Genomic DNA, 40450 nt, shown 5'->3' with positions numbered 1-40450 from the left:
ACACGACGGATGAACTCTCCCAGCCGACCCTTGGTCAGATGATGACCGGAGAATGCGGAGACAGCCTCATCGATGATGGTTTCAACGATCAGGAGACGATGTTCGTCCGCATACCGCTGGGCCGATTCAAGCTGGCGCCGAAGACTGTCTCGCCCTGTCTGGGCCTCACTGGACCAACGAACATAGATGGTCGCTGGGATCGTTGGCTGAATCGTCTGGGAGACCATGCCCGGACCATGACAATCGGCTCCGGTTCGAGCAGGTTGTGACCGCCGGCTGCCGCGATCTCCAGCGCGCGCTTGGCGCTTTCCTGACCCTTGACCTCGCGCAGGTCGGGCACGGCCTTGCCGTCCGCCAGCGGTCCGGGCTCGGGCGCGCGCAGCACCTGGGTTCCCTTGAAATGATTGACCAGGCTGATCAGCGAGCGCGGCGCAAGAATGCGGGCGCCGCCGGCCCAGGCCGCCTCCGGTCCCGTCGCCTCGGGGCAGATCAGACCCAGTCCCATGGCGTCTGCGGCGACGGCGGCGGGCAGGGCGCCGCCGACCCGCGCGATCTGGCCGTCCAGCCCCAGCTCGCCGATGGCGGCCCAGCCGTCGAGCGCATCGGGCGCGATCACCCCCATGGCCGCCATCAGGGCCAGGGCGATGGGCAGGTCGAAATGGCTGCCCTCCTTGGGCAGGTCCGCCGGCGCCAGGTTGGCGATGATCCGTTTGGCGGGCAGCGCCAGACCGATGCCGGCGAAGGCTCCGCGCACCCGCTCCTTGCTTTCGGCCACCGCCTTGTCCGGCAGGCCCACGATATTGAAGATGGTCGGCCCGTCATTGCCGATCAACTGGACCTCGACGTCCACGCGCCGGGCTTCCACCCCGTCAAAGGCGACCGTGACAACCCGCGCGACCATGTCGTTCTCCCACCTGAGCGAGAGAACGAACCATGAACTGAAATCTAATTCAAGTAGCGATCACGCAACCTGTGCGGCGCGTTTGGCTTCGATGGCGTCCCACATCAGGGCCGTGGCGTCGATGCCGGTGAAGGCCTTTAACTGCTGGGCGCCGGTAGGGGAGGTGACGTTGATCTCAGTCAGATAGTCGCCGATCACGTCGATGCCGACGAAGATCAGGCCGCGTTCCCTCAGCGTCGGGCCGATGGCGGCGCAGATTTCCAGGTCGCGCGGCGTCAGCTCGACCGGCATGGCCGTGCCGCCGACATGCAGGTTTGAGCGCACCGCGCCCGCCGCCGGGACGCGGTTAATGGCTCCGACGGGCTCGCCGTCGATCAGCAGGATGCGCTTGTCGCCCTTGGACACGGCGGGAATGAATTTCTGGATCACCAGCGGATCGCGGCTGCCTGCGGCATGGATCTCGATCAGGGCGTCCAGGTTCGGATCATCGGCGCGCAGCTTGATCACGCCCGAGCCGCCGTTGCCATGCAGGGGCTTCAAAACCACCTCGCCATGCTTCTTGTGGAAGGCGTCCAGGGCGACGGGGTCGGCCGAGATCAGGGTCGGCGGTTGCAGGCCGGGGAAGGCGGTGACCATCAGCTTTTCGGGGGCCGATCGCACCTGGGCCGGGTCGTTGACCACCAGCGTCCGTGGATGGACCGTCTCCAGCAGATAGGTGGCGGTCACATAGGCCATGTCGAAGGGCGGATCCTGGCGCATCAGGATCACGTCCACGTCCTCGGCCAGATCCAGCTTTTCCCAATCGCCGAAGCTGACGTGGTTGCCGACCTCGCGCCGCACGGTGATCGGGCGGGCGCGGCAGTAAAGGCGGCCCTCTTCCAGCGCCAGGGTGCGGAAGTCATAGACCCACTGTTTGTGACCGCGCGCCTGCGCCGTCTCGGCCATCAGGAAGGTGGTGTCCCCGGCGATGTCGACGGCCTCGATCGGGTCCATCTGGATGGCGACTCTGAGCATCGGTAGGCCTTCTCTACGTTGGCAGGCAATGCGGAATTGAAACGACGAGCTTCGCCGCAACCTTATCCGCCCATCCCCGCGAAAGCGGGGACCCAGTTCTTTCGCTCGGCAGTGCGTTGGATCGACCAAGAGCATCCATCGGACACGCCTTATCGCCCAAAGCGCTGGGTCCCCGCTTTCGCGGGGATGAGCGGAATATATTTAGTCGAGCTGACGCGCTTCCTCGGCCAGCATGATCGGCACGCCCTCGCGGATCGGATAGGCCAGTTTGGCGCCCGCCGAGATCAACTCGTTGGCGTCGCGGTCGTAGGTCAGCTTGCCGCGCGTAACGGGACAGACCAGCACCTCCAAGAGGCGGGGATCGACGGACACGGGCGTATTGAAGGCGTCACTCATGGCAGGTTCCTGAAAGCGTGGCCGCTTATTGCATGGACGGCGCGGCGTCGTCACCGCCGTCGGCGGCGTCGATGCGCATCAGGGCGGTCAGGGCCTCGGCGCGCGGCATCAGGCCCATCGCCTCCAGCAGCGCCTGTTTCTCGGCCGGCTCGAAAGGCAGGGCCATCGACAGGCTGTTGACCAGAGCCTCCATCGGCGCGGTCTCGGCCGTCTCCCAGTCGATGTCCAGAAGCCGGTGCGCCATATAGGCGCGCAGGGCGTCGAGGAAGGCGTCGCGGTCGAAGTCCGGCTCTTCGGGCGGGGAGACCAGATCGTCCTCATAGGCCTCGAACGCTGCGCGAACCTGGCGGTAGGGGGTCTTGGACGGCATTTCGGCGGCGATGCGGAAACGCGACACGCCAGTCAGGGTGATCAGATAGCGCCCGTCGGAAGTCTCGGCGAAACTAGTGATCCGACCCGCGCAACCGACCGGCGACAGGCCGGGCAGGGCGGGCGTTCCGCCCTTGGGCTGGACCAGGCCGATGATCCGGTCGCCGGCCATGGCGTCGTCCACCATGTTCAGATAGCGCGGCTCGAAGATGTTCAGCGGCAGCTGCCCGCGGGGCAGCAGGATGGTCCCGCCCAGCGGGAACACCGGGATCACCTGAGGCAGGTCGAGGGCGCGCACATAGCCTTGAGGCATGGGGTGGAGACCTACGAAAACAGGATGGACGACAGCCGGCGCCGGCCGTCCTTTGACACGTCCGAGGTCAGCCCCGCAGCGTCGAAGATGACCAGCAGCTGTTTGCGGGCCGCCTGATCGTTCCACTCGCGATCGGCCTGGATGATGGCCAACAGATTGTCGACGGCGCCCTTGAAGTCGCCGGCCGCGCTCTGGGCCTCGGCCAAGTCGAAACGCGCCTGATGATCGTTCGGATCGGTGGCGACCTTGGCCTCGAGTTCGGCCGAGGCGCCGGAAGGGGTTTTAGACGCCAGGGCCAGCTGGGCGCGCACGCTCTGGACCGTCGGTTCCTTGGAGTCCTGCGGCGCCATGGCGATGGTCTGGGCCGCCTGTTCGGGGTCGCCGCCCGCAAGATAGACCCGCGCCATGCCGGCGATGGCCTTCTCGTTCTCGGGCTCAATCGACAGAACGTGGGCGAAGGCCTGGGCCGCGCCGCCGAAGTCGTTCAGGCCCAGCGATTCCTCGCCCAGCTCCAGCAGTTGCGCCGTCTCGGTCGAGCCGCCCTGACCGCCGGTCAGCTTGTCGATGAAGGCCTTGATCTGACTGTCGGGAATGGCGCCCTGGAAGCCATCGACCGGCTGGCCGTTGACGAAGGCGTAGACCGTCGGGATCGACTGCACCCGCAACTGGCCCGCATAGGCCGGGTTGGCGTCCACATCGATCTTGACCATCTTCACCGCCCCCTTGGCGGCTCGCACGGCCTTCTCCAGCGCCGGCCCCAAGGTCCGGCACGGCCCGCACCAGGTGGCCCAGAAGTCGACGATGACCGGCTGATGTTTCGACGCCTCGATCACGTCGGTCATGAAGGAGGCGTCGGTGCCTTCCTTGATCAGGTCGCCGGCGGCGTCGGGGGTCAGGGTCGGGTCGAGCAGGGTCATGGGCGAGGTCCGCGCAGAGATCAGTCAGGTTCAACGGTTCAGATGGCGTCGGGATGCGTCGGCATCAAGCCGGGAAAAGGTCGCGCCTGGATTTCAGACGGTGGGCATGAAAAACACCGTCTAATTCGTCTAATTCGTCTGAAATCCCCCGCCGCGCGTCGCTCATTGTGCCCGACTTTGCGAGATGGGGCTTGTGCGGCAAGGTTCAAGCGGTTGGCCATGACGACGGCTTTACCGCGACGCGGCTGCGTCTCTCGCGACATCCCCGAAGTCCGGCAGAATGAGGTGCGGCGACCGCTCTGGCATCGCCGCTAACCTGTTTGCAAGCACGCCTGCCATATTCAGGTTAAATGCTGGACAACCAAAACCGTCCCATCAAAGAGCCGCTGCCGCTGCCGCTGGCGGAGCGCGCCGCCGGTCGCAGGGTGCGCTTTGGTGAGGTGGCGTCGAACGCCCTCAGCAATGATCAGAGGGTCCTGGTGGCCGCCTTCGCGCCTGTGAACACAAAGCGCAGCCTATCGGAGGGCATTGAAGGCGGAAGCGCAGCCGTTATTCCCTTAGGCATGGTTCACGGCTTCTTGGCCTTTGTCGCGCTGTTCACGGGCGACTGGTCCAGTCTGGTCGTGCATGGGGTGCTGACGGGATTTGTGATCCTGGCCTATTACGCCATCGTGTATGGACGCACGATCTGGCCGAATTGTTTTGTCCTCGCCTGGCTCGTGGTGGAAATCACCTGCGGCCGGTGGCTGTTCGACTACAGATTGGGCGGCAGCTATATGAACATCTTCGCCCTGCCGGTCGCGATCCTTGGCGTGCGGGCGTCGTGGAGAAGGGCGCGCCTGGCGAAGGTCTGATTTCGCCCTATGGGTTCACGCGCCCATCGCCTCGAAATCCAACACCACCGGCTCACGCTCCAGCAGCGCCAGCACCCGCCGGAAGGCCAACTGATCCAGGGCGGTGGTCGCCGTATTGGTCAGGGGGTGGAAGTTGACGATGTCGGCGTCCCACAGGCGCTGGTCCAGCACGAAGGTGACGCGGCGGTCTGTGTCGTTGATCAGGCCCAGCGCCGTCACCGAGCCGGGGCGGACGCCCAGCGTCTCCCACATCAGCGTCTCGGCGCCGAACGACAGGCGGCCCGACCCCATGACGGCGGCGGCGCGTTTCAGGTCGATCACCGTGTCCTGACGCGCCGAGATCAGCCACAGGCGGCCTTTGTGATCCTTGAGGAACAGGTTCTTGGTGTGGGCGCCCGGCAGGTCGGCCTTGAGATCCAGCCCCTCCTCGACCCGAAAGACGGCCGGGTGGTCGTGGGTGAGGTGATCCACGCCGTTCGCCTTCAGCCAGACGGTCAGTTTCTCGCGGTCGAAAGCGGGTGCTTCAGTCATGGTTGAGCCGTCGGGTTTCGGGCGTTAGGAAATGGTCATGGTCGATACCGTCAACACGCGCCCGCTGGAACTGGAATGCTATCCGATGACGGCTCGGCCGCCGGACCTGGTGCCCGGCCGCCAGTCGCGCAACTGGATGGACGCCTTCATCAGCCGCCACCCCTATCGGTGCCTGCCGCTGAACATGGCCAACACCACGGGTTGGGAAATCCTGTGCCCGTTCGGCTTCTCGGCCGAGTGGAACGGCGGTCCGCGCCAGGAAGACATCGTCATCACGCCGGATCGGCCCCAGCACGATCTGGCCCATTTCGTGACCTCGCACTTCTCGCGCGGGGTGCTGACCATGCATCCGCAATATCTGTTCCGCACGCCGCCCGGCTGGGGGATGATGTGTTCGGGATCGCCCAACCATGTGAAGGACGGCATCCAGCCGCTGGTCGGCCTGATCGAAACGGACTGGCTGCCCTTCCCCTTCACGATGAATTGGATCTTCACCCGACCGGGACGGATCACCTTCGAGAAGGGCGAACCCTTCTGCTTCATCAATCTGATCGAGCACAAGAAGGTCGAACAGTTCCAGCCGATCATCCGCACGCTGGAATCCAACCCGGTGATGAAGGGACAGTTCGAGGCCTGGAACCGCGCCCGCACCGACTTCAACCAGCGCCTGGCCGGCGGCGATCCGGATGCGGCCAAGGAGGCGTGGCAGCGCTACTACTTCAAGGGCGAGGTGCCCGAGGATCTGGGCACGGCGCCGGCGACACACTCCAACAAGCGCAGGCTAAAGTCACCGCGCGTGGGATGAAAGAAAAAGCCCCTCTCCACGTCGCGGAGAGGGGCTTTCAGCATCAGGCCGCCGGGCGCGTGACCTGCGGACCCAGGTTCTGGATCACTTCGCGCGCGTCGAAGGCGTTGGGGTCGTTGGCGGGTTTGGGGCCGCGGCCCAGAACGATTTCGGCGTTGGCCTCGAAGCGGTCGACCTGGCGGACGTCGAAGTCGTTGACGCCCCACGGGCCGTAACGGTCCCACGGGCTCCAGAAGCCGCTGCGATAGTAGCGCCACGACGGACCCCAGTAGGGGCTGTAGAAGCGGTTATAGCCCGAATAGAACGGATCGGGCGTGCCGACGAAGCGGGTGTCGCGGTCGGTGGCGCGATTGACGGTGGAGAACCAGTCGTAACCGCTTTCGACCGCCAGCTCGGCCGAACGCAGCAGCAACGACTGTTCGACCTGTTCGCGCGAGGTCAGCGAATTGCCTGAGAAGCTGACCCGGAAACGATTGTTCTCCAGGCGCTGCTCGGCATAGCCGCCACGCTGGCCGTTGAAGCCTGCGGGTTGATACGGGGTGGCGGTGGCGCAGGCCGCCAGAGCCAGACCGGCGGCGACGGTCACCGCCAGGGTCTTCAGGGGGAGGGTTTTCATGACATCAAACTCCTTGATCGCCCATTCGGGCGCTCTGACGGCTGAACGGAGCATGAACGAAGGCGTTCCCGATCACTGTATGACGAAGCGTCGCGGCGTCTAGAGCCTGATCGGCTGAGGAGGAATCGCTTCGCGATTCCGCTGATGCCGTGAATCAGGCTCCAGATTCATGCTCTAGAGTCTAAGAACGATCAGCACGGCGGCGACCATCAGCAGCAGGCCGACGAAGACGCCGAAGCCCTTGCGAAAGCGCGGTTGCTGCATGCGGCGCGACAGGGCGGCGCCGGACAGGGCGTAGGTGCTCATCGACACCATATCCATGCCGATGGCCGCCATGGCGAACATCGCCATCTGCGGGGCGACCGGCCGGTTCACGTCGATGAAGGGTGGCAGGACGGCGGTGAAGAACAGAATGGCCTTGGGGTTGGCGATCTGGACGGCAAACCCGTCGATCAGGGCGCTGCGCCCTTTCTTGACGACGACCTCGTCGGGATCGGCGGCGGTGGCGAAGGCGCCGCGCAGCGCCTTGACCCCCAGCCAGGCGACATAGAGCGCGCCCAGCACGGCGATGACCTTGAAGGCGGCGGGGAAGGCCTTGACCAAGGCGCCCAGCCCCACGGCCGCCGCGCCGAACCACACCAGGGTCGCGGCGTTCATGCCCAAGACGCCGATCAGGGCCGAGCCGCGGCCTTTCTCAACCCCGGTCGCGACGGCGAACAGATTGGCGGGGCCGGGCGTGATCGCCATCACCGCCATGACGCCGAGGAAGGTCGAATAGAGGTGCGGATCGACGGGCAGGGCGGGCATGCGGCGCGATGTCGCTGCTTAGTCGGTCGCGGTCAAGGCGCTCTGTCTCCTCCCCGCGTCGCGGGGAGGTGGCGCGGCGCATCTTGCGCCGCGACGGAGGGGTTCTTCACCGCCTCACAGACGGCTGGGGGGGCTTCAAGAGCCCCTCCACCGCTGCGCGGTCCCCCTCCCGCTGCGCAGGGAGGAGACAGCAAATCAGGCGGCCGGACGGGCTGGCGGCGCGGGCGGTTCGGGGGCCTCTGGCGCCTCGGGCGCTTCGGGAACCTCGGCGGCCGCTTCGTCCTCGACGACGGCGTCGGCGGCCTGGTCCAGCGCGTATTGAGCGACCAGGCTGTAGGTCTCCATCTGCTCGGGCGTCGGATTGGTCCAGGCGCTGTTGCGGGCGATGCCTTCGGCGGTGACGACGCCTTTCTGCATCCCCTCTTCCATCGCCTGTTTGACCTCGGGGTCATTCAGCGCCTCAGCGACAATGGCGTCGACGTCGATGTCCTTCAGGGCCTGGGCGGCCATTTCGGTGGCGTGTTTCGTGGTCTCGGCGGTGAAGGCGGCGACATCGGGCGCATAGTCCGACCACAGGGCGGCGATGCGACGGCCGCGTTCGGCCTCGCTCAGGCTTTCGTCTTCGGAAATCGCCTCGGCGCGTTCGCCAAAGGTCTCCATGCGCGCCTCGAAGGCCTCGGCGGCGGCTTCCATGCGGGCTTCGGCGGCTTCAGCGGAAGCCGGAGCCGGAGCCGGCGTGGGCGCAGGCCCCGGGGTCTGCGCCAGGACCGAGGATAGGGGCGCGAGCGCCAGGGCGGCGGTCAGGCTGAGCAGGCGGATCATGGGACGGCTCCCGTTGAATGACCCGCGCAAACTCCGCCCTCAGCCGCCCCGTCTCAAGTGAAATCGCGGTAAGGCTCGGCTTACTGCGGCGTCGCCGGCGCAGCGGCGGCTGGGGCTGCAGCGGCGGCGTCGATCTTGCCTCGGACATCGGCAGGGATGCCCTTGATCTGCTGGATCGCCGGCGCGAGCTGTTCGGGCGTCGCCTGGCCACTGCTGATGGCGAACGTCTGGACGTCTTCGGCGAAGGCGTCGACCTGGGGCTGATATTTGGCTTGGATGGCGTCCAGGTCGGCCTTCGCCTTGGTCTTGTCGGCTTGGGCTGCGGCGGTCTGCATCTCGCCGGCCATCGTCTCCATGACCTGACCGAAGGCTTCCGCCTTGGCCTCGAAGGCGGCTTCCTCGGGGCTGTCCGCTTCTTGGGCGGGCGCCGGAGCGGCTTGGGGCGCAGGGGCAGGGGCGGCGGCCTGACCGGCGGCGAAGGCAGGCGTGGTCAGGGCAAGGACGGCGACGGCCGCGGCGGAAGACAGAAGGCGCATCGGAAACTCCACGACGGGCCGCCTTGCGGCCCCGAACGAGGCTGCATCCCAGCCCCGGCCGCACCCTCCTACAGTCCGATCAGATTTCAAAGACCCGATAAGGCTTGTCGCCCAGGGTCTTAAGCACCGGCAGGGCGACATTATACACGGGCGTCCCCTTGGTGGTGCGTCCCTCGGGTCCGCCGCGATGGGCGTGGCCGTGCACGACGAGGCGAACATTGTCATAGCGGTCGATGGTTTCCGCCAGACGCGACGACCCCAGGAAGGCGTGGATTTCGGGCGGCTCGCCCATCACCGTCTCGACCACGGGCGCATAGTGCAGCAGTACGACCGAGCGTTCGGTGCGCAGCATGCGGATCGAGTTCTCGATCAGATTGGCGTCTTCGACCGCTTCTTGGACAAATCGCTTGATCGAGGCCTCGCCGAACGAGGAGAGCATGTAGCGGCCGAAGCCGCCGACGAAACCCTTGCCGCCGGCAAAGCCGACGCCGTCGATCTCATAGGCCTCGCCGGTCAGCATCTTGACCCCGGCGTCGGTCAGCATCCTGGTGACGACCTCGGGCTGGCCGCACTCGTGCTCGTGATTGCCCAGCACGCCGACCATCGGGATTTTGCAAAGCTTGAGATCCTCAAGCAGCCGCTCGACCTCGGGCGTCTTGCCGTAGTTGGTCAGGTCGCCGCACAGGCACAGGACATCGGCGTCGTCCGACACCCGTTCGAACAGGTCGCGATAGCGATGCTCGGTGGTCTCGCCGACATGAAGGTCGCCGACGGCGGCGACGCGCAGGGTCTTGGCGGGGCCGGGCTGCAGGCCGGGTTGGGTCGTCTGGGGATCGGGGACGGCGTCGGTCATGGCGGCTTACCTCTCAGTGGCCTAGGTGGACGGGGTCGTGGCGTTCCTCCAGCCCTTTGCCCACCACATCGCCAAAGCCCCATTCGGCGACGTCGGCGACATAGTCGCGCGGGCTGAACAGCCGGCCCCGACAGACCTTCACGCGCGGCGCCGGCAGGTCGATCTGGGCCGTCAGTCGCTGGACCAGCTCTTCCATCAGCCAGCGCGGAATCCGGTCGCGCTCGGTCGGATAGGCGAAGCGGAAGTTCAGCAGATGCGCCGCCAGCACCTCCCAATAGAGGTCCATCTGGTCGAGCAGGCTCTTCCAGTCGATGGCGTCCGACTGTTTCAGGATGACGTGGTTCACGTCGGCGCCGTCATAGCGATAGCGGTCTTGGATGAAGACCTTGGACAGGATCAGGGCCGTGGGCGGGGTGATCTGGACCTGATGGCCATAGACCGTGATCCGGTCCTCGCTGAACCAGCTGTCGGACACGGCGATGGTGCCGTTGGACATGGCGAAGATGACGTCGAAGAAGTGTTTCTCGTCCTTCCAGACCTTGGCGATCCAGCGCTCGTCCTCGACGTCGGTGCGGTAGCCGTGCTTTTGGAAGAAGGCCAGGATGCGGGGGTAGTCGCCGGGCTTGCAGAAGACGTCCAGATCCTTGGTCGGACGCCGGATGCCGGTATAGGCCGTGACCGCATAGGTGCCTGACAGCAAAAAGGGGATGCCGCTTTCCTTCAGCAGGCGCAGGCTCTCTTCATAGAAGGCCAGGGCGTCCGCCGGCGGCTCGAAGGTCGGTTCGGCGATCACGTCTGACATCGGCTGGGGCCCTTTGCTGGCAAGGGCGAGTAAACGGCGACGCTGAACGGCGGTTCCGCAATCCTACCTAGGTCGGCCGCTACGGGATCCTTAACCCCTGCGTGTCACCGTTACGTCATGGGACTGAAGTGGGTGAACGCAGAGGGCGGGCGCTGGCGGTTTTTCCGTCACGAGGCCGGTCGCGCAGCTGGGCCGTCGCCCTACGCCTATGTGGCGTTGTTCGGCCTGTGCCTGTCGGTCGCCCAGTGGAGCATGCATACGTTCGGCGCCACGGTTCTGTGGCCGGCCAATGCGGTGCTTCTGGCCGCCGTCCTTCAGCTTCATCGTCGCCAGGCCATCGGCGTCATGCTCGCCTGCGCCGCGATCAACCTGGTCAGCAACATCGTGCGCGGCGATCCCGGCGTGATGATGTTCACCAATGTCGCCCTGAACCTGACGCAGGTCTGCGTCGCCGCCGTGCTGGCGCGCCGGGTCTGCGGAGCCGCGCTGGATATGCGCCGGCCCTGGCGTCTGTTCCGCTTCGCCGTCTTCGCTGCCGTGCCGGCCGTCTTGATCAGCACCCTGCTGGCGGGCGCGGTCGCGGTGCTGATGAGCTGGAAAGTGCCGGGCACGCTGGCGTTCCGGATGCACCATCTGTTCGACATGGAGCTGCTGGCGATGATGATCGTCACGCCGTCCCTGTTGCTGCTGGCGCGTAATCATCGGTTCAAGGACGACGCCCAGGCCAAGATAACCGAGGCGGCCGCCCTGCTGGTGCTGGTCGGAGTTGTTACAACCTGGGCCTTTAGCGAGTCTGCGGCGCCGGTGATGTTCGCGGTGTTCCCGCCGCTGATCCTTCTGGCCTTCCGTCTGGGCCCGCCGACGACCGCCTGTGCAGTGGTGATGGTTGCGGTCATCGGCGGCGCCGCCACTCTGAGCGGACATGGGCCGGTCGTGCTAACCCGCCTGCCGCCCGATCCGGTTCTAGCCGCGCTGCCGGAGGTGATGCGCCAGATGAATGTGTTTCATCTGTTTCTGCTGTGCGTCGTCGGGTCGGTCCTGCCCATCACCACCCTGTCGACCGAGCGCCGGCGGCTGACGGCGCGTTTGCGGGCGCGCACGGCGGCGGCGCTGGACGCCCTGGCCCGGGCGAGGCGCGCCGACGAGGCGAAATCGCGCTTCCTGGCCTTGATGAGCCATGAGATGCGCACGCCCCTGACTGGTGTCACCGGCTATGCCGACCTGTTGTCGCGCTCGACCAGCCTGGACGCGGAGGGCCATCGCCAGGTCAATGCGGTGCGCCAGTGCGGCGAATCCATGCTGCGCCTGGTCGAGGACTTGCTGGAGATTTCACGCGGGGGCGACGAGGTCGTGCTGAAGCCCGCCGATCTGCGCGTCCTGATTCAGGACGCCGTGGCGCCGGCGCGCGAGTGGTCCGAAATCCGCGGCCTGACGTTCGATCTGCACATCGCGCCGGAGGCAGAGGGCTGGGTGCTGACCGACATGCGGCGTCTGCGCCAGATCCTGCATCACCTGACGCTGAACGCCTCGAAATTCACCTCGCGCGGGGGCGTGGACGTCACCGTCGCTCGGACCGACGACCGGCTGCGCATCGCCGTGTCGGACACCGGCTGCGGCATGGACGCCGAAACCCAGGCGGGCGTGTTCCGTTTGTTCGAACAGGCGGACGCCTCCACCAGCCGCGCGCATGAGGGGGCGGGCGTCGGCCTGGCCCTGGCCAAGAGCCACGCCGAGCGCCTGAACGGAACCATCGTCGTCGAAAGCGTGCAATGGCAGGGCTCGACCTTCACCCTGAAGATCGAGGCGCCGATCGTGGTGCCGGTAGAGACGGAGAACGGCGCGCCGCTGGACAGCCGTCGCATGAAGGTTCTGATCGTCGACGATCATCCCGCCAATCGCGACCTGCTACGCATCATGCTGCAGGCCGCCGACTGCGACACCGCCGAGGCATGCGACGGGCGCGAGGCGGTGAATGCGGTCTCGGCCGAGGCCTTCGACCTGATCCTGATGGATGTGCGCATGCCGGTGATGGATGGCCTGGCCGCCAGCCGTGCGATCCGCGCCCTGACCGATTCCGCCGGCCAGACGCCGATCCTGGCCGTCACCGCCGAGGCCATGCCTGAAGACGCCGCCCGGTGCCTGTCCGCCGGCATGGACGGCCATTTGGCCAAGCCGGTGACCCAGGCCAAGCTCTACGCCGCCATCGACGAGGCGCTGAGCGCGGCCGCTTCACGACTGGACGCCCAAGCCGCCTGAGCCGTCGGGCGCGGCGTCATCCCCAGGCCCGTCCCCAGGAATCTGCGGCACGGACACAACATCTAGCGGCGAGATAAATCGTGATCGCAACATAGACCTAATTTGACTTGGCGCCGACGCCTTCAAATCGCATGGTGAATGGGTCTTCAGAATCGCCCTCAGGTCCAGTTCGATGAACGCCATCACTCCGATCATCCTTCCCGAGCGCGCCGGTCTTCTGACCCCGTCGGCCGCCTACAAGCCGTTCCGCTATCCGTGGGCGTTCGACATGTGGAAGAAGCAGCAGCAGGTCCACTGGATGCCCGAAGAGGTGCCGCTGGGCGAGGACGTCAAGGACTGGGCCTCGACCCTGAACGACGGCGAACGCAACCTGCTGACCCAGATCTTCCGCTTCTTCACCCAGGCGGACATCGAGGTTCAGGACAACTACATGGAACGCTACGGTCGGGTCTTCAAACCGACCGAGGTGAAGATGATGCTGGCCGCCTTCGGCAATATGGAGACGATCCATATCGCGGCCTACGCCCTTCTGCTCGAGACCATCGGCATGCCTGAGAGCGAGTTCGGCGCCTTCATGGAATATGAGGCCATGCGGGACAAGCACGACTATATGGGCCAGTTCGGGGTCGATTCAGACGCGGATATCTGCCGGACCCTGGCCATGTTCGGCGGCTTCTCGGAAGGCGTTCAGCTGTTCGCGTCTTTCGCCATGCTGATGAACTTCCCGCGCCAGAACAAGATGAAGGGCATGGGCCAGATCGTGTCCTGGTCGGTGCGCGACGAGAGCCTGCACTGCGAAGGCATCATCAAGCTGTACCACGCCTTCAACAAAGAGACGGGCGCCGTCACCAAGTCGGTCGCGGACGACATCGTCGACTGCTGCAAGACGGTGGTGAACATGGAGGACAAGTTCATCGACCTGGCCTTCGAGATGGGCTCGGTCCAGGGCATGACCCCCGAGGACATCAAACAGTACATCCGCTTCATCGCCGACTGGCGTTTGCGTCAGCTGAAGCTGCCGGAAGTCTATGGGGTGACGGAAAACCCGCTGCCCTGGCTGCAGTCGCTGCTCAGCGGCGTCGAACACGCCAACTTCTTCGAGGCCCGCGCCACCGAATATTCCAAGGCGGCGACGCAAGGGAACTGGCACGGCGCCGACGGCGTCTGGACCGAGTTCGACCGCATGATGGCGCGCCGCGATATGAGCCTGGTGGCGGGCTGACCAGGCCTGAAGCAGCGAAGCGGTAGGCCAGGAGAATAGTCGGCCTCAAGCAGCGCGAAGCGCGGTAGGCCCAAAAAGGGGTAGAGCACGCCATGAGCGAAGAGATCGTCTTCTACACCAACCCCATGTCGCGCGGACGCATCGTCCGCTGGATGCTGGAGGAGGTGGGCCAGCCCTATCGCACCGTCGTGGTCGGCTATGCGGCGATGAAGTCGCCGGACTATCTGGCGATCAATCCGATGGGAAAGGTGCCGGCCGTCGCCCATCGCGGGATCGTGGTCACCGAATGCGCCGCCATCTGCGCCTATCTGGCCGACGCCTTTCCTGACGCCGGCTTGGCGCCGGCGACGGACGATCCGCTGCGCGGCCTTTTTTATCGCTGGATGTTCTTCGCCGCCGGGCCGGTCGAGGCGGCGGTGACGGCCAAGTCGCTGGGCCAACTGCCGCCGCCCGAGAAGTCGGCCATGGTCGGCTACGGCTCGTTCGATCAGGTGATCGACGGGCTGGAACATGCGCTGGATCGCAGTCCGTGGATCCTTGGCGAGCGGTTCAGCGCCGCCGATGTTTATGTCGGCAGCCAGATCGCCTGGGGGCTGATGTTCAAGAGCCTGCCTGAACGGCCGGCCTTCACGGCCTATGCCGAACGGATCACGACACGCCCGGCCGCTGTGCGCGCCCGCGAAATCGACGACGCGCTGATCGCCGAGGCGAAAACCAAGGCGGACTGATAGCGCTTATTGCGCCGGCGCGACCCACGCCGGTCGGGCGGTGCAGGCGGGGCGGAAACCCGTGCGGCACAGTCGCACCTGTTCCTGCCAGGCGGCGTAGTCGCGGTCGTATTTCTCCTGCGCCAGACGCGCGGTCTCGGCGGCGGCGCGCGCCTGTTCCTCGGCCTGGCTGACCTCGATCTGATGACGGGCCAGGGCGGCGTCGTAGTCCAGCCGGTTGTCGGCGTCGGTCTTGTCGGCCAGGGCGTTCTGGGCGGCTATCTCGTCGTTCAGAGCGCGGGTGGTGCGCAGTTCCTCTTCGGTTTGCTGGGCGTCGCTGGCGCGGTGATAGGCCTCGCCCCGCGCCTTCAGCAGGGCGTCGCGGCTGGCGGGATCGGCCGGGTCGGGCAGGGCGCGCTGATCGCGATAGGGGTCGGCGGTCGCCGGCGCCGGCGCCGTCTGGGCGGCGACGGGCGCGGTCTGGGCGGCGACCAGCAGGGCGGCGGCGATGGCGGCGGTGCGAACGATCATGACTGTCTCTCCCGAGGCCGTGGCGTTCTGCGCAGCTTGGCCATTGTGAACCTGCTGCACAACGCCGCAGCGATGAAAAGGTGGCGAAAGGCTCGGCTTCGCGTCATGGTCGTCCTCTCCCGACCGCAGCCTATCCGAGAAGACCGATGATCCTGAGCACCGCGTCCGGCGACTTTCCCATTCCTGCGGATGTCGCGCGCCAGTTGCCGAACGTGCCGGCCCTGCCCGATACGGCCGCCGCGGACGCCCGGCTTCAGATCGAGGACTTCCGTCACTGGCTGGACGCCTCGCCCGAGCACGCCATCGACTATGAGCGGCTGCGGCGCTGGCATCTGGTTCAGGAGGAGTTGGCGGCCCAGGCCAAGGCGGAGAACCGGCCCTTCGTCGTGTCGGACGACGGTCTGGAATAGGGCGGTTCAGCCCGGCAGGCGCAGCTCGAACACGGCGCCCTTGCCGTCGGTCTCGACCAGCCGCAGATCGCCGCCGTGAAGGGCGGCCAGTTCGCGCGAGATGGTCAGGCCCAGGCCCGAGCCGTCCGAGCTCTTTGAGCTGACGAAGGGTTCGAACAGGCGTTCGGCCAGACGCGGCGGAATGCCGGGGCCGTCGTCGGCGATGCGCACGACGCAGAAGCCGTCCTGACCAAAGGCGCTGACGGTGATGGCGCCCTTGCCGCGCCGCTCGGGCGGACGCGTCGGATCGGCCTCGATGGCCTGGCGGGCGTTGCGCATCAGATTGACCAGGATGCGGTACAGCTGATCCGGGTCGGCCTCGACGGCGAACCGGGGCGGCAGCTGTTTGACCAGGCGCACGCCGTCGGGGTCCAGCCCGGCGTCCTCGGCCGCCAGGGTCAGGGCCTTGGTCAGGACGACGCGGGTCTTCTGGGGCGCGGGCTCCTCGCTCTTGCCGTACTCCAGCACATTGCGCGACAGGCCGGCGGCGCGGCTGAGCGCGCGCTCCAGCCGGGGCAGGGCCTTGGCCACCTGCGGGTCGGCGGAGGTCGCCAGCCGCTCGGACGCCATCTGGGCCGAGGTCAGCATGTTTCGCAGGTCGTGGTTGATCTTGGCCACCGCCTCGCCCAGCGCGACCAGACGGGCGCGAGAGCGCAGGGAATGGCGCACCTCCTCCTGCATCCGGCTGAGTTCGCGCTCGACGCGGCCGATCTCGTCGTGTCGGTCGGACGGCGCCTCGGCCTCGCTCTCGGGATCGGCGGCGAACCGCTCCATCGAGCGGGTGACGCGACGCAGCGGGCGCAGCACCAGCAGGGCCAGACCGCCATATAGCAGCGCGCCCGCCGTCACCGACACCAGCAGGGACACCAGCAGGCTGTTCAGCAGGAAGGCGCGCAGTTCCAGTTTCAACGGCTGGGCGGGGGTGACGATCTCGATGAAGTCGCCCGAGCGATAGCGCGGCTTGGCCTGAACCCGCAGCGAGCGGTCCGGATGTCCGAACAGGGTGCGCCACGGGTCGGTCAGGCGCGACCAGCTGTCCTGACGCCTCAGGTCGATCAGTTCGGGCGCGCGGGGCAGGTTGGGAGCCTGAAGCAGCAGGCGGCGCACGCCTTGCTCCGTCAGGGCGACCGCCTGCACCCCGCCGATCCGCATCAGCTCGGCCGCCGTGTCGTCCTCGACTGCGCTGTAGGGCAGGGCTTCGACCCCGACCGAGGCCAGTTCGGCGGCCTGGAGCCGGTCGCGCAGCCAGCGCTCATGGAAGGCCGCCAGGTTCGGCCCCAGGATCAGGGCCTCGACCGCCAGGGTGAAGGCGACGGTCAGCAGCAGCAGCCGCGCCGACAGGCCGTCGGGCGCCCTTGGATTCAGGGTCGGGGGCGTCAGACGCTCGCGCCAGAGACTGGCCTGGTCCGGCGTCAGGTTCAGCCGCGCCGCGATCCGGTCGAACAGGGCGCTCATGCCGCCGTCGCCCCGATCCGCCGTGCACGGATCATCTGGAATAGCTTGATGCCGATGGGCAGAAGCAGGGACAGGAAGACCACGCCCATCAAGGGCCAGAAGAACTGTTGCAGCAGCATGGGCAGGTCCGGGCGCACGCCGGCGCGCAGCAGGCCGCCCAGCTGCGATCCGATCCAGGTGTAGATGAAGGTGGACGGCAGCAGGCCGATGAAGGTGGCGATGATGTAAGGTCTCAGCGGCACCGCCATCATCCCCGCCGTCGCGTTGACCAGGACGAAGGGCACGCTGGGGATCACGCGCAGGGTGAACAGGGTGGTGAAGGCGTTGCGGTCGATGCCCTTGGCCAGCCGATCCATGAAGCCGGCGTCGGCCTCGAACTTGGCGCGCAGCCACGAACCGATCGAGGTGCGATAGACATAATAGATGACGACCGAACCGATGGTGGCTCCCGTCGACTGGGCCAGGGCGCCGACATAGGGACCGAACATCATCCCGCCCAGCAGGGTCAGGAAGACGGGTCCGGGAATGGTCGAGGCGGTCGCCAGGGCATAGACGGCGATGAAGGCGACCAGCGCGATCCACCAGTTCTGTTGCGCATAGGCACGAAGGTTCAGCCCGTGCTCACGGATCAGATCCATCGACAGATAGCGGTTCCAGCCCAGGGCGAAGAAGGCGATCACCAGGCCGGCGATGGCCGCCAGCGGCGCCAGCCGCAGGGCCCATTCCTTCGCCGTTCGTTTCGCCATCCGTTTCATCGTCCCGAAATGCCGTCCGAGCGTTGACTCACGCGGACATGCGACTTATACGCCCGCCCTTCCTGCGGCGGACGCCTCTTGCCCCGTCGCCCAACCTTTTAACGTCAGGAGCCGACCGTGAAGCGGACCTATCAGCCGTCGCGACTCGTGCGCAAGCGCCGTCACGGCTTCCGCAGCCGGATGGCCACCAAGAACGGCCAGAAGATTGTTGCGCGCCGTCGCGCCAAGGGCCGCAAGCGCCTGACGGCGTAAGCGGCTTACGCGTCCGGATCTTTTGGACGCATGAGCGACCTTTTACAGATCAAGCGTCTGTTGCGGCGGCCCCAGTTTCTGGCGGCCGCCAAAGGCGTTTCCGAGGCGCGCGGCGCCGTGGTGATCCAGCGGCTGGAGCGTGGCGACGGTTCGCCGCACATCGGCCTGGGTTTCACCGCCACCAAGAAGATCGGCGGGGCGGTTCAGCGCAACCGCGCCAAACGTCGTCTGCGCGAGGCCGCGCGGGCCATGCTGGCCCAGCATGGCGTGCCCGGAAGCGACTATGTCTTCATCGCCCGCATGGGCACGACCGAGCGTGCGTGGGACCGTCTGCTTGACGACGTGAAATCGACGCTTACAAGGCTGGCGACACCCAAGGCACACAAGCCTTCGCACGCCCGCGCCCCATCCGGCCAGGACCGCCAGAATCCATGAAAAACGAGAACACGCGCAACACGATCATCTTCATCGTGTGCTCGGCCCTGATCATGGGGATCTATTATTTCGCCGTGCTGCGTCCGCAGGCCGAGCGTCGCGCGGTGCAGCAGCAGGCCCAGGCCGAGCAGTCGCAGACCGCTGACAACGCCGCGCGCACGGCGCTGAGCCCGCAGGGCCCGACCTTCGTCACCGACCGCAGCCAGGCGCTGAGCACCGCCGCGCGGGTGCCGATCCAGTCCGGCACGCTGAAGGGATCGCTGTCGCTGCAAGGCGGCCGCATCGACGACCTGTTCCTGACCGACTACCGCGAGGTGCAGGACAAGCCTGAGCCCGTCGAGCTGTTCCGCCCGCAGGGGATGCAGAACGCCTATTTCGCCCAGTTCGGCTGGACCGGCCCCAATGTCGCCGGCGGCGTGCCCGGACCCAACACCGTCTGGCGCCTGACCAATGGTTCGACCCTGACGCCGACGACGCCGGTCACCTTGACCTGGGACAACGGCCAGGGCCTGCGCTTTACCCGCGTGATCTCGGTCGACGACAAATACGTCTTCTCGGTGCAGGACACGGTGCAGAACCTGGGGACGCAGGCGATCACCATCGCCCCCTACGGCAGCGTCCAGCGCCAGGGCGTGCCGCCCGCAGCCGGCTCGTCGCACATCGTCCACGAGGGCGCGATCGGCACCTTCGGCAAGCCGGGCGACTACCGGACCGAGCAGAAGAAATACAAGGACTGGCTGAAGGAGCCGCGGATCGAGAACGCCTCGACCGGCGGCTGGCTGGGCATCACCGACAAATACTGGCTGGCGGCCCTGCTGCCCCAGCAGAACGAGGCGGTCGAAACCGAATTCCGCGTGCGCGACCTGAACGGCGCCCAGCAGCTGGAAGCCAATGTCCTGGGCACCACCCGCACCATCCAGCCGGGCGCGACCGCAACCGAGACCCAACGCCTGTTCGCCGGGGTCAAGCGCGCCGAGGTGCTGAAGTCCTATGAGCAGAGCCTGAACCTGCCGCGCTTCGTCTATGCGATCGACTGGGGCATGTTCTGGTTCCTGACGCGGCCGATCTTCTGGATCCTGGAGAACGTCTATGGCCTGGTCGGCAGCTTCGGCGTCGCCATTCTGGCCCTGACCGTCATCGTCAAGCTGGTGATGTTCCCGCTGGCCAACAACGCCTACGCCTCGATGTCCAAGATGCGGAACCTCCAGCCCAAGATGGAGGAGATCAAGAAGAAGTTCAAAGACGACCCGCAGAAGCAGCAGCAGGAGACGATGGCCCTGTATCAGCGCGAGAAGATCAATCCGGTCGCCGGATGCCTTCCGCTGGTGCTGCAGATCCCGGTCTTCTACGCCCTGTACAAGGTGCTGACCGTGACCATCGAAATGCGTCACCAGCCGTTCCTGGGCTTCATCCATGACCTGTCGGCGCGCGATCCGTCGTCGATCTGGAACCTGTTCGGCCTGATCCCGTGGGATCCAGCGATGGCGCCGCTGATCGGCGGCCTGTTGGCTGGCCCGCTGCACCTGGGTCTGCTGGCGATCGCCTATGGCCTGACGATGTGGCTGCAGACGGCGATGAATCCGCCGGCGGCCGATCCGGTCCAGCGCCAGATCTTCCAGTTCATGCCGCTGCTGTTCACCTTCATCATGGCGCCGTTCGCGGCGGGCCTGCTGATCTACTGGGCCTGGTCCAACATCCTGACCATCCTGCAGCAGTATGTGATCATGCACCGCTACAAGGCCGAGAACCCGATCGACACCTTCTTCGCCCGGTTCAAGAAGTCACCGGCGTGATCGACGAGACCGAGTTCACGCCCGAGGACATCGAGGCGGCGCGCGTCCTGTTCGCGCGGCCTGCGACCTTCGTCATGGGCGCGGCCAAGATCGAGCAACTGCCCGACCCCGACCTGCCCGAGATCGCCTTCGCCGGGCGTTCGAACGTGGGCAAGTCCAGCCTGATCAACGGGCTGGTGGGCATGCACAAGCTGGCCCGCGCCTCGAACGAGCCGGGCCGCACGCGCGAGGTCAACTTCTTCGATCTGGACGGCCGGATGCGTCTGGTCGACCTGCCCGGCTATGGCTGGGCCAAGGCGTCCAAGACCACGGTCAAGAAGTTCCAGGATCTGGGCCGCGACTATCTGCGCGGCCGGGTGACGCTGAAGCGGGTCTATCTGCTGATCGACAGCCGCCATGGGCTGAAGTCGGTGGATACCGAGGCGCTGGATGCGCTCGATCTGGCCGCCGTCAGCTATCAGATCGTCCTGACCAAGGCCGACAAGCTGAAGAAGGGCGAGGGCGAGGCCGTGCAGGCCGCAACCCTGAAGGCCATCTCCAAACGCCCCGCCGCCTTCCCGGTGGTGGCCCTGACGTCGTCGGAAAAGGGTCTCGGTCTGCCCGAACTGCGCGCCGAGATCATGCGCACGACGGGCGCCACGCTGGACTAGCGGCCCTCATCGTCGGGTCACACCCGAGCATGACGGCAAAAAGAAAAGGCCCGGAGATCGCTCTCCGGGCCTTCATCGTTGTGGTCTGTCGTCGCCCTATTGGGCGGCGGGGGCCGCCGCGCGGACCTCGACAGGGATGCCCAAGGCGTCCAGTTGCGGCTTGACCACCGAGGCGTCGCCGACCACGACCCAGACGAACTTGGACGGGTCGATGGCGGCCTTGGCGGCGGCGTCCAGCTGGGCTGCGGTCAGGGCGTTGGTGCGCGCCGCGATGGTTTCCGGATAGTCGTCCGGACGGCCCAGCAGGGCGTTGGAGCGCATGGCGCCCAGGACGGCGGCCGAGGTCTCGTAGCTGCCGGCCAGACGGCGGGTGTTGCCGTTGATCGTGCGTTGCAGCTCCTCGGGCGTCACGCCCTTGCCGCCCGACAGGAAGTCGTTGAACTGCTGGTTCAGGGCTTCGATGGCCGGGCCGGTCTTGTCGGCCTGGACCGGGGCGGTGACCAGATAGGGCACGCGCCCGGCGAACGGATTGACCGAGGCGTTGACGCCGTAGGACCAGCTCTTGGTCTCACGCAGGTCCGAGTTGATGCGCGACAGGAAGTCGTTGCCGAGCACATTGTTCGCCGCGTTCAGCACCAACAGGTCGTCGGTGCCCGACAGGCCCAGGACCTCGCCGCCCATGATGTAGGACTGGGGCGATTGCGGACGGTCGATCAGCACGATCTTGGGCGTCGCGGCCGGGATCGGGGCCGAGAAGTCCTTGACGGCCTTGGCCGATGCGGGCGGGACCCATTGACCGAAGGCGCTGTCCAGGATCGGCGTCAGCTCGGCCAGGGGCCGGTCGGAGACGACGAACAGCTTGGCGTTGTCCGGGCGGATCCACTTGGCGTAGTCGGCGCGGATGTCGGCGTCGGTGATCGCCTTGACGCTGGCCTCGTCGCCGTTGCCGCTGAACGGACGGCCGTAGGGGCTGTTGGGCCCATACATCAGTTCCGGCAGGGCGCGGCTGGCCAGAGCGGCCGGCTGGGTGCGCTCGGCGGCGATGCGAGACAGGCGGGTGGCGCGAAGGCGCTCCAGCTCGGCCGCGGCGAAGGCGGGATTGCGCACCACCTCGGCCATCAGATCCACCGAAGGCTTCAGGTTCGGCGTCACCGCCGACAGTTGGACCACCGAACTGTCCATCGTCGCGCCGGTGGTGATGCTGGCGCCCAGGGCTTCCTGCGCCTCTGCCAGCTGCGTGGCGTTCAGGGTGCGGGTGCCCTCGTCCATCAGGTCCAGCATCAGGGTCTGCAGACCCAGTTTGGACCGGTCGTCGGCGGCCAGGCCGGCGTCGAAGTCGAGCGCGATCTTCGTCGTCGGGGTGGCGTCGCGCTGGGCGTAGATCACCTCCATGCCGTTCGACAGTCGGGTGCGCTCGACGGCCGGGAAGTCGACGTTGGCGACCTGACCGATCTCGGGCCTGGGCATGCGCGGCTTGCGCTCGATTTCCGGCGCCGGGGTGCGGTTGGCGCCGGACGGCGCGGCGGCCGCCTCCTGATAGGCTTCGCGCTGGCCGGGCAGGGTGGTCAGCGTATAGGCCGGACGGGTCAGCCACTTCTGCATCGCCGCCTTGACCTGGGCAGGCGTGACGGCGGCGTAGGCGGCCAGCTGCTTCTTGTAGAATTCCGGATCGCCGGCATAGAGCTGGCCTTCGGCGAGCGCCGTGGCCTTGCCGCCGAAGCCGCCGACCTGTTCCAGGCCCTGGATGCGGCGCGAGGCGTATTGGGTGACGACGCGGTTGATCTCGTCCTGCGTCGGGCCGTTCGCGATCAGGCCGTTCAGGATTTCACGCATCCGCGCCTCGACGGCGGCGGGGTCTTCGCCCGGCTTGATCGTGGCGCTCATCTCGAAGATGCCGACGCGATGGAAGGCGCTGTTGCCGGCGCTGGCCGAGACGGCGGTCTGCTCGCCGCGCACCAGTTCATTGTCCAGGCGCGAGGAGGCCAGGCCGCCTAGGACCGAGGCGGCGACGCTGAGCGGCACCGAATCCGGGTCCAGCATGCCCGGCACGGCCCAGCTGACTTCGACCTGGGCGTTCGAGACGCGGTCGTGGGTGGTTTCGCTGAGCGGGGCGGACAGGGTCGGGACCGGGGCCTGGGCGGGATTGTTCACCGGACCCTTGGCGATCGGGCCGAAGTATTTGTCGGTCAGTTCACGCGCCTTGGCGGGGGTGATGTCGCCGGCCAGCACAAGAACCGCGTTGTTGGGGCCGTAGTTGGAAGTGAACCAGTCGCGCACCGTCTGCATCGAGGCGGCGTCCAGGTCGGCCATCGAGCCGATGGTCGAGTGGCGATAGGGGTGGCCTTCGGGGAACAGGGCTTCCAGCTGCTTGTACTGGTTCAGGCCATAGGGCTGGTTGTCGCCCTGACGCTTTTCGTTCTGGACGACGCCGCGTTGCAGATCGAGCGTCTCCTGGCTGATGGCGCCCAGCATGTAGCCCATGCGGTCGCTTTCCATGAACAGGGCCTGTTCCAGCGCCGGGGTCGGGACCGTCTCGAAATAGTTGGTGCGGTCGAAATAGGTGGTCCCGTTCATGTCGGTCGCGCCCATGTTGCGCATCGGCGTGAAATAGCTACCGGCCGCATTTTCCGAGCCGCCGAACATCAGGTGTTCGAACAGGTGGGCGAAGCCGGTCTTGCCGGCCGGCTCGTCCTTGGAGCCGACATTGTACCAGACGGAGACGGCGACGACGGGGGCCTTGTGGTCCTCGTGAACCAGGACGGTCAGGCCGTTGTCGAGGGTGAGCTTGGTGTAGGGGATGTCGACTTCGTTGATCAGCTGCGACACCGGCGCGGCCTGGACGGCGGGTGCGGCGGCCTGACCCCTGGCCTGGGCGGCAGGTGCGGCGGCCACGGAGGCCCAGACGGGCGTTGAAACCGCCAGAAGGGCGGCGGCGGCGACGAGAGAGCCAGTGCGGCGCATGCGATATCCTCGGGATTGCAGTTGGAGGGGACCATAACGCCGGTCTGCCGCCTGGCAACGCGACCAAATGGAACATGACGAAAGGTTCATGTTCTCCCCCGCGCGACCCGGAAAAGGTTGCATCGCCGGACCCCCGGTCTTATGCGCGCGTCAACTCCCCGACTGACCGCCCCTTGCTGAAAGAGCCGCCATGTCCGCCCCCGCCGACAAGCCCGTCAAGAAAGTCGTCCTCGCCTATTCGGGCGGGCTGGACACCTCGATCATCCTGAAGTGGCTCCAGACCGAATATAACGCCGAGGTCGTAACCTTCACCGCCGACCTGGGCCAGGGCGAGGAGCTTGGCCCGGCGCGCGAGAAGGCCCTGAAGCTGGGCATCAAGCCCGAGAACATCTTCATCGACGACCTGCGCGAAGAGTTCGTGCGCGACTTCGTCTTCCCCATGTTCCGCGCCAACGCCCAGTATGAAGGCGACTATTTGCTGGGCACCTCCATCGCCCGGCCGCTGATCTCCAAGCGCCAGATCGAGATCGCGCGTCAGGTCGGCGCCGACGCCGTCTGTCACGGCGCCACCGGCAAGGGCAATGACCAGGTCCGGTTCGAGCTGGGCTACTATGCGCTCGAGCCCGACATCCGCGTCATTGCGCCGTGGCGCGAATGGGAGTTCCGCAGCCGCGAGGCCCTGCTGGACTTCGCCGAGAAGAACCAGATCCCCATCGCCAAGGACAAGCGCGGCGAGGCGCCCTTCAGCGTCGACGCCAACCTTCTGCACTCCTCGTCCGAGGGCAAGGTGCTGGAAGACCCGGCGGTCGAGGCCCCCGAGTTCGTCCACCAGCGCACCATCTCGCCCGAGGACGCGCCCGACGTGGCGACCGTCATCGAGATCGGTTTCGAAAAGGGCGACGCCGTCTCGATCAACGGCGAGGCCATGTCGCCCGCCACGATCCTGACCGCCCTGAACCAGTACGGCCACGACAACGGCATCGGCCGTCTGGACCTGGTCGAGAACCGTTTCGTCGGCATGAAGTCGCGCGGCGTCTATGAGACCCCCGGCGGGACCATCCTGATCGCGGCTCACCGCGGCATCGAAAGCATCACCCTGGACGGCGGCTCCATGCACCTGAAGGACCAGCTGATGCCGAAATACGCCGAGCTGATCTACAACGGCTTCTGGTTCTCGCCCGAGCGCGAGATGCTGCAGGCGGCCATCGACAAGAGCCAGGAAAACGTCTCCGGCACGGTCAAGGTCAAGCTGTACAAGGGCAATGTCTCGGTCATCGGCCGTGAAAGCCCCAACAGCCTGTACGATCAGGACCTGGTGACCTTCGAAGAAGGTGTCCAGGCCTATGACCACAAGGACGCGGCCGGCTTCATCAAGCTGAACGGCCTTCGCCTGCGCGTCCTGGCCAAGCGCGACGCACGCAAGAGCTAGGGCGTCTTGTCCGACCGGGCGATCCTGAGGATCGCCCGGTTTCGGTCGTCCGTGACCCAGATCGATCCGTCGGCGGCGACGGCCAGCACGACCGGCGCGCCGCGCGGCTGGCGGCCGGCGACCGTGTCCCAGCCCGGCGTCAGCACCTTGCCGCGTAGGCTGGGCGCGCCGGCGGGATAGGACAGGCCGCCGCGCGGATAGACGGCGTAGCGACCGCCGATATCGGTCAGGGGGCGGCCCTCGCCATCCGTCTCGGCCGCCACGATCCGGCCGCCCGCGCGACGATAGCCGTGCCAGCTCATCAGCAGCCGGCCGCGCAGTTCGGGGAACATCGCCCCGTCGTAATAGATCAGGTCCAGCGGCGCGGCGTGGGGCGGCAGCAGGGCGACCGGGCGGTTGCGCTGGCTGCATCGCGCCTGGGCCGCGCCCCAGCCCGGCAGGGGCGTCGCCAGATCGACGCAATAGGGCCAGCCGTAATGGGCGCCCTGACGCAGGACATTGATCTCGTCATAGGGATGGTCGGGCGTGGTCAGGTCGACGGAGTTCTCGCCTTGCAGGATCGTGCCCGACGGGTGCCGCACGAGGGCGATGGAGTTGCGCAGGCCCGAGGCGAAGACGGTGCCAGCCTCGGCCCAGCGGCCGTTTCCCAGATAGGCGTGACGCCGCACCTGGGCTGTCGCCGCGCTGTCGATGCAGGCCCCCGCCGCATTGGCGCGCGCTCTGCCCCGCGCATCCACACAGCGGTCGCTGGGCGCGCCGACATTGACCAGCAGGCCGCCGTTGGCGTCGAAGACGAAGCTGGACAGGGGGTGGCGGTTCGCGTGCAGTCGGTTGTCGGGCAGGTCGCCGATCACGGTGCGCACCGTCGCCGCTGGATCGGCCGCGTCGGGGTCCAGCATCAGGATGCGGTTCATCTCGGACACATAGATGCGCCCGTCCGGCCCGCGCGCCGCCGTGTGCGGCATGTTCAGTCCCTGGGCCAGCCGTCGCCAGCGCGGCGCACCGTCGGCGCCGAACGACAGCCGCCAGATCGCGCCATTGCCCGGATACCAGTTGCCGAGATCCGTCACCAACCAGTCGCCGTTGGGTAGCGCCAGCAGGCCGCGCGGCATTCGCGGTCCCTCGGCCCCCGCGCCCTGCCAGACCAGGCCCAGGCAATAGCTGGGCGCCGTGCGCACGGTGGTCATAGGACGGCCGCCGCAGTCGCCGTCGGTCGCATAGGCGCCTTGGGCCGCCCTGGCGCTAACAGGGGCGGCGACGAGGAGGGCGAGCAGGGCCAGAAGGCGGACGGTCTTCATGACGCCAGAAGTCCCGACGGACGGCCCAAGATCAAGCCGTAGTTCAAGTTGTCGGGGCGTCAGATCAGGCCCTGCTCGCGCGCCGCCGCAGTCAGGCCGTCGCGAAACTCCGGCGCGGCCAAGGCGATCAGGGCGCGGGCGCGCTCGCTGGACGATTTGCCCTTCAGATTGGCCCAGCCGTGTTCTGTGGCGACGATGTGGGTGTCGTTGCGTGGCGTGGTGACCGGCCCGTCCAGACGGGCGACGATGCGAGAGGCCGTCCCCTTCGCCGCCGTGGAATGACAGGCGATGATAGACTTGCCGCCCTCCGATCCATAGGCGCCGCGCACGAAATCCAGTTGGCCCCCGGCGGCCGTGAACTGACGCCCGTTCAGGAACTCCGAGCAGCAGGCGCCTGTCAGATCGACCTGAAGCGTGGCGTTGACCGAGATCATCTTCGCATTGCGCGCGATCACGGCGGGATCGTTCACATAGGAGACCGGATGGGCCTCCATGCCGCGATTGCCGTCCAGAAATTCGTAGGTGTTGAGGTCGCCCATCGAGAAGGCGAAGACGCCCACGCCCGGATGCAGGGTCTTGCGGGCATGGCTCGCCACGCCGGCCTGCATCAGCTCGACCAGGCCGGGCGTCAGCATCTCGGTGTGAACGCCCAGATCGCGGTGGTCCATCAGGGCGTCGCAGACGGCGTTGGGCAGGGCGCCGATCCCCATCTGCAGCGTCGCCCCGTCCTCGACCAGGCCGGCGATGATCCGCCCGATGGCCAGGTCCGCCGGCTGAGGCTCGGCGCGCGGCACGACCAGCAGGGGCGCGGCATGTTCGACGATGCCGGCGACCTGGGACACATGGACGGTGCAGTCGCCGAACACGCGCGGCATGTGCGGATTAACCTCGACGATCATGGTCTTCGCCGTCTGCGACACCGGCTTGGCGTAGTCGGTGTTGGTGCCGAAGGAGAAGAAGCCGTCCGCATCCATCGGCGATACGGTGCAGATCAGCGCATCCACCTTGACCTCGTCGCACAACAGGCGGGGCGACTGCTGAAAGCCCGTGGGGATGAACTGCACGGGGTTGGGTCGGCCCTCCTCGTGCGCGCGCTGTTCCAGTCGGCGTTCGATGGCGCTGTGGAACAGACTCCAAGGGCGGATCCGGTCCATCAGCTCATAGCGCAGCACCGTGTCCCCCGCGATGGCGGTGGAGAGCAGGTAATAGAGGTTCACATCCTCGACCTCGCCGCGCTCGGCCCGGTCCGCCAGGGCCTTTAACAGGGCGGGCGGCTGGGACACGCCAAGGCCCATGGCGACCTTGGCGCCCGAGACGATCAGGGCGGCGGCCTGATCGGGGTTCTTCAGGCGTTCGGCGTAGAGGGCGGCGTGGTTCATGGCGTGCGTTTGCGTCATGTCGCCAGACTAGCCTGCCGCGAGGCGGATCGCGGGCTTAGACTTTGGTCGGGTCGGGCGCGGCTTCGATCGGGGAGGCTTCGTCCTGCAGCGCCGCGCGATGACGCTTCTGCCAGCGCGCCACCCCATAGGCGACCAGCCACAGGGCCATGGCCCAGGCCGCGCCGACCGCCCAGCCGGCGAAGACGTCGGTCGCCCAGTGGGCGCCCAGATAGATGCGCGTCAGCCCGACCAGCAGAGCCAGCAGAATGCCGACGCCCAGGACGAAGACCTTGAACCGCTCGCGCGGGAAGGCGCGGGTCAGCATGACGGCGACGCTGAGATAGAAGACGGTGGACAAGAGGGCGTGGCCGGAGGGGAAGCTGGCATTGATCGTCTCCACCGCCTGCATGGCCGCAGGGGGCCGGGCGCGCTCGAACACGGCCTTCAGACCTTCCGAGAGCGCGACGCCGCCGGCCAAGCCGATGACCAGCAGCAGGGACGACAGCCATTTCCGTTGGCTCAGCAGGAAAACGATCACGATCAGGGCGAACAGACCCAGCACCGAGATGCCGCCCAGCGAGGTGATGTCCGCCGCCGCCTCCTTCAGCCACCACGGCCCCCACGGTCGGCCAGGATCGTCGGCATAGGGCCGCATCAGCGCCAGGACATGAAGATCGAAGGCCTGGTCCTCGCCCTCGGTCATCTCATCGGCGAGACCGGCGAAGGTCAGAACACCGCCGGCGACGACCAGCAGGGCCAGAAGCGCGGCGATCTCCGTGCGGGCGACCGTCAGGGCGCGTATCAAAAAGGCGCGTACGTCAGAAAGCGTCATGGGCGAGCCAACGGCCAAGCTGAGCAGTCGTTCCGATCACGCGTTCGTGATCATGCAGTCGTGGGCGCGTAAAACGGACGTGCTGGCTTGCGTGCTGGCTTTTCCCCAGGCGGCTGGGACTTGTCCGACCGATTCGCCCACAATGGTCGGCGTCAACCCGTTGACGGGTCATTAGGCATATGCGCCCTATATGTGGGCTCGGGGAGCGCAGAGGCCACAAGATGATGTGGTCGCGGCGCGGGCGGCTCAAACGATTTTTTGTTCAGGACGCAGATGACCATGGCTGGCGGCGAGGCATTGAAGACGACGGAATTCCAAGGCGTTGCGGCGACGCCGACGCCGGAGCGCCCCCACCTGACCGTGGTCAAATCGGTCCAGGTCGACCGCTCGCGCGACGATCTGCTGACCGACTTCGGCAAGAAGACGCTGGAAGATCGCTATCTGCTGCCGGGCGAAAGCTATCAGGACATGTTCGCGCGGGTCTCGACCGCCTTCTCGGACGACGCCGAACACGCCCAGCGCCTGTATGACTATATGAGCCGCCTGTGGTTCATGCCGGCGACCCCGGTCCTGTCGAACGGCGGCGCGGATCGCGGCCTGCCCATCTCCTGCTTCCTGAACGCGGTGGGCGACAGCCTGGACGGCATCCAGAACGTCTGGAACGAGAACGTGGCCCTGGCCTCCAACGGCGGCGGCATCGGCACCTATTGGGGCGGCGTCCGCTCCATCGGCGAAAAGGTGAAGGGCGCGGGCAAAACGTCGGGCATCATCCCCTTCATCCGCGTGATGGACAGCCTGACGCTGGCGATCAGCCAGGGTTCGCTGCGCCGCGGCTCGGCCGCCGTCTATCTGGACATCCACCACCCGGAAATCGAAGAGTTCCTGGAAATCCGCAAACCGTCGGGCGACTTCAATCGCAAGTCCCTGAACCTGCACCACGGGATCAACGTCACCGATGAGTTCATGGAGGCGGTCAAGGTCGGCGGAACCTTCGATCTGAAGTCGCCCAAGGACGGCGCGGTCATGAAGACCGTCGACGCGCGTTCGCTGTGGACCAAGCTGCTCGACATCCGCATGCAGACCGGCGAGCCCTATCTGATCTTCTCGGACACGGTGAACCGCCAGATGGCGCCGCACCAGCGCGACCTGGGCCTGAAGGTCAAACAGTCGAACCTGTGCGCCGAGATCATGCTGCACACCGGCCGCGACCACCTGGGCGTGGACCGGACCGCTGTCTGCTGCCTGTCATCGGTGAACGCCGAGACCTTCCTGGAATGGCGCGAGGAGCCGCGCTTCGTCGAGGACCTGATGCGGTTCCTGGACAATGTGCTGGAGGACTTCATCCGCCGCGCCCCGCCCGCCATGGCCGCCGCCGTCTATTCGGCCAAGCGCGAGCGTTCGGTGGGTCTGGGCCTGATGGGCTTCCACTCCTTCCTGCAGGGGCAGGGCGTCGCCTTCGAAAGCGCCATGGCCAAGTCGTGGAACATGCGCCTGTTCAAACATCTGCGTCGCGAGGCCGACAAGGCCAGCCGCCTGCTGGCCGAGGAGAAGGGCCCCTGCCTGGACGCCGAGGAACGCGGCGTGATGGAGCGGTTCAGCCACAAGCTGGCCATCGCCCCGACCGCCTCGATCAGCATCATCTGCGGCGGCACCTCGGCCGGCATCGAGCCGATCCCGGCCAATATCTACACCCACAAGACCCTGTCGGGCTCGTTCGCGGTCAAGAACCCCTATCTGGAGCGGCTGCTCGACGAAAAGGGCATCAACACCGAGGCGGTGTGGAGCTCCATCCTGGAGAACGAAGGTTCGGTCCAGCACCTCGACGCCCTGAACGAGGACGAGAAGGGCGTGTTCAAGACCGCCTTCGAACTGGACCAGCGCTGGGTGATCGAACTGGCCGCCGACCGCGCGCCGGAAATCTGCCAGGCCCAGTCGCTGAACCTGTTCATCCCCGGCGACGTGAACAAATGGGACCTGCACATGCTGCACTGGTCCGCTTGGGAACGCGGCGTGAAATCGCTCTACTATCTACGCTCCAAGTCGGTGCAGCGCGCCGCCTTCGCAGGCGCCGAGGACAAGGCCGAAGAGGTGATCGATCCCAATCAGCCGGATCTCTTCTCCCTGCCCAAGACCGACTACGACGAGTGCCTGGCCTGCCAATAAGGCCATCTGCACCAAACGACCCGAAGGGCTCCGCGACAGCGGGGCCCTTTTTCGTTCGGGAACCGCTGCTGGTCGTCCTCGTTCAAAAGCGACGAAACCATGACCAAAAGCCGTTGGACTCTTGCGCCTGAGGGTTGCAGTGTGTGTCCAGCGGATCAGTGGGGAGACCGGATGCAACTGAAGGCCTGTATTGTCGGCTTGGGGGGCGTGTTGGCGATGGCCGGCGCGAGCGCCGCCTGCGCACAGACCTTTGCCCCCAACGCCTTCGACAACTCGCCCGATGTCGAGGCGCGGTTGACCGAACAGACAAGTTTCCGCGTAGCACCTGACGCCAGGTTCGGAGCCCAGATCGAAATCCCGACCGCCTTCCGTCCCGACGACCGATCCGGCCTTTCCGCCAGCACGCGCAACGACGTCTGGATCGATCGCACCGACTTCACCGACCGGGTGACGCTGGAGACGGCCGGCCGTCTGCGCCGCGCCGATGGCTCGCCCCTGCCGGTGACGCCCGTCGATCGGGCCGAGCTGGACCCCGACGCCTATGACCTGCGTTATGTGCGCGGTTTCCACGGCGCGCGCGGCCATACCGCCTCGGGCCTGGAAGTCAGCCTGACGCCCCACGCGGGCCTGGGCGTCGGCAGCGAAGGCCGTTCGGCCGAGGCGGGCGTCACGCTGAAGATCGGCGAGGGACTGGACCGTCTGGCCCCCAACGGCCGCGAGCGGTTCGGCGAGCGGCCGCGCTGGTATCTGTATGCCGCCGGATCCGGCCGAGCGGTCGGCTACAATTTCGCCCGCACGCGCGACGGCGACTACGCTCGCTCCGGCTACACCCAGGACAAGGGCAGCTTCCTGGGCGACGCCTCGATTGGGGTGGCCTATCGCAAGGGCGACATGCAGACCTCGTTCGGCGTCGTCTATCGCGAAATCGACGCCGGCAAGGGTCTGCGCGGCATGAACGGCCTGGACACCGACGTGAGCGAAGGCCTGCTGGCCTTCCAGCTGTCGATCCGTCCCGGCCGCTGAGCCTTTAGCGAACCTCCGAGACCGCCACGCCCTCGCGACGCGGATCAGCCCCGCCGTCCCAGCGACCGTTCCGCCACATCGCGCCGTGCAGACCCGAGGTCTCGGTGGCGTTGGGCTTCAGGGCCATGCCCGCCGCCGCCAGGGCGTCGCGGATATCCGGCGCGATCAGGTCGGTGTCGGCCCCGACTATCTCGCCCCGCACCACCAGGTTGGGCAGGGCGATCGCCTGCTGCATCGACAGGCCCCAGTCCATCGTCCCGACCAGAGCCTTGGCGACATAGGCCAGGATGCTGGACCCGCCAGGCGAGCCGATGGCGCCGACCAACCGTCCCTGACGATCCAGGATCAGCACTGGCGTCATCGACGAGCGCGGCCGCTTGCCCGCCGCCACCGCATTGGCGGCCGGATGTCCGTCCTCCTGCGGCGTGAAGGAGAAATCGGTCAGCTGATTGTTCAGGAAGAAGCCGTCGACCATCCGCCCATTGCCGAAGATGCTCTCGACCGTCGTGGTCATGCTGACCGCATTGCCCCACGCGTCCACCACGACCATGTGCGAGGTGCCGCCCGGCTCGGCCGTCTGGTCGGCCCCGCGCGGCGGCGATCCCGTCGGGGCGCCGGCCTCGACCGGCCCGTTCACCTGCGGGGCTAGGGCCGCGCGAGACGCGACATAGTCGGGATCCAGCAGACCGGCGATCGGCACGCCGACGAAGTCGTTGTCGCCGATATAGCGGTCCCGATCGGCATACATCAGCCGCTGCAACCGCCCGAACGCGACCCAGGCCTCAGGGCTCCTGGCCCCCTTGTCCAAATCGGGCGTTTCCTCGGCCATGGCGAGGAACTGCAGCAACGCCACCCCGCTGGATGGCGGCGGCGGCACGCAGATCACATAGGCCTGATACGGCCGGCAAAGGGCGTCGCGGCGCAAGGGCCGATAGCCGGCGATGTCCGCCTCGGTCAGACCGCCGGGACGCGGCCCTTCGCGAACCGCCGCTGCGATGTCACGCCCGATCGCCCCGCCATAAAAGACGCCCGGCCCCTGCTGCGCCAGTCGCGCGACCGTGTCGGCGTAGGCGGGGTTCTTCAGCGTATCGCCCGCCTGATACCGCGTACCGTCCGGCTTGGTGAAATAGGCGCTGGCCCACCGCGTCCGCGCTTGCGGACTGCGTCCATTGATCATGCCGGCCAGACGCGGGCTGACCGTGAACCCGTCGCGCGCCAGTCGCTCGGCGTCCCCGAACAGATCACGCCAGGCCAGCTTGCCATGATCCTTCTGCGCCATCGCCAGCATGGCCACCGCCCCCGGCGCTCCGGTCGAGCGGCCGGACAACACGGCGTCGACGAAGGGCAGGGGCTTGCCGTCTTCGTAGAACAGTTCGGGCGTCGCCGAAGCCGGCGCCGTCTCGCGCCCGTCATAGGCCGTGACGGTCCCGGTCTCGGCGTCATAGCTCATCAGGAAGGCCCCGCCTCCCAGGCCCGACGACTGCGGCTCCACCAGACCCAGCACCGCCTGGATCGCCACCGCGGCGTCCACGGCTGATCCCCCGCGCCGCAACACGGTCATCCCCGCCTCGACCGCCAGCGGATTCGCCGCCGCGACGAACGGCCCCCGAGCGGGCGATGCGGCAGTCGATGCTGACACGGCCTGCGGCGATGCTGTCGCCGGCGAGGACGCGCTGTGGAGGTCTGTCGCGGTCTGGCATCCCGCCATGAGGACGGGGATCAGCACAGCGGCGATCTGACGACGGAATGAACGCATGGAAGATCCGAAAGCAGGAGAGCGTCAGACAGGCCTAAGCCGTCGCAGCCGCCACGCCAACCGCTTCAGACGCAGAAACTGCATTCCCCCGCTTGCGTCCGCCCGATCCACCGGCTAAAGACCCGCCCTCGCCGCAAGGCAGCCGCACCCGTAGCTCAGCTGGATAGAGCATCAGACTACGAATCTGAGGGTCGGGCGTTCGAATCGCTCCGGGTGCGCCACTTGCTTTCTCTTTTGAAAGCAACTTCTTAGCTCTGAAGCGAGCTCCCTGAAATTCCGAACCGCCCGGCCGTTTTTACAGTGGTTTTACAGTCTTTTTTACAGGGCTATCGTCGCGCCGATTTCCGATGCGCTCAGGCGTCTTTTTTCGACATCGCGCGCACAGACTGATCGATCCGGTCCTGAGCCGCGTCCGCGAGGCGGCGGCGGCTCGCTTGGCGACGATAAATCCGCGCCGCCCTATCGGTCGCGTGTTCAAGATGGCTCATGATTTCGGCGTCGGAGCCGCCCGACTCGGCGATCTCGTTGCCGCGCGCATGTCGCAGGCCGTGAATGTCGAGCGGGCAAGTGGTCTCGCCTTTGGCGTTGAAGCCGGCTCGGACCTTCCCTGCTTTTGCTAAACTCAGCAAAACTCGATCGAGCGACTGGTTCAGCCCGCGTTCGCGGAAAGGCTGTCCCCGATCATTGTAGGCGACTGTAGGGCCGCGATTCGGCGTGCTGTCGATCAAGGCTGTAAGGCGCGGATCCTCCCGCTTGTCGCAGGCCACCTTCCGCTTCTCTGTGAGCCATAGAAGGCGGATGTGCTCAGAGCCGTCCGCAGCGCGTGTAGGCACGCGAGCGGAGAGGGGGAGGGCGCAGATCGTCTGGCGCCTGAATCCGGCGTACCGGCCAAGAGCGACCGCCCTCGCTAGCCCGGGAAGGCCCCGCCTGAGGCACTCCTCGAGCACTGCGGACACTTCGTCGTCCATCCAGGTCGGATGCGGCTCGCCGAGGACGTGAGGGCGTTTGACCTTCGCCAGCTTCAGAAAGGGGTCGCCGGAGATGCGGTCGTCGGTCTGATCGTCGATCGCGGGCGACAGGGCGTTCTTCAGCACCTGCATTCGATTGTTCGCCGCCCGGTGTCCGCGTGGCGCCCAGTGGTCTCTCAGTTCTCGTAACAAAGACTGGGACACATCTGAGAGTAGGACGTCGCCAAGATCCGCGACCATCTCGTCGATGTAGTCCTGGTAGGCGCGCTGTGTGGAGCGCGCTTTAGAGAGGAACTCGGCCGACTTGTTATAGGCGGACAGCATGCCGCCGATCGTATTAGGGCGAGGGGTCTTTGCAGCGGTCTCGGCCATCGCCAGACGGCGAAGGATGGCGGCGACCTCCGCGCGCAACGCCTCGGAGCCATCGGGTGACAAGAGGGGGCCTTCACGATAGGCGCCCTTTCGAAAGTAAAGATAGGTCTGGCCGTTGCGACGGTTGCGTTGGATGTATCGAATTGGCGCGCTGGGCTTGTCCGTCACGGCCGACGCCCCTCAGTTCGTGCTCTGACTCTCTCAAGGGCGTCTTCTGCGCGGCTCCTGCTCTGCAGGCCATCCTGTAAGTCCGGTGCTGATGCCGGCGCATGGATTTCGCCGCGCTGGGGGAGGGTTTCCAGCCACGCGTCGATGTCCGTGCGTCGGTAAAGGATGCGTCGTGCCCCAAGGTCGAGCGGACGGACGGTGAGGATACCTCCGAGCACCTCCTTGCTCATGCCGGTATAGGCCGACAGCACATCCTGGCTGAGGAGAGCTGGCCAGGCGTCAGGTATGTATTTGGGATCGCTCGGTGACCGCCGCTGAACAATCCGTTCATGAGCATTGTGCCTGCGCTGCTCCGGAAGCCAGGGGCTGGCGGCCCTGACCCGTCCGTCAGCCTGCCGTTCAATCCTAATCGAGCGGCTGGCCAGCGCGCGAAGGCGGTCGGCCTCTGCGGTCCTAGAACACTCCTGTGTGGGAAGCCTGATGGGCGAACCCATAACGATCTGCCTTGTGCTGGCGGCGTCGCATCGTCGAGCCGGGCGATCAGTTATTGTCCCTAGATCGCCAAATCAAGCATGAAAGTTGTCGAATGACTCAGGTCTCGTCCCTAGGGGCGTGTCCCTTGATGTTCCTCTGACTTCAAGGCGGGCGGAATGTTTTTGGGTTTGCTCGAGAATTCGGCCAAAACCCGGGCCAGAGACGTCAAGCGCTATTTTCGACAATAAAAACAGCATATTATGGCCTTGCGTTTCAGGGCGAAATCCATTTTGCTGAGGAAATTAAGCACAGGGACTTAACAGATGACGTTGAGGAATACCTCGCTCAATGCCCGTGAGGCATTCGAGAGAGCGGAAATCAGGAAGGGTCAAATCGTGCTACGAGGCGCTGCTTCTCTCGTGCGGTCGAAGGCCATTAAGCCGATCGATCTCATTCGAGAAATCGTCGATGCCGAGCCATTTACGCTGAACAACGCAATCGTTGAGCGCGTGCTCTATCTCATGGTGGAAGTGATTGTGGGGGCTGGCGTCGGCGGTGCGAGGGTAACGGTGCCGGAACTAGGCACATTCGATGCCACCTGCGTCGACGGAAGCATGGCGTTTCATTTCTCTGTTGAAAACCGGTGGATCGAGAGCGGGCGATGAAGCGCAAGCTGTTCGACCTGTGCGCCCAGCTTTGCGATGGCACCATCGAGCGCCGTAGCCGCTGGATCAGCGATGAATGGCTTAGTGCCGAGCTCGCGAAGGATTCAAGTCTGGATCGCTGGGTTGATCTGCCAAATGAGTTTCTGGAGCATGGGGTCACATATCCGCTGTCATATGAGCAGGAACACCCAACGGAGGATGGGAGTGGCAATACCTAAGAAAGGTCGAGGATCGACGCAGACTTGGGTTTGGCCATCCACAATCTCATCGATGGGAGGGTTGAAACGAGAACAAAATAAGAACATTGAGGCCCTATGGGAGAGAGGGATTACAGGGGCGACGAGACGACGGGCTTTCAAAGCCCGGCGCAGGATCACATTGAGGCCGTCCCCGATCTTGCCGAACTCTTGGAGTTACGGCGCCCCCAACGTTACGCGGTCAGGGTGAAGGGCGAAGGCTTGCGCGCCCGTGGCATCCACGGCGGCGACATCCTCGTGGTGAACTCGGATGCGGAGCCGGTCTCGGGCAAGGTCTGCGTGGCTTTCGTGCATGGCGATGTCTTGTTGGCCGTCCTGATCGAGAAGGACGGCGAATGGTGGCTTGAGCCAGCCAGTCAGCCCGCGCAGCAGATGGGTGAAGATACCGAAGTCTGGGCGATGATCGCCGCTCTGGTCAGGACCGACGTGTGAATGTTCGGCCTGATCGACGGCAACAACTTCTACGTCTCGTGCGAGCGGGCCTTTGACCCGACCCTGAACGGCAAGCCGGTAATCGTGCTGTCGAACAACGACGGCTGCGCCATCGCCAGATCGGCCGAGGCGAAAAAGCTCGGAATCAAGATGGGCGAGGTTTGGCACCTGTCGAAGCGCAAGCCGGAGTTCCGGGACGTGATCGCCAAATCCTCGAACTATGCGCTCCACGGCGATATGAGCCGGAGGGTCTACGAAGTGCTGACGGAGCGTTTCAACAGGGTCGAACCCTACTCGATAGACGAGATGTTCTTGGACCTGACGCAGTTCGCGAGGGTGGACTACTGCCGCCGGGTCCGCGACCGGGTGCGCCAGATCACGAAGATTCCAACCTGCATCGGCATTGGGCCGACAAAGACGCTGGCGAAGCTGGCGAACAAACACGCGAAGTCGGCGACCGGGGTGACGGATTTCAGCGACCTCGACACCCGACGCGAAGCCTTTGCGACCATGCCTATCGACGAGATTTGGGGCGTCGGCGGCGCCAGCCAACTGAAGCTCAACAACCTTGGCATCCACACAGTCGAGCAGTTCGCAGCGCTCCCAAGCGCGAGCGTTCGGAAACTCATGACGGTCACCGGCCAGCGAACCCATGCCGAACTGAACGGCGTATCCTGTATGCCCCTGACCTTGGCACCCAGCCAGCGCCAGACGGTCTCGGTGACACGGATGTTCGGACGGCCGGTCGAGACGTGGGAGGATATGCGGGAGGCACTGGCGGCCCACGCTTCACGCGCTGCGGAGAAGTGTCGAAAGCATGGGCTGGCCGCGACGGCGATGCAGGTGTTCTTTCACACCAACCCTCACGCCAAGGAGTCGTTCTTCAACGCCCAGCGCTCTTTTGACATCGAGGCGACGAACGACAGCTTCGCGCTGATCCGTCAGGCGGTGAGGGCAGGGCAGTCGATGTGGAAGTCCGGCCTAAGCTACGCCAAGTGCGGGGTGATCCTGCTGGACCTTCATGCGGTGGCGGATGCCCCGCGTGATCTTCTGCCGACTGTCGATCCGATCAAGTCCGAGAAGCTGATGACCGCACTTGATGCGGTGAATGCGAGGTTCGGTCGGGGAACGCTGCGGCCGGGGGGTATTCGTCCGAAGACGCCGTGGTCAACGCGTGCGAACAATCGGTCGCCACGCTACACGACGAGGTTCAGCGATCTGATGGAGGTTCAAGCCTGACGCTTGGCAAACTCTCGCACCATGGCGATGACAGCATCACGTTCAGGGTCGCGAAGCTGCACCCACAGCTTGAGAATAGCGCGTTCGGAAGGAGATCGTCCGTCTGGATCGGGGTCACCGTAAAGGTCTGCGACGCTGCATTGGAGAGCGTCGGCAACCTTTAGAAGGGTAGCGGCGGCGACGCGATTGACCCCACGCTCATACTTCTGAACTTGCTGGAATGTGACACCAATGGCCTTGCCCAGTTCCGCTTGTGTCAGCCCGAGGGCTGCTCGACGGTCCCGAATGATTCCACCGATCAGAACATCGACTTCTGTAGCTGTGCCGCTTGCCATGGTGTCGATATGCACAGACTTCACGGAAATCGTCGCTGAGAATTTCAGCGCGTTGATGAATCACAGGCCGCTAGCTCGCTTTGAAAGGCGTGTTCGTACGCGGCCGGCAGTGGCTTTAATACACCACAAAACAGCGGCCGCTTCGGGATCAAATTAGGAGTATGGCTTCATACGCCAGCGGTCTTCGCGATCCAGCGGCACGGCGTCCTCGGGTCGAATGATCGAAACATTCAAGAACATCACCATAGGGTCGAAGTGGCCCAGGCCGCAGAGAGGGCGCTCAACTGTCGTGGGTCTGATAGTGGAGTCTAGCCTCACTTTCCTGCGCAGCTAGTGCATGTGGATCTTGGCTGAATACGCATATTTTACGTAAGTGCACGGGGCATGTCGAATATTCGGCTTGACACGACGATCCATAAACTGGGCAAAAACCGAATTTTGTTGTCGATTGTCATTGACCGATGAAAATGATGATTGTAAAGGATCTTCCTATCGGAGAGCTACCTCTGATGCAGACTTAGTTGTTTGATGGAGGTAGCAATGGGTAATTTCGGATCGAAGAGCGCGTTCAATCAACCTGGCTTCGCATTTGCGCGAGATGAGGTTTGCCGTTGGCCCGACGGTTCAGCGCTTGGTTCATTCCAACTTGGGAACAATCGGCTCGAGTTGGATGATCTGGGTTGGGCCGTATTGGGGCTCATAAATGGCGTCGCTCGAGTCCGTGCAGACACAAAACATGAGGCATTGGCAAAGCTGATCGTCTGCTCGCGCGTCCAACGCGGGTGATTGGAATGTCCAATACTGACCAATCAAACTGTGGTGTGAGTGAGCGTGACGTTGCGCCACTATACGGCATGATCCTTCAACATCGCGATGATCTCGACGTAGCCGCTACAGTCAAAGACTGCGCCGAAGAAGTTCGGGCTCTCTTCCCTATCCTTGTGTCTATTGCGCGCTTAGTCGCAAAGAACGAGGCGAAGGCGTGCTTTAAAATAGCGGCTCTTTGCGAGCCCGAACACTGAAAACGTCAGTCCGGTATGGCCCCTGGGGCGCAGTGCGCGCGACTTCGTCGGCGACATTTTATTATTGAGAAGCACTATGAACGTAGGGTCATTCCCCCCTCGGGGATCTCTAGCTGTGGCCTATGGCCGGTTTTCAACAGACACCCAGAATCCGAGATCGGCCGACGATCAGATCGCGATGCTCTGCGAAATCGCAAGCAAGGCAGGCTGGCAAGTGGTCCGATCCGAAAAGGATGAGGGTGTAAGTGGATCTCAGAGTGATCGTGAGGGATTCATGCGAATAGCAGAGGCGGCTCACAATCGCGAATTCTCGGTGCTAATGGTCGAGGGGTTGGAGCGGCTGAGCCGCAATCGTGCCGATTTGTTTCAGTTGTACGACAATGTCCTGAAACCAAATGGCATCCGAATCTACGTGGCGCGTAGTAATTCGATCATGGACGATACGGCCATGATGCTCCTGGCGTGGAAGGCTGGCGAAGACCTAACCCAGTTAAAACAGCAAGTTCGTCGTGGTCAAAATGCGGTCATTACCGATGGTCGTTGACGTGACCCCCATTTCTCATCCAGCCATAACGAGAGTCCTTTGGTGATCTGAGCTGGGGTTGTCGGGGTTGGCAAGAGGCCGGTCAGCGCAGC

General features: G+C 65.6%; 39 protein-coding genes, 1 tRNA gene and 1 pseudogene. 19 read left to right on the top strand and 22 right to left on the bottom strand.

Annotated elements, in window-relative coordinates; translation table 11 throughout:
• Nucleotides 1–256: 256 nt before the first annotated feature.
• The 5 genes and pseudogenes from HNP47_RS15660 to trxA all read right to left on the bottom strand — a co-directional run.
• Nucleotides 257–901 (bottom strand): annotated as a pseudogene (locus tag HNP47_RS15660) (magnesium chelatase domain-containing protein); the annotation flags it as partial.
• Between the two features lie 60 nt (nucleotides 902–961).
• Nucleotides 962–1915 carry a glutathione synthase gene (gene gshB, locus HNP47_RS15655; protein ID WP_184280289.1) on the bottom strand — a complete coding sequence of 318 codons (954 nt, stop codon included), beginning with the start codon at nucleotides 1913–1915 and terminating at the stop codon, nucleotides 962–964.
• A gap of 201 nt (nucleotides 1916–2116) precedes the next feature.
• Nucleotides 2117–2311, bottom strand: a complete 195-nt coding sequence (locus HNP47_RS15650) for a Trm112 family protein (protein WP_055754657.1) — start codon at nucleotides 2309–2311, stop codon at nucleotides 2117–2119.
• Between the two features lie 25 nt (nucleotides 2312–2336).
• Nucleotides 2337–2993 (bottom strand): LON peptidase substrate-binding domain-containing protein, encoded by a 657-nt coding sequence (locus HNP47_RS15645; RefSeq protein WP_026108391.1) that lies wholly within the window; start codon nucleotides 2991–2993, stop codon nucleotides 2337–2339.
• Between the two features lie 11 nt (nucleotides 2994–3004).
• Nucleotides 3005–3910: a thioredoxin gene (gene trxA / locus HNP47_RS15640; protein WP_184280288.1), complete on the bottom strand. Its 906-nt coding sequence runs from the start codon at nucleotides 3908–3910 to the stop codon at nucleotides 3005–3007.
• Nucleotides 3911–4260: 350 nt separating this feature from the next.
• Between trxA and HNP47_RS15635 the strand changes: the two genes are divergently transcribed.
• Entirely contained in the window at nucleotides 4261–4764 is a 504-nt protein-coding gene (locus tag HNP47_RS15635; protein WP_184280287.1) for a hypothetical protein, read from the top strand.
• A gap of 15 nt (nucleotides 4765–4779) precedes the next feature.
• Here HNP47_RS15635 and HNP47_RS15630 read toward each other — a convergent pair whose 3' ends face one another.
• Nucleotides 4780–5295 (bottom strand): prolyl-tRNA synthetase associated domain-containing protein, encoded by a 516-nt coding sequence (locus HNP47_RS15630; RefSeq protein WP_184280286.1) that lies wholly within the window; start codon nucleotides 5293–5295, stop codon nucleotides 4780–4782.
• A 37-nt stretch (nucleotides 5296–5332) separates the two neighbouring features.
• Between HNP47_RS15630 and HNP47_RS15625 the strand changes: the two genes are divergently transcribed.
• Nucleotides 5333–6100, top strand: a complete 768-nt coding sequence (locus HNP47_RS15625; RefSeq protein ID WP_156146787.1) for a DUF6065 family protein — start codon at nucleotides 5333–5335, stop codon at nucleotides 6098–6100.
• Nucleotides 6101–6143: 43 nt separating this feature from the next.
• Here the strand turns inward: HNP47_RS15625 and HNP47_RS15620 are convergent, their stop codons facing one another.
• From HNP47_RS15620 to HNP47_RS15595, 6 genes are all read right to left on the bottom strand, one after another.
• Nucleotides 6144–6716 (bottom strand): CC0125/CC1285 family lipoprotein, encoded by a 573-nt coding sequence (locus HNP47_RS15620; protein ID WP_184280285.1) that lies wholly within the window; start codon nucleotides 6714–6716, stop codon nucleotides 6144–6146.
• 174 nt (nucleotides 6717–6890) lie between these two features.
• Nucleotides 6891–7523, bottom strand: coding sequence for a LysE family translocator (locus HNP47_RS15615; protein WP_184280284.1), 633 nt, complete (start codon nucleotides 7521–7523; stop codon nucleotides 6891–6893).
• A 195-nt stretch (nucleotides 7524–7718) separates the two neighbouring features.
• A complete protein-coding gene (locus HNP47_RS15610) occupies nucleotides 7719–8345 on the bottom strand; it encodes a hypothetical protein (RefSeq protein ID WP_184280283.1) in 627 nt (208 codons plus the stop codon).
• 80 nt (nucleotides 8346–8425) lie between these two features.
• Nucleotides 8426–8881 carry a translation initiation factor IF-2 gene (locus HNP47_RS15605; RefSeq protein ID WP_184280282.1) on the bottom strand — a complete coding sequence of 152 codons (456 nt, stop codon included), beginning with the start codon at nucleotides 8879–8881 and terminating at the stop codon, nucleotides 8426–8428.
• Between the two features lie 79 nt (nucleotides 8882–8960).
• Entirely contained in the window at nucleotides 8961–9734 is a 774-nt protein-coding gene (locus HNP47_RS15600) for a metallophosphoesterase (protein WP_184280281.1), read from the bottom strand.
• A 13-nt stretch (nucleotides 9735–9747) separates the two neighbouring features.
• The gene (locus tag HNP47_RS15595; protein ID WP_039246573.1) at nucleotides 9748–10536 is read right to left on the bottom strand and encodes a nucleotidyltransferase family protein; all 789 of its coding nucleotides are present in this window, start codon (nucleotides 10534–10536) and stop codon (nucleotides 9748–9750) included.
• 117 nt (nucleotides 10537–10653) lie between these two features.
• On the opposite strand from HNP47_RS15595, the gene HNP47_RS15590 reads away from it, so the two are divergent.
• The 3 genes from HNP47_RS15590 to HNP47_RS15580 all read left to right on the top strand — a co-directional run bounded on the left by HNP47_RS15590 (nucleotide 10654) and on the right by HNP47_RS15580 (nucleotide 14742).
• Nucleotides 10654–12792, top strand: coding sequence for a response regulator (locus tag HNP47_RS15590; protein ID WP_184280280.1), 2139 nt, complete (start codon nucleotides 10654–10656; stop codon nucleotides 12790–12792).
• Between the two features lie 172 nt (nucleotides 12793–12964).
• Nucleotides 12965–14014 carry a ribonucleotide-diphosphate reductase subunit beta gene (locus tag HNP47_RS15585; protein WP_184280279.1) on the top strand — a complete coding sequence of 350 codons (1050 nt, stop codon included), beginning with the start codon at nucleotides 12965–12967 and terminating at the stop codon, nucleotides 14012–14014.
• A gap of 92 nt (nucleotides 14015–14106) precedes the next feature.
• Nucleotides 14107–14742 (top strand): glutathione S-transferase family protein, encoded by a 636-nt coding sequence (locus HNP47_RS15580; RefSeq protein WP_184280278.1) that lies wholly within the window; start codon nucleotides 14107–14109, stop codon nucleotides 14740–14742.
• A gap of 6 nt (nucleotides 14743–14748) precedes the next feature.
• Here the strand turns inward: HNP47_RS15580 and HNP47_RS15575 are convergent, their stop codons facing one another.
• Complete coding sequence (locus tag HNP47_RS15575) at nucleotides 14749–15252, bottom strand: hypothetical protein (RefSeq protein ID WP_184280277.1); 504 nt, start codon at nucleotides 15250–15252, stop codon at nucleotides 14749–14751.
• Between the two features lie 146 nt (nucleotides 15253–15398).
• Between HNP47_RS15575 and HNP47_RS15570 the strand changes: the two genes are divergently transcribed.
• Entirely contained in the window at nucleotides 15399–15662 is a 264-nt protein-coding gene (locus tag HNP47_RS15570; protein ID WP_045810907.1) for a hypothetical protein, read from the top strand.
• A 6-nt stretch (nucleotides 15663–15668) separates the two neighbouring features.
• Here HNP47_RS15570 and HNP47_RS15565 read toward each other — a convergent pair whose 3' ends face one another.
• Nucleotides 15669–17156, bottom strand: coding sequence for a sensor histidine kinase (locus HNP47_RS15565; protein ID WP_184280276.1), 1488 nt, complete (start codon nucleotides 17154–17156; stop codon nucleotides 15669–15671).
• Nucleotides 17153–17902 (bottom strand): TVP38/TMEM64 family protein, encoded by a 750-nt coding sequence (locus tag HNP47_RS15560; protein ID WP_184280275.1) that lies wholly within the window; start codon nucleotides 17900–17902, stop codon nucleotides 17153–17155. The genes HNP47_RS15565 and HNP47_RS15560 overlap by 4 nt, the downstream gene beginning before the upstream one ends.
• A gap of 126 nt (nucleotides 17903–18028) precedes the next feature.
• On the opposite strand from HNP47_RS15560, the gene rpmH reads away from it, so the two are divergent.
• Genes rpmH through yihA form a run of 4 tightly spaced genes read left to right on the top strand, consistent with a single transcriptional unit; the run spans nucleotide 18029 to nucleotide 21041 of the window.
• Nucleotides 18029–18163 (top strand): 50S ribosomal protein L34, encoded by a 135-nt coding sequence (gene rpmH, locus HNP47_RS15555; protein WP_003164000.1) that lies wholly within the window; start codon nucleotides 18029–18031, stop codon nucleotides 18161–18163.
• A 30-nt stretch (nucleotides 18164–18193) separates the two neighbouring features.
• A complete protein-coding gene (gene rnpA, locus HNP47_RS15550) occupies nucleotides 18194–18598 on the top strand; it encodes a ribonuclease P protein component (protein ID WP_088582625.1) in 405 nt (134 codons plus the stop codon).
• The gene (gene yidC / locus HNP47_RS15545; RefSeq protein WP_184280274.1) at nucleotides 18595–20391 is read left to right on the top strand and encodes a membrane protein insertase YidC; all 1797 of its coding nucleotides are present in this window, start codon (nucleotides 18595–18597) and stop codon (nucleotides 20389–20391) included. The genes rnpA and yidC overlap by 4 nt, the downstream gene beginning before the upstream one ends.
• A complete protein-coding gene (gene yihA / locus HNP47_RS15540) occupies nucleotides 20388–21041 on the top strand; it encodes a ribosome biogenesis GTP-binding protein YihA/YsxC (RefSeq protein WP_055809369.1) in 654 nt (217 codons plus the stop codon). Before yidC ends, yihA begins: the two co-directional genes overlap by 4 nt.
• Before the next feature lie 96 nt (nucleotides 21042–21137).
• Here the strand turns inward: yihA and HNP47_RS15535 are convergent, their stop codons facing one another.
• Entirely contained in the window at nucleotides 21138–24002 is a 2865-nt protein-coding gene (locus HNP47_RS15535) for a pitrilysin family protein (protein WP_184280273.1), read from the bottom strand.
• A 190-nt stretch (nucleotides 24003–24192) separates the two neighbouring features.
• Between HNP47_RS15535 and HNP47_RS15530 the strand changes: the two genes are divergently transcribed.
• A complete protein-coding gene (locus tag HNP47_RS15530) occupies nucleotides 24193–25431 on the top strand; it encodes an argininosuccinate synthase (RefSeq protein WP_184280272.1) in 1239 nt (412 codons plus the stop codon).
• On the opposite strand, the gene HNP47_RS15525 is transcribed toward HNP47_RS15530, so the two are convergent.
• From HNP47_RS15525 to HNP47_RS15515, 3 genes are read right to left on the bottom strand one after another with little or no spacing between them, the layout of a single operon-like run.
• Complete coding sequence (locus tag HNP47_RS15525; RefSeq protein ID WP_184280271.1) at nucleotides 25428–26729, bottom strand: sorbosone dehydrogenase family protein; 1302 nt, start codon at nucleotides 26727–26729, stop codon at nucleotides 25428–25430. The two genes, HNP47_RS15530 and HNP47_RS15525, sit on opposite strands and share 4 nt — an antisense overlap.
• Before the next feature lie 59 nt (nucleotides 26730–26788).
• On the bottom strand, nucleotides 26789–28126 hold the full coding sequence (locus tag HNP47_RS15520; RefSeq protein WP_311770088.1) for an acetyl-CoA hydrolase/transferase C-terminal domain-containing protein: 1338 nt from the start codon (nucleotides 28124–28126) through the stop codon (nucleotides 26789–26791).
• A 37-nt stretch (nucleotides 28127–28163) separates the two neighbouring features.
• Nucleotides 28164–28940, bottom strand: a complete 777-nt coding sequence (locus HNP47_RS15515; protein WP_184280270.1) for a phosphatase PAP2 family protein — start codon at nucleotides 28938–28940, stop codon at nucleotides 28164–28166.
• A 273-nt stretch (nucleotides 28941–29213) separates the two neighbouring features.
• On the opposite strand from HNP47_RS15515, the gene HNP47_RS15510 reads away from it, so the two are divergent.
• Both HNP47_RS15510 and HNP47_RS15505 read left to right on the top strand, forming a co-directional pair.
• Entirely contained in the window at nucleotides 29214–31103 is a 1890-nt protein-coding gene (locus HNP47_RS15510; protein ID WP_055809354.1) for a ribonucleoside-diphosphate reductase subunit alpha, read from the top strand.
• A gap of 171 nt (nucleotides 31104–31274) precedes the next feature.
• Entirely contained in the window at nucleotides 31275–32126 is an 852-nt protein-coding gene (locus HNP47_RS15505; protein ID WP_260394929.1) for a lipid A deacylase LpxR family protein, read from the top strand.
• Between the two features lie 4 nt (nucleotides 32127–32130).
• Here HNP47_RS15505 and HNP47_RS15500 read toward each other — a convergent pair whose 3' ends face one another.
• Nucleotides 32131–33882, bottom strand: a complete 1752-nt coding sequence (locus HNP47_RS15500; RefSeq protein ID WP_184280269.1) for a gamma-glutamyltransferase family protein — start codon at nucleotides 33880–33882, stop codon at nucleotides 32131–32133.
• Nucleotides 33883–34026: 144 nt separating this feature from the next.
• On the opposite strand from HNP47_RS15500, the gene HNP47_RS15495 reads away from it, so the two are divergent.
• Nucleotides 34027–34103, top strand: a tRNA-Arg gene (locus tag HNP47_RS15495).
• 132 nt (nucleotides 34104–34235) lie between these two features.
• Here the strand turns inward: HNP47_RS15495 and HNP47_RS15490 are convergent.
• The gene (locus HNP47_RS15490; RefSeq protein ID WP_184280268.1) at nucleotides 34236–35390 is read right to left on the bottom strand and encodes a site-specific integrase; all 1155 of its coding nucleotides are present in this window, start codon (nucleotides 35388–35390) and stop codon (nucleotides 34236–34238) included.
• 797 nt (nucleotides 35391–36187) lie between these two features.
• On the opposite strand from HNP47_RS15490, the gene HNP47_RS15485 reads away from it, so the two are divergent.
• The 4 genes from HNP47_RS15485 (at nucleotide 36188) to HNP47_RS15470 (ending at nucleotide 38457) form a co-directional block, all read left to right on the top strand.
• Nucleotides 36188–36529: a hypothetical protein gene (locus tag HNP47_RS15485; RefSeq protein ID WP_184280267.1), complete on the top strand. Its 342-nt coding sequence runs from the start codon at nucleotides 36188–36190 to the stop codon at nucleotides 36527–36529.
• Complete coding sequence (locus HNP47_RS15480; protein WP_184280266.1) at nucleotides 36526–36747, top strand: hypothetical protein; 222 nt, start codon at nucleotides 36526–36528, stop codon at nucleotides 36745–36747. The genes HNP47_RS15485 and HNP47_RS15480 overlap by 4 nt, the downstream gene beginning before the upstream one ends.
• Nucleotides 36748–36843: 96 nt before the next feature.
• A complete protein-coding gene (locus tag HNP47_RS15475; RefSeq protein ID WP_184280265.1) occupies nucleotides 36844–37218 on the top strand; it encodes a LexA family transcriptional regulator in 375 nt (124 codons plus the stop codon).
• Nucleotides 37219–38457: a Y-family DNA polymerase gene (locus HNP47_RS15470; protein ID WP_184280264.1), complete on the top strand. Its 1239-nt coding sequence runs from the start codon at nucleotides 37219–37221 to the stop codon at nucleotides 38455–38457.
• Here the strand turns inward: HNP47_RS15470 and HNP47_RS15465 are convergent.
• Nucleotides 38448–38816 carry a helix-turn-helix domain-containing protein gene (locus HNP47_RS15465; RefSeq protein ID WP_221415178.1) on the bottom strand — a complete coding sequence of 123 codons (369 nt, stop codon included), beginning with the start codon at nucleotides 38814–38816 and terminating at the stop codon, nucleotides 38448–38450. The genes HNP47_RS15470 and HNP47_RS15465 overlap by 10 nt on opposite strands.
• Before the next feature lie 1113 nt (nucleotides 38817–39929).
• Between HNP47_RS15465 and HNP47_RS15460 the strand changes: the two genes are divergently transcribed.
• The gene (locus HNP47_RS15460; protein WP_184280263.1) at nucleotides 39930–40358 is read left to right on the top strand and encodes a recombinase family protein; all 429 of its coding nucleotides are present in this window, start codon (nucleotides 39930–39932) and stop codon (nucleotides 40356–40358) included.
• Nucleotides 40359–40450: the final 92 nt, after the last annotated feature.

Origin of the sequence: Brevundimonas vesicularis, assembly GCF_014204545.1 — a bacterium.
GTDB lineage: Bacteria > Pseudomonadota > Alphaproteobacteria > Caulobacterales > Caulobacteraceae > Brevundimonas > Brevundimonas vesicularis_B.
This window is presented reverse-complemented; position numbering and strand designations above follow the sequence as displayed.

Bases quoted from the DNA above. Each gene is read 5' to 3' on its own strand.
- gshB (WP_184280289.1), bottom strand. From the start codon at position 1,915: ATGCTCAGAGTCGCCATCCAGATGGACCCGATCGAGGCCGTCGACATC.
- HNP47_RS15650 (WP_055754657.1), bottom strand. From the start codon at position 2,311: ATGAGTGACGCCTTCAATACGCCCGTGTCCGTCGATCCCCGCCTCTTG.
- HNP47_RS15645 (WP_026108391.1), bottom strand. From the start codon at position 2,993: ATGCCTCAAGGCTATGTGCGCGCCCTCGACCTGCCTCAGGTGATCCCG.
- trxA (WP_184280288.1), bottom strand. From the start codon at position 3,910: ATGACCCTGCTCGACCCGACCCTGACCCCCGACGCCGCCGGCGACCTG.
- HNP47_RS15635 (WP_184280287.1), top strand. From the start codon at position 4,261: ATGCTGGACAACCAAAACCGTCCCATCAAAGAGCCGCTGCCGCTGCCG.
- HNP47_RS15630 (WP_184280286.1), bottom strand. From the start codon at position 5,295: ATGACTGAAGCACCCGCTTTCGACCGCGAGAAACTGACCGTCTGGCTG.
- HNP47_RS15625 (WP_156146787.1), top strand. From the start codon at position 5,333: ATGGTCGATACCGTCAACACGCGCCCGCTGGAACTGGAATGCTATCCG.
- HNP47_RS15620 (WP_184280285.1), bottom strand. From the start codon at position 6,716: ATGAAAACCCTCCCCCTGAAGACCCTGGCGGTGACCGTCGCCGCCGGT.
- HNP47_RS15615 (WP_184280284.1), bottom strand. From the start codon at position 7,523: ATGCCCGCCCTGCCCGTCGATCCGCACCTCTATTCGACCTTCCTCGGC.
- HNP47_RS15610 (WP_184280283.1), bottom strand. From the start codon at position 8,345: ATGATCCGCCTGCTCAGCCTGACCGCCGCCCTGGCGCTCGCGCCCCTA.
- HNP47_RS15605 (WP_184280282.1), bottom strand. From the start codon at position 8,881: ATGCGCCTTCTGTCTTCCGCCGCGGCCGTCGCCGTCCTTGCCCTGACC.
- HNP47_RS15600 (WP_184280281.1), bottom strand. From the start codon at position 9,734: ATGACCGACGCCGTCCCCGATCCCCAGACGACCCAACCCGGCCTGCAG.
- HNP47_RS15595 (WP_039246573.1), bottom strand. From the start codon at position 10,536: ATGTCAGACGTGATCGCCGAACCGACCTTCGAGCCGCCGGCGGACGCC.
- HNP47_RS15590 (WP_184280280.1), top strand. From the start codon at position 10,654: ATGGGACTGAAGTGGGTGAACGCAGAGGGCGGGCGCTGGCGGTTTTTC.
- HNP47_RS15585 (WP_184280279.1), top strand. From the start codon at position 12,965: ATGAACGCCATCACTCCGATCATCCTTCCCGAGCGCGCCGGTCTTCTG.
- HNP47_RS15580 (WP_184280278.1), top strand. From the start codon at position 14,107: ATGAGCGAAGAGATCGTCTTCTACACCAACCCCATGTCGCGCGGACGC.
- HNP47_RS15575 (WP_184280277.1), bottom strand. From the start codon at position 15,252: ATGATCGTTCGCACCGCCGCCATCGCCGCCGCCCTGCTGGTCGCCGCC.
- HNP47_RS15570 (WP_045810907.1), top strand. From the start codon at position 15,399: ATGATCCTGAGCACCGCGTCCGGCGACTTTCCCATTCCTGCGGATGTC.
- HNP47_RS15565 (WP_184280276.1), bottom strand. From the start codon at position 17,156: ATGAGCGCCCTGTTCGACCGGATCGCGGCGCGGCTGAACCTGACGCCG.
- HNP47_RS15560 (WP_184280275.1), bottom strand. From the start codon at position 17,902: ATGGCGAAACGAACGGCGAAGGAATGGGCCCTGCGGCTGGCGCCGCTG.
- rnpA (WP_088582625.1), top strand. From the start codon at position 18,194: ATGAGCGACCTTTTACAGATCAAGCGTCTGTTGCGGCGGCCCCAGTTT.
- yidC (WP_184280274.1), top strand. From the start codon at position 18,595: ATGAAAAACGAGAACACGCGCAACACGATCATCTTCATCGTGTGCTCG.
- HNP47_RS15535 (WP_184280273.1), bottom strand. From the start codon at position 24,002: ATGCGCCGCACTGGCTCTCTCGTCGCCGCCGCCGCCCTTCTGGCGGTT.
- HNP47_RS15530 (WP_184280272.1), top strand. From the start codon at position 24,193: ATGTCCGCCCCCGCCGACAAGCCCGTCAAGAAAGTCGTCCTCGCCTAT.
- HNP47_RS15525 (WP_184280271.1), bottom strand. From the start codon at position 26,729: ATGAAGACCGTCCGCCTTCTGGCCCTGCTCGCCCTCCTCGTCGCCGCC.
- HNP47_RS15520 (WP_311770088.1), bottom strand. From the start codon at position 28,126: ATGACGCAAACGCACGCCATGAACCACGCCGCCCTCTACGCCGAACGC.
- HNP47_RS15515 (WP_184280270.1), bottom strand. From the start codon at position 28,940: ATGACGCTTTCTGACGTACGCGCCTTTTTGATACGCGCCCTGACGGTC.
- HNP47_RS15510 (WP_055809354.1), top strand. From the start codon at position 29,214: ATGACCATGGCTGGCGGCGAGGCATTGAAGACGACGGAATTCCAAGGC.
- HNP47_RS15505 (WP_260394929.1), top strand. From the start codon at position 31,275: ATGCAACTGAAGGCCTGTATTGTCGGCTTGGGGGGCGTGTTGGCGATG.
- HNP47_RS15500 (WP_184280269.1), bottom strand. From the start codon at position 33,882: ATGCGTTCATTCCGTCGTCAGATCGCCGCTGTGCTGATCCCCGTCCTC.
- HNP47_RS15485 (WP_184280267.1), top strand. From the start codon at position 36,188: ATGACGTTGAGGAATACCTCGCTCAATGCCCGTGAGGCATTCGAGAGA.
- HNP47_RS15480 (WP_184280266.1), top strand. From the start codon at position 36,526: ATGAAGCGCAAGCTGTTCGACCTGTGCGCCCAGCTTTGCGATGGCACC.
- HNP47_RS15475 (WP_184280265.1), top strand. From the start codon at position 36,844: ATGGGAGAGAGGGATTACAGGGGCGACGAGACGACGGGCTTTCAAAGC.
- HNP47_RS15470 (WP_184280264.1), top strand. From the start codon at position 37,219: ATGTTCGGCCTGATCGACGGCAACAACTTCTACGTCTCGTGCGAGCGG.